We start from the raw sequence: 56,612 nt of genomic DNA on the forward strand, positions 1-56,612 counted from the left end.
CAGTTCGCACCGGACAAGCCGGCATGGTCAGGCGTACGCGATATAATCGCGCGGGTGCGTGGGTCGACGCACTGAGGTAAGACGAAGGAAGGCGTAAAGCTCGCCTTCGGCCATCCTTCGAGACGCCCGCCTACGGCGGGCCCTCAGGATGAGGACGGAGTGCTTGGTAGCAGTTCAATAAGGCAAAGCTGCCGCTTAGCCTCATCCTGAGGAGACCGCGAAGCGGTCGTCTCGAAGGACGAGGCGCTTGCCCAGACCTCGCCCAGCTCGCATGCTTTAACTCACCCGTGCTTCATCTCCACCGGCGGCGTGCCGTGGGTGTGGAACGATTCGATCGTCTTCAGCCCCCACGCCTGGCCCTTCTTGCGCTCCTCCTCGGTCCACACGATGGGCTTCCAGTCGGGCGCGAGAATGAGGCGCGCGCCGGCATTGGCGACCTCGACGCGGTTGCCGCCGGGCTCATAGACGTAGAGGAAGAAGGTCTGCTGGATCGCATGCTTGTGCGGGCCGGTCTCGATGTGCACGCCGTTCTCCAGGAAAATATCGGCCGCGCGAAGAATCTCCTCGCGGCTGTCGAGCGCGTAGGTGACGTGATGGAAGCGGCCCGGCACGCCTGAATGGTCGAGCGAATAGGCAAAATCGTAGCTCTTGTTCGACATCGTCAGCCACATCGCAGCTTCCCGGCCGTCGTTGAGTACGATCTGCTCCGTGAGGCGGCAGCCGAGGTAATTCTCGAAGAATTCGCGGTTGGCCTTGATGTCGACGGCAAGGCAATTGAGGTGATCGAGACGCCGGACATTGACGCCGCGCGCGGGAAAACGCTGCGCCTGGTTCTTCAGTGCGGGCTTCAGCTCCGGCGGCGCCTGATACCACTCGGTCTCGTAATAGAGCTCGACGATGTGACCGTCGGGATCGCGGCAACGGAAGGTCGGGCCCTGCCCCATGTCGCCGTCGATCCAGCCAATGTCGAAGCCGGACCCTTTCAGCGCGGCGACGCGGCGCTCCAGCGCCTGCTGGCTGCGTGCGCGCAGCGCCATGTGCTCCATGCCCGAGGTTTTCGACGCCGTCAGCTTCAGCGAGTAGCGCTCGTAATCGTCCCAGCCGCGCAAATAAACCGACTCGCCCTTTTGGCCGCTGACGGTCATGCCCATGACGTCGACGAAGAATTTCAGGCTCTCATCGGGCTTGGGCGTCAGCAGCTCCATATGGCCGAGATGAGCAAGATCGAGGATCGGTTCGGGCTGCATGTCTTCCTCCAGCACGGCCAGCGATCCGCCGGATCGCGCGATCGGGTACAGGGTTGCACCACGCTCACCCGCCCGAAGGCGACACCGAGGCCGCCGGTTCATTTGTACTAATGTACAAATGATTAGGTCCCGTCAACAAATCAAACGCCACCGCGAAACCGGATGACTTCGTTGCGCGCGGGCCAACATCCCCGAAAACGGGGAACCGAGTGGCCGGATGGTAAAATATTCCTTAACAGCTTTTTGCGCCAACGGCCGTGGAATTGCAGCATTTTCCTGCCGTTTCCGCCCATAAGTCTGCGTTCGGAAACAAATCTCACAGCCGAATTGTCGCGGATTTAACGAAGCGGGCGCGCCTGGCGCTTAACCGTTTGTCCAGCGACGGCCGCGCATAGTCCGGGACAAATCCCTCGCTCTTGCCAGGTTCATTGATCGTGACATCCTTTGGACGCGTGATTTCGGTTCGCGGATCGCTCGCCCGGGTCGGGCTGCTGGCGGAAAGCCAGATGCCCATCTCGGAAGTTCGGGCAACCGTCGGCCGCTTCGTCAGCATTCGCAGCGCCAGCTCGGTCATCGTCGCGATGATCACCGAGGTGTCCTGCGAGAACCTGTCCAGCAGCGACAGCTATATCGCGGTCGCCTCGGTCGACCTGCTCGGCGAGATCCTCAACGCCAGCGACAAGCCGAAATTCCAGCGCGGCGTCACCAATTATCCGACCATCGGCGATGCCGTCGACCTGATCACCAGCCAGGAGCTGCGCACGATCTACGCGCCGACCGGCTCGGACCAGATCAATGTCGGCTTCCTCCAGCAGGACCGCTCGGTCGTCGCCTATGTCGACGTCGAGGAAATGCTGTCCAAGCATTTTGCGGTGCTGGGATCGACCGGCGTCGGCAAATCGACCGGCGTGTCACTGCTGCTCAACGAGATCCTGAAGGCGCGCCCGAACCTGCGCATCTTCCTGCTCGACGTGCACAACGAATATGGCCGCTGCTTCGGCGACCGCGCGCTGGTGCTCAACCCGCGGAACCTGAAGCTACCGTTCTGGCTGTTCAACTTCGAGGAAATCGTCGACGTGCTGTTCGGTGGCCGCGCCGGCGTGCCCGAGGAGCTCGACATCCTCGCCGAGGTGATCCCGCTCGCCAAGGGCGTCTACACCCAATACCAGAACGCCGACCGCATCGGTCTCAAGCGCATCGATCCCAAGCAGATCGGCTACACCGTCGACACGCCGGTGCCCTATCGCCTGGTCGACCTGATGTCGCTGATCGACGAGCGCATGGGCAAGCTCGAGAACCGCTCCTCGCGCATCATCTATCACAAGCTGATCTCGCGCATCGAGGCGGTGCGCAACGATCCGCGCTACGCCTTCATGTTCGACAACGCCAATGTCGGCGGCGACACCATGGCCGAGGTCATCAGCCATCTGTTCCGCCTCCCGGCGAACGGCAAGCCGATGACCGTGATGCAGCTCGCCGGCTTCCCGGCCGAAGTCATCGATTCCGTCGTCTCGGTGCTCTGCCGCATGGCCTTCGATTTCGGCCTGTGGAGCGACGGCGTCTCGCCGCTGCTGTTCGTGTGCGAGGAAGCGCATCGCTACGCCTCCGCCGACCGCAATATCGGTTTCGGGCCGACCCGCAAGGCGGTGTCGCGCATCGCCAAGGAAGGCCGCAAGTACGGCGTCTATCTCGGCCTCATCACCCAGCGTCCGGCCGAGCTCGACGCCACCATCATCTCCCAGTGCAACACGCTGTTCACGATGCGTCTTGCCAACGAGCGCGACCAGGCGCTGCTGCGCGCTGCGGTATCGGACGCCGCCGCGAACCTGCTGTCCTTCGTGCCCTCGCTCGGCACGCGTGAGGTGCTGGCCTTCGGCGAAGGCGTCGCGCTGCCGACGCGCTTGCGCTTCAAGGAGGTGCCGCCGCATCAATTGCCGCGCGGTGAGGCCACCATCTCGAGCGTGCCGTCGGTTACCTCCGGCCACGACATGCACTTCGTCAGCGCCGTGCTCGAGCGCTGGCGCGGCGCCACCTCGCAGCGTGACGTGCCGAACGATCCGGTGTTCTCGGCCCCGCCCGCCAAAACGCTCTCCAACGTCGAGGCCCCGATGCTGCAACCCTCGATGGGGCTCGATCCGGACCGCTTCTCGCTCCTGAAGAAGCCGTTGCGGTAACGACTCTCGCCTCCCGAACGCGCTGCAGCGTGAAAGCTGCTGCGCAGAGCCGGCAAGGAAGATTCGCATCCGGCGGTGGCTTCGAAGACGGGCTCTCCGGGCGGCAGTCAGAATCGCAGCCGCGTTGCCCATATCGGTTTCAGCAATTCGAGCACGGTGAGCACCAGCAAGCCTGCGCCGAACGTGACCATGAGATCGTCCAGGTGCAGGGGACCGAAACGAAACAGGCTGGACGCCGGCGGCCAGAACAGAGCCGCGGCGAGAACAAGTGCGATCGCCAGGAATATCCAGAGCAATGCCGGGTTCGGACGGAAGAAGGCGGACAGGAACGACGCGCTGAAGGACCGGTTGACCAGCACCAGCGTAACGATGCAGACGACGAGCGCGATGAAGGCGAGCGTGCGTGCCTCATCGGGAGGAACGCCGGAACGAAGCGCGACGATGAAGATCGCGGCGATCAGCGCGAACGCCAGAACACCCTGAAGAACGCTCCAGCCGACCAACGCCCACGAGAACAGCTCCGCATCCGCGCGCCGTGGCGGACGCGCCATGACATCGCGTTCCTCCCGCTCGGCTTCGAACACCAGCGAACAGACGGGGTCGATGATGAGCTCCAGAAACGCAATGTGAACGGGGCCGAGAATCACGGGCAGCCCGAACACCAGGGGAAGCAGGGCCAGCCCCGCGATCGGAACGTGGACGGCGAATATGAAGGCCATCGCCTTGCGGAGATTGTCGTAAATCCGGCGCCCGAGGCGGACGGATGCGACGATCGAGCCGAAATCGTCGTCGAGCAGAACGATCGAGGATGCCTCGCGGGCCACATCGGTGCCGCGGCCGCCCATCGCGACCCCGATATGGGCAGCCTTCAGGGACGGCGCGTCGTTGACGCCGTCGCCGGTCATCGCGACGATCTCGCCGTTGCGCTTCATCGCCTGAACGATCCGCAGCTTCTGCTCGGGCAGGACCCGAGCGAACACGTTCACGTTCCTGACGAGCGCTTCCAGCTCGCTCTCGTTCGCGAGCTTGATCTGCGCACCGGTTACGACCTCTTTGACGTCGAGCCCGGCCTGCGCGGCGATCGCCATGGCGGTCGCAGGATAGTCGCCCGTGATCATGACGACGCGAATGCCGGCCGACCGACATTCCGCCACGGCCTCGGGGACGCCAGGGCGAAGCGGATCGGCCAGCCCGACGAGACCGAGGAAGCGAAACGAAAAGCCTTCCTGCGAGGTCGGCAGATTCTCGCCGCCACAGGTCGCAGCAGCCACGCCCAGCACGCGTAGACCATTCTTTGCCATCGCCGCGACCGAATCGCGCATCGCCTCCTGCTGCGCCCCATCCAGCTTGCAGAGGCGGGCAATCGCCTCGGGGGCGCCTTTCGCCGAAGCGAAGACGTCCTGGCGATGCGGCAACCGCCAGACCTGGGTCATCGCCAGCAGCTCGGGTCGCAGGCCGTAGGTGCGTATCAAGGTCGGAGTGCCGCCGGCTTCCTGATCCTTCGGCAGCTTCGCCTGCACGAACGTATGCAGGGCCTTCTCCATCGGATCGAACGGTTGCGGCGAGCTCGCCAGCACGCTGCAACGCGCCAGCTCGAAGAACTCTGCTCCCACAGGAGCGGGCTGCAATGAGGCAAGGCTCATGCTCGCCCCGTCGCGCAGCCTCAGTTCCGCAACCGACATCCGGTTCTGCGTCAGCGTGCCGGTCTTGTCGGTGCACAGCACCGTGGCGGAGCCAAGCACCTCGATCGCGGCGGCGCGCCGCGTCAGCACGCGCGCCTTTGAAATGCGCCAGGCGCCCATCGCCATGAACACCGTGAGGACGACGGCAAACTCCTCCGGAAGCATCGACATGCCGATCGCGATGCCTCCGAGCAGCGCCTGCAGCCAATCCCCGCGCAACGTTCCGTAAAGCAGGACGGCGGCCAGGCTGATCGCCGCGCCGCCGAGAAAGCAAAGCCGCACCAGCCGTGCGGTCTGTTGTTGCAACCGCGGCGGCTCTGCCTGCAAGCCATGCAGCGACAGTCCGATCTTCCCGATCTCGCTGCGAGGGCCGGTGGCCTCGACCTCGGCCAGGCCCTCGCCTCGCACGACCAACGAGCCCGAATACACGAAAGGCTGATCGTCGCCGCCCGGGCGATGCTCGGCCAAAGCAGCTTCGGGCGTCGGCGCTTTAACGGCCTGCTTGCGAACAGGGACCGACTCGCCGGTCAGCAGCGATTCGTCGACCGCCAGATCATGCGCGCTGACGAGCACCGCGTCTGCCGGAATCCGGTCGCCTTCGGCCAGGACGAGAAGATCGCCACGGACGACCTCCCGGCCGGCGATCCGCCGCCGCTCCCCATCCCTGACCACGAGCGCGCGCGGACTGGTCAGCTCCCGCAGGGCTTCCAGAACCCGTTCGGTGCGGGTCTCCTGGACGATGGTGATCACGACGGAGATGCCGCCGAATGCGAGGAGCAGCAGCGCCTCGCGGAGGTCGCCGAGCAGGAGGTAAACCAGCCCGCCGCACAGAAGCAGCGCGAGCATCGGCTCGCGCAACACTTCGAGAACGATGCGCAGCGGCGTGCGCCGCTCCGCCCGAGGCAGCTCGTTGTAACCGTCCTGTTGCAGCCGCAGCCGAGCCTCGGTTTCGCTCAGCCCGCCGGAAATGCCGCGTTCTGCCTTGCTCACGTCTTCCGCCGCAGGCTCCAGAGACTTCCAGCCCCCACGATGGCTGTCACAAGCAGGACAGCGACGAAGGTCTGAATGATGGTGAAGTTCAGGGCATCACGCGCCACGAACAGCGCGGTGATTGCGCCGGCAGTGACAAAGAGGATGCGGAAGATGATGCTCATGGCCGTGTCTCCAGTTGGCATGACCTTGAGCCCACCTCACCCGTCGACTTCAGGGCAGAACGCTGCTTCGGCAATCATGCAGGCGGACAGTACCGGCTGGCCTCCACACGCATTTGCGGAATGTCAAACCGTTGCCTGAGACGCGATGTCGCTGAACCCGCGAACTCCGCCGCGGCCGCTTGCTTCTTTGCCTGTCCAGACAAGCGCGGCCGAACGAGGGGCGTGTCACTCGCCTGCGAAACTGACGCCGCCGGCGGAAATAAAGTTCCCGCTCTGCGGGAACAAGAATGATTCCACAATCGAACACGTTTTATTAAGAATCTCGCCCCTTATTAGCGCAAACACTTCGGCACAACCTCCACGATTTCCGTCAAAGTCCACGGACGGAGACGCGGACGAGTCGTGCCTGCTAAAGGGCGCCATCTCATGAACCTGCGAGCATCCATCGTCGCGACGTGCGTCGGCGCAGCATTCTTCGGGGTTGGCTACATGTGGAACTACCAGCCCGACATCGTCAATCCCGATGAAATATGGAGCATCTTTCAATCCGAGCACCGCAAGGCCCGAGCGGCGGTCTCTCGCGTGCTGATCGAGCCGCATTCAGCTCACTTCAGAGGCCTGCGAACGGTCGAGGCAGACGCTGCGAGATACGTGTGCGGTGTTGTGAACGCGAAAAACAGGGCCGGCCACGCGATCGACGCCGCGTTCGTCTACACCGTGGCCAGCGACTTCGCCCGGGTCGACGACGACGGCCGGATTACCTCCCAACACTTTGCATACAAATCGTGCCCAACGGCGACCGAGGTCAGGACTGCCGAACAACAAATGCCGGTCACACCGGGCGCGCTGGCGGTGGCCAAGGCCGTCGGGAAGGTCATTCCCCCATCCAGTGGCGGCACGATGGAGCAACAGCTTGGCCAACTCGCGGCGCGGACAGCAGCAGTCGCACCGGGAGCGGCGGGCTCGCCCGGTCCGGCGAGGACAGGACTGGCCGGGACGGGACCGGTGCCGGCAGGGCAACCTTCTGTTTCGCCGGTGAAGCCTGTACCGGACAGCGAACCGATCTGGCAGGCGGATCGGCCGCCGGTCGCATGGCCGGCGCCGCCCTCAGGCCAGTGCCCGGCTAAATCGACGCAGGAACGGACGGCCGCTGAATCCTTGGCTGTCGCGAAGGAGATCGAAGCGCGTTGGGAGCAGTCGAGAACATTGGAGACGAAGCGTGTGTCGTCGGAAGAGATCAAGAGAGCACGCTGCGCGCTGCTTGCGATCGATCCCGCCGACAAGGACTATCCGCAGGCTTGGGCAGCCTTCGTGCGGCTGCGCAACATCGAGCGAGACCTGGCCGGTTGAGGCGCGACGTCTTCGGCCGTCGCCAGCGCGTTGTTGCAACGCAAGCCCCGCGTCCTGCCGCCGACATGACGGCCGGTCCCACGATCGCTCCGCACGGTCCATGCACAAATAGAGCGCGCGCCAGATTACACGCGGACATTGCGAAGATTTTCTGCAACGCGTTCATCACGTGTGCTATCTAAAAGCGCTGCTTCGGAGTGATCCCCGCCCTATGACGACCCAGCGGCCCATAAGCTCTGACGACGAGCACCGGGTGCTCCAGTTCAGGCCGCGCACCTCGCCTTCCCCTGCGGTCCGCCGCGGTAGCGGTACCGTGCAGCCGATGCGCGTTGCGCCCGAACCGCTCGACCTGTCACGCTACGAGCAGCCTCGTGCCGAGCCGGGCGATTACCGTCATCGCATGCTCGCCAACATCGCGGCGCTGGCCTTCACGATCGCGTTGACCGCAATCGGAATTTGGCTCGCGGTCAGCATCGCCGACCTGCGCCGGACCCAGGATTGCGTGCTGATGGGCCGTCGCGACTGCGTCAAGATCACGACGCCGCATATCTAGGCCCGATCCGCCGGCCGGAGGGAGCTCCGGCGGGCATCCCCAGCCCCGTCCCCTCGCCTGTCCGGCTCCATTGAACTCAGGGCGGCGCTCCGATATACGGGCTTTCGACCCGGCCAGAGCGGGGGTTGAGGGCGTCATCAGGGGCGCGATGCCCACCCACCGTGCCACTCTGGACAATCTGACAAATACCCGCAATATATCAAAGGCTTAGTGATGTCCTCCACATTCGATCAGGTCGCCACGATCATCGCTGAAACTTGCGACATCCCGCGCGACACGATCACGCCGGATAGCCATGCCATCGACGATCTCGGCATCGACAGCCTCGATTTCCTGGACATCGCGTTCGCGATCGACAAGCAGTTCGGTATCAAGCTGCCGCTGGAAAAGTGGACCCAGGAGGTCAACGACGGCAAGGCGACCACCGAGCAGTATTTCGTGCTGAAGAACCTGTGCGCCCGCATCGACGAACTGGTTGCGGCCAAGGGCGCGAGCGCGTAAGCGCGCGGCCATGCAACTCGAATACTTCCACATGATCGATCGCATCGTCGACCTCAAGGTCGACGAGAAGACGATCGTCGTCGAAGCCCAGGTCCCGAAGGAGAGCACCGTCTTCGAGGGGCACTTCCCGGGTTACCCCTTGATGCCCGGCGTGCTCCTGATCGAATCGATGGCGCAGGCCTCGGGCTGGCTCCAGCTCGGCGTATTCAAGTTCGAGCGCATGCCGATCCTTGCCGCCGTGAAGGAGGCCAAGGTGCGCGGCTCGGTCTTCCCCGGCGACCTCATGAGCATCGAGGCGAGTCTCACCTATGAAGGCTCCGGCTACGCCATGACCGAAGCCAAGATCAGGGTCGGCGGCAAGCTGCGGGCGAATTCGTCGCTGACCTTCACGCTGATCCCCTTCCCCAATGCGGATATGCGCGGATACATGGCGAAAGTCGCCGAGCGTGTCGGCTTTCCCCAACAGGCCGTCTCGCCATGATTGACACTGCTGCGAAGCCCGGCCAGACCGAAGTCTGGATCACCGGCATTGGCCTTGCGACCTCGCTCGGCGAGGGCCTGGACGCCAATTGGGCTGCGCTTCAGGAGAAGCGCATCAACGTCGACGAGAAGGGCTTTGCGCCCTACATCGTGCATCCCCTGATGCCTGTGACCTTCGACAGCCAGATCCCGAAGAAGGGCGACCAGCGCCAGATGGAAGCCTGGCAGCGCATCGGCACCTATGCCGCCGGCCTTGCGCTCGACTCTGCCGGGATCAAGGGCAACAAGGACATCCTGTCGAAGATCGACATGGTGGTGGCCGCCGGCGGCGGCGAGCGCGACCTCAACGTCGACACCGGCGTCCTGACGGCCGAGGCCAAGGGAGCGAACGCGCCCGGCTTCCTCAACGAACGGCTGATGAGCGATCTGCGGCCGACTTTGTTCCTGGCGCAGCTCTCCAACCTGCTCGCCGGCAACATCGCCATCGTGCACGGTCTTGGCGGCACCTCGCGCACCTTCATGGGCGAGGAAGTCGCTGGCGCCGATGCCGCCCGCATCGCGCTGGCGCGCATCGCCTCGGGCGAGAGCGACATTGCCCTGGTCGGCGGCTCGCACAACGGCGAGCGCAAGGACCTGATGGTCCTCTACGAATTCGGCGACTTCAACCTGAAGGACAAGTTTGCACCGGTGTGGGCGCGCAAGGACCACGCCGGCTTCGCGCTCGGCTCGGCCGGCGCGTTCCTGGTGCTGGAATCGAAAGCCCACGCGCAAGCGCGCGGTGCAAAGCCGTTCGCAAGACTGTCGAGCGTCGTCGCCGATCTCGCCCGGCGCAAGCAGCCCGGCGACATGGCCGCGACGCTGGAGCAGCTCTGGGCCAAGCTGCCCAAGCGCGAGGGCAAGGGCGCGATCATCACGGGCGCGACCGGTGCGGAGCCGGCGACGAGCGAAGAGCGCGGCTTCCTGAAGGCTCACGCCGACTTCCCGGTGCGTTCGACCGGCACGATGTTCGGCCACACCATGGAGACGCAATTCCCGCTCGGCATCGCGCTCGCCGCGCTGTCGATCTCGCGCGGTGCGCTGTTCCCGCCGAACGATTCCACCGGTACCGAGATTGAAATGCAGGGAGCACCCACCCAGATTGTGGTGGTGGGAGCCGGACACTGGCGCGGCGAAGGCATGGCGCTGGTCGAGGCAGTTGGCTAGCTCACCCGGGGGATCGACATGACTGCACCACGCGACAAACTCGGGCGTCCCGTCGTCGTCGTCACCGGCATGGGGATCATGACCTCGCTCGGTGCCGGCAAGGCCGACAATTGGGCCAAGCTCGTCGCCGGCGAATCCGGCATCCGCACCATCACCCGCTTTCCGGTCGATGGCCTGAAGACCACGATGGCCGGCACTGTCGATTTCGTCGGCGTCGAGCCGTTCTCTTCCACCGGCCTGTCCGAACGGATGGCTGAGCTCGTCACGCAGGAAGCGCTCGATCAGGCCGGCATCGGCGCCAAGGCCGATTTCCCGGGTCCGCTCTTCCTCGCGGTCGCGCCGGTCGAGGTGGAATGGCCGCAGCGCCGCGAGCTCGGCCGCGCCGTCGGCAAGCCCGACTTCACCTATGACGATCTGCTGCGCATCTCCGGCGGCGGCAAATACGCCGCTTATCATCACCGTTTCATGTTCGGCTCGGTCGCAGCTTACCTCGCCGAAACCTTCGGCACCAAGGGCTCGCCGATCTCGCTGTCGACGGCGTGCGCGTCCGGAGCCACTTCGATCCAGCTCGGCGTCGAGGCGATCCGACGCGGCGAGACCGATGCCGCGCTGTGCGTCGCCACCGACGGCACGGTCAACCCCGAGGCCATGGTGCGCTTCTCGCTGCTCTCGGCGCTGTCGACCCAGAACGATCCGCCGCAGGCGGCCTCCCGCCCCTTCTCCAAGAACCGCGACGGCTTCGTGATGGCCGAGGGCGCCGGCGCGCTCGTGCTCGAAAGCTACGAAGCCGCCACCGCGCGTGGAGCAAAGATCCTGGGCGTGATCGCCGGCTGCGGCGAGCTCACCGATTCCTTCCATCGCACCCGCTCCTCGCCCGACGGCAAGCCGATCATCGGCTGCATGAACAAGACGCTGGCCGACGCCGGCATGACGCCGGATCAGATCGACCACATCAACGCGCACGGCACCGCGACGCCCGAGAACGACAAGATGGAGTACAACACGACATCGGCCGTGTTCGGCGAGCTCCTGCAGAAGATTCCGGTCACCTCCAACAAGTCGATGGTCGGCCACACCATCTCGGCCGCCGGCGCGGTCGAGGCGATCTTCTCGCTGCTCACGCTCGAGCATCAGCGTATTCCGCCGACGATCAACTACGACACCCCGGATCCCACCATCCTGTTCGACGTCGTCGGCAACAAGGCGCGCGATGCCCGCGTCACCGCCGTGATGTCGAACTCGTTCGGCTTCGGCGGCCAGAACGCCTCGCTGATCCTGACCCGCGAACCGGCCTGACCGGACGCATGGCGCTACTGACTGCGAGCACGAAGGCCCGCGCGCGGCAGGCTGCCAAATCGATCGGCGGCAGCCTGATCGGCGCCGCCACGGTCGGCATGCTGCGCACCACGCGCTATTTCGACCCGGTCAAGACTTCGGACTTTTTCGCACGGTTCGTGAAAACGATCGGCCCGCGCCTGCGCGAGCACCGCATCGGCCGCGCCAATCTCGCTGCGGCCTTCCCCGAGAAGTCGCCGGAGGAGATCGAACAGATCCTGATGGGCGTGTGGGACAATCTCGGCCGCGTCGGCGCCGAGTTCGCCCATATGGACCGTGTCTGGGATTACGACCGTGCCCATGCGGAAAACAGCCGGATCGAGCTGCCCGAGAGCAGCATCAAACAATTCGACCGCATCCGCGACGACGGCAAGCCGGCGCTGATCTTCGCCGCGCATCTGGCCAATTGGGAATTGCCGGCGCTCGCGGCGGTCGCGCACGGGCTGGATACCGCCATCCTCTACCGCCGCCCCAACATCGCCTCCGCCGACCGCATCATCCAGGAGATGCGCCAGGTCAACATGGGCACGCTGATCCCCGCCGGCCGCGACGCGCCGCTGCGGCTCGCGCAGGCGCTGAAGGACGGCAAGCACGTCGCCATGCTGATCGACCAATACCTGACCGGCGGCGTCGAGGTCACCTTCTTCGGCCGCAAGACCCGCGCCAATCCGATGCTGGCGCGCCTGCTCCGTCAGGTCGAATGCCCGATCCACGGCGTGCGTGTCATCCGCCTGCCCGGCTTTCGCTTCCGTGCCGAGTTGACCGAAGAAATCCCGCCGGTGCGCGACGCCGAGGGCAGGATCGACATCCAGGGCACGACGCAGGCCATCACCAACGTGGTGGAGAGCTGGGTGCGCGAGCATCCCGAGCAGTGGCTGTGGCTGCACAGAAGGTGGCGGTAGCTCGTCGTCATTGCGAGGAGCGAAGCGACGAAGCAATCTAGAGTGCCGCCGCGGAGAGATTCTGGATTGCTTCGCTTCGCTCGCAATGACGAAGTGCGGCCCCTACCGCCCCGTCTTCACCTTGGTCCAGAGCCGGTTGATGATGCGCTGCGTCGCCGGCTCCCGCGCTGTGATGACGAACAGCTTTGCGAGCGTCGCCTCGTCCGGATAGATGTTCTTGTCGTTCAGGATCTTCGGATCGACGAGCTTCTGGCTGGCGAGATTACCACTCGCGTAGGACAGGAAGTCCGAGTTCTTGGCGGCGACATCGGGGCGGTAGAGATAGTTGATCAGCTCGTAGGCTTCATTGACGTTCTTGGCGTCGGCGGGGATGGCGAGATTGTCGAAGAACATCTGCGCGCCCTCCTTCGGAATGGCGTAGCCGATCTCGATGCCGGTTTTGGCTTCCGCCGCGCGGGCGCGGGCCTGCATGATGTCGCCGGACCAGCCGACCACGAAGCAGATCTCGCCGGTGGCGAGCGCGCTGAGATATTCCGACGAGTGGAACTTGCGGACGGACGGGCGGACCTTGGCGACGGCATCCGCGGCCTTCTCGAGGTCCGCCTGCTTGGTCGAGTTCGGATCGAGCCCGAGATAGTTCAGCGCCGCGGGAAAGATGTCGTCGGCGGAGTCGAGCATATGCACGCCGCAATCTCTGAACTTGGCGAGGTTCTCCGGCTTGAAGACGATGTCCCAGCTGTCGATCTTGGCATCGGCCCCGAGGATCTGCTTCACCTTGGCGATGTTGTAGCCGATGCCCGTCGTGCCCCACATGTAGTTGGCGGCGTAGACGTTGCCGGGATCGTAAGTCGCCAGATGCTTGGTCACCATCGGCCAGGCATTGGCGAGGTTCGGCAGCTTCGCCTTGTCGAGCTTCTGGAAGATGTTGGCCTTGATCTGGCGCTGCAGGAAATAGGCCGTGGGCACCACGACGTCGTAGCCGGACTTGCCGGCCATCAGGCGCGTCTCCAGCGTCTCGTTGGCATCGAAGGTGTCGTAGACCACCTTGATCCCGGTCTCCTTGGTGAAGGCCTCCAGGACGTCCGGCGCCATGTAGTTGGACCAGTTGTAGAAGTTGACGACCCGCTCCTCGGCCCTAGCGGGGACGATGAGCAACGTCAGCGCTGCGGCGAATGCAAAACCAAGGCAAAGCCAGGAAAAGCAAAGCCTCGAGCGGCCAACCTTCGTCATCGCTGCCTCTTGCGTCCACGCACCGCGTCGGACAGCCGCTCCAGCGCGGTGTCCAGCGTCTGGTCCTTCTTGGCGAAGCAGAAGCGCACCACCGAGGTCACCGGGTCCTGCTCGTAGAACGCCGAGACCGGGATCGCCGCGACCTTGTAGTCCCTCACGATGCGCCAGCAGAATTCGGTATCGCTCTCGTTCAGCCCCAGCGGCGACAGGTCCACGGTAAGGAAGTAGGTGCCCTGCGACTTCAGCACGGGGAAACCGAGGCTTTCGAGTCCCTTGGTCAGGCGGTCCCTGCTCCGCGTCAAATCCTTCCGCATCGACAGGAAATAGTCGTCGGACTTGCCGAGACCGTAGGCCACCGCGGCCTGCAGGTTCGGCGCGGTGGTGAAGGTCAGGAACTGGTGCACCTTGGCGGCGACGCGCAACAGCGGCGGCGCGGCGCAGACGAAGCCGATCTTCCAGCCGGTCAGCGAGAAGATCTTGCCGGCCGAGCCGACCTTGATGGTGCGCTCGCGCATGCCCGGGATGGTGATCAGCGGGATGTGCTTGTGCTCGTCGAAGGTGACGTGCTCCCAGACCTCGTCGCAGATCGCGATGACGTCGAACTCCTGGCAGTAGCGCGCCAAGAGTTCGAGGTCCTCGCGCGGATAGACCACCGCACTAGGATTCAAGGGATTGTTGAACAGCACCGCCTTGGTCTTTGAATTGAAGACGCTTTTCAGCATGTCCTCGTTCAGCCGCCAGTGCGGCGGCTCGAGCCGGACGAGGCGCGGAATGCCGCCGGCCTGCCGGATGATCGGCAAATAGGAATCATAGACCGGCTGGAAGCACACCACCTCGTCGCCAGGCTGGACCACCGCGAGGATGGCCGAGGTCAGCGCCTCGGTGCCGCCGGATGTCACCATCACCTCGCTCATCGGGTCGAGCCTGAGGCCGTGCCAATGGCTGTAATGGGTCGCGATCGCCTGGCGCAGCTCCGGCAGGCCCATCATCGACGGGTACTGGTTGTAGCCGTTCAGCGAGGCCTCGGCCGCGGCGCGGCGGATGTCCTCCGGGCCGGGATCGTCGGGAAAGCCCTGCCCGAGATTGATGGCATTGTTGTCGCGGGCCGCCTGCGACATCGCCTCGAAGATGGTGACGGGAAGGTCGGCGAAGACCTTGTTCAGCGAGGAGCTCTTTGACATCGGGTGAGGTCAGCCATCGACCTTGCTGGGAAGACCGGCCGCCTTCCAGCCCAGCATGCCACCGGCCAGATGCTTGTCGTAAGGCAGGCCCGCCGCCTGCGCCGCGAGCGAGGCCGTCACCGAGCGTTTGCCCGAGCGACAGGCGAACACGACCTGCTTGCCTTGGGGATCGGGAATTGCCTTGGGATCGAAGGTCGAGAGCGGCACGACGACGCCGTAAGGATAGGCCTCGGCTTGGACCTCGTTCGGCTCGCGAACGTCGACCAGCAGATAGCGTCCTTCCGCGACACCTTTGGAGACCTCGTCCGGGGTCAGATCCTGTACCTGGTTTGCCACATCATCCTCCAACGTCGCGAGCCGCATGCCGGGGCGCCCCGGCCGGCGGCAACCTCGCCTCTCGGGAGACGAAAATCAAGCGCTACAAAGGCTTGAGCCGCCCAGCGCAAGTTAAAGCTAAATCGCAGCTACTTGAAGTGCGGCTTTCGGGGCCATGCCCAGAGGCCCTGTTTCAGCCCTCGCCACCCATTCGGTGTCATTCCCCGCGCAGGCGGGGAATCCAGTACGCTGCGGCGGCTGCGGCGAGAGCGAATTCTTCGACGCCGGCCTCCGGATCGCCCGCCTTCGCGGGCGATGACTGCGGTGGAGACGGACAGGACGCCGACTTGCGCCTAGATCGCCACCTGGGTGCCGACTTCGACCACGCGGCCGGAGGGGATCTGGAAATAATCCGTGGCGTCGTTGGCGGAGCGGCTGAGCGAGATGAACAGCCGGTCCTGCCAGCGCGGCATGCCCGAATGCGCGGCGGGCTTCAGCGCCCTGCGCGACAGGAAGAACGAGGTCGACATGATGTCGAACTGCCAGCCGAGCTTGCGGGCGATCGCCAGCGCTTTCGGCACGTTGGGCGATTCCATGAAGCCGAACTTCAGTGTCACCTTGGAGAAGGTCGGTGAGATCTGCTCCAGCTTGACGCGCTCGGCCGGATCGATGCGCGGGGTCTGCGCCGTCTCGATGGTGAGAATGACGTTCTTCTCGTGCAGCACCTTGTAGTGCTTCAGACTGTGCATCAGCGCCGTCGGGGCGCTGAGTGGGTCCGAAGTCAGGAACACGGCGGTGCCGGGCACGCGTTGCGGGGGCCGCTTCTCCAGCATAGCCACGAGGTCGGCGAGCGGGAACTCGAGCTTGCGCGACTTCTCGAACAGCAGCCGGCTACCGCGCCGCCACGTGTACATCAGGATGATCATGAGCGCGCCGAGCGCCAGCGGCACCCAGCCGCCCTCGAACACCTTGAGCAGGTTGGCGGCAAGGAAGGTCAGGTCGAGGAACAGGAACGGAGCAATGAGCGCGGCGGCCGCCCATGCCGACCACCGCCAAACCTTCCAGATCACGACGAAGCCCATCATCGCCGTGACCACCATAGTGCCGGTGACGGAGATGCCATACGCCGACGCCAGCGCGCTGGAGGAGCGGAACAGCAGCACCAGCAGCACCACCGCGACCAGCAGCAACTGGTTGATGCGCGGGATGAAGATCTGGCCGGAATGGGCTTCCGACGTATGGCGAATTTCAAAGCGCGGCAGCAGGCCAAGCTGGATTGCCTGGCGCGTCAGCGAATAGGCGCCGGTGATGACGGCCTGACTGGCGATGACGGTCGCCATGGTCGCCAGCACGACCATGCAGCCGCGAACGAAGCCTTGCGGAAAGAGCTGGAAGAACGGGCTCACGATCGCGCCGGGATCGGCGAGCACCAGCGCTCCCTGGCCCAGATAGTTCAGCGCCAGCGACGGCAGCACGATGAACAGCCAGGCGATCTGGATCGGCCGCTTGCCGAAATGGCCGAGGTCGGCATAGAGCGCCTCGGCGCCGGTGACGGCCAGGAACACCGCGCCGAGCGTCACGAAGCCGATCATGCCGTGGTGGAGCATGAAGGACACGGCATAGAGCGGGTTCAGCGCGAGCAGCACCTGCGGCTGCATGATGATCGGATGAATCGCGGCGATCGCCAGCACAGCGAACCAGACGCACATGATCGGACCGAAGAAGGCGGCAACGCGCGCCGTGCCGCGTGACTGCACCGCGAACAGACAGACAAGGATCACCACGGTCAGCGGGACGATGTATGGCTCGAACTTGTGGGTGACGTCCTTCATGCCTTCGATCGCCGACAGCACCGAGAGCGCTGGCGTGAGCACGGCATCGCCGTAGAACAGGGCACCGGAGATGATGCCGAGCAGGACGATGGTGGCCCCGCCGGTGCCGACCGCGCGCTGAGCCAGCGCCATCAGGGCGAGCGTGCCGCCCTCGCCGTTGTTGTCGGCGCGGAGCAGGATGACGACGTATTTGAGCGTCACCACGACGATCAGCGCCCACAGGATCAGGGAGAGCACGCCGAGCACGGCAGCCGGGGTGGCGATCCCCTCGGCGCCCGAGGCCGCCGTCACCGCCTCGCGGAACGCGTAGAGGGGGCTGGTGCCGATATCCCCATAGACCACCCCGATGCTGCCGAGCGTCAGCGCACCGAAACCGGCGGTGGTATGGGTATCGCCATGCCCATTGGCCGCCGCCGTTTCCGGTGCGGAAGTCGCTACGTCACTTGTCATGGAGAGCCCGGTGGCCTCTGAAATGCTTCACTGCACAATGGCGGAAGAGCGCGCGGCTTATAGCCCTGCGCTGCTGGCATAGCCTAGCCCGATTGTGGGCCCTTGCCATGCAATTTTCGCATGGCGGCAGTTGTCTTCAAATAATCACCTGGGTTCCCACCTCAACCACGCGCCCGGTGGGGATCTGGAAATAATCGGTGGCATCGTTGGCGGACCGGCTGAGCGCGATGAACAAATGATCCTGCCACAGCGGCATACCCGACTGCGGGGATGCTTTCAGCGATCGTCGTGACACGAAGAACGACGTCGACATGATGTCGAACTGCCAGCCCTGCTTGCGCGCGATCGCGAGCGCCTTGGGCACGTTCGGCTGCTCCATGTATCCGAAGCGCAGACGAACCTTGAAGAACTTGTCGCTGATCTTCTCCATGCGGAATCGCTCCGCCAAGTCGACCCGCGGCGTCTGTGCGGTCTCGATGGTCAGGATCACGTTGTGCTCGTGCAGCACCTTGTTGTGCTTGAGGTTGTGCAGCAGCGCGGTCGGCACGAAGGAGGGATCGCTGGTCAGGAACACCGCGGTGCCCTTGACGATGTGCGGGGGCCGCTTCTCGAGGCTCCGGACCAGGTCGTCCAGCGGCACCTCGATCCGGCGCGTTTTCTGGATCAAGATCGCGGACCCCTTCCGCCAGGTCCAGATCGTTCCCGCCATCACCGCGCCGAACAGCAGCGGCACCCAGGCGCCTTCGAGCAGCTTGAGCAGGTTGGCGCTGAAGAAGCTCAAATCGACGATGACGAAGGGGACGATCACGGCCGCGGCCGTCGCCGCGCGCCAGTTCCACAATTTCCAGATCACGACGAAACCCATGATGCCGTCGGCGACCATGGTGGTGGAGACCGCGATGCCGTAGGCCGACGCCAGATTGCTGGGGGTGTGAAACAGCAGCACCAGCAGCATCACGCCGATCAGCAGCAGCCGGTTCACCCGCGGCAGATAGATCTGGCCGGCATGGGATTCCGAGGTATAGCGCACCTCGAAGCGCGGCAAGAGGCCGAGCTGCACCGCCTGATAGACCAGCGAGTAAGCGCCGGTGATCACCGCCTGGCTCGCGATCACCGTTGCGGCGGTCGCAAGCCCGACCAGCGGCAGCACCAGGCTGTCGGGCACCATGCGATAGAACGAGTGCTGGATCGCGCTGGGATCGGACAGCACCAGCGCACCCTGCCCGAAATAGTTGATCAGGAGCGCGGGCAGCACGAAGAACATCCAGGCCGACTGGATCGGCTTGCGTCCGAAATGGCCGAGATCCGCATAGAGAGCCTCGCCGCCGGTAACCGCCAGGAACACCGCGCCGAGCGTCACGAGGCCGATCGTGCCGTGCGACAGCACGAACTGCACCGCGTAATAAGGATTGATTGCCGCCATCACGGAGGGGTCGTCGGCGATGTGGACCGCCCCCATCACCGCAATGACGGTGAACCAAACCACCATCACCGGCCCGAACGCCGAAGCGACCAGCGCGGTCCCTTTGCTCTGCACCGCGAACAGCAGCACCAGGATGAGGACGGTGAGCGGCACGACGTAGTGCTCGAGCGCAGGGGTTGCGAGCTTCAGGCCTTCCACTGCCGATAGCACCGATATCGCCGGCGTGATCATGGAATCGCCGATGAACATGGAGGCGCCAACCACGCCGAGGGCGAGGAGCACCCAGCTTCGCCGCCCGAGCGCACGTTGACCGAGCGCCATCAGCGAGAGCGTGCCGCCCTCCCCGTTATTGTCGGCACGCAGCAGCAGCAGGACGTATTTGGCGGTGACGACGATCAGCAGGGCCCACAGGATCAGCGAGAGCACACCGAGCACGATGCCCCGTGAGACCGGCTCGCCATGGGCGGCGGCCTTGACCGCCTCATGGAATGCGTAGAGCGGCGAGGTGCCGATATCGCCGAAGACGACGCCGATGCTCCCGAGCGTAAGGGACCAAAAACCCGATCTGACCGGCCCGTCCTGGGTCTCGGCCTGTGTGATACTCGCCGTCATGAGGGTGGAAAACGCTTCTTCCCTGGATTTGATCCGGCCTTTTGACGCTTCCGGTGTGCCTGTCAATCGGCGTACCACCATAGCAGGCGCCGAGCCGGATGCTGTGACGCCGCAGCCACGCTCATCGCCGACGCGACGACATGCCTCAGGTAGGATGGTAGCGCAAGGGGGGTCAGCTTCCGGGCATGATCGCGTCGGAAGGCCGATGCTCACCGCATCCGGTCACGGCCTCAGATTCGGCGGCAGCGGCGGATCCTCGCGCATCAGGGTGATGGTCACCCGCCGGTTGGCTGCGAGCGAGGGATCGTCCGGAAACAGCGGCTGGGTGTCCGCCTTGCCGGCGACGGCGAAGATGTGCGACGGCGGCAGGCCCTCCCGTTCGAGAATCTGACGCACGGCATTGGCGCGGTCGGCCGACAGATCGAAGGCGCCGTAATCGCTGCGGTTCGGCACGAAGCCTGCGGCGGTGTGGCCGGCGATGGAGACGCGCAGCGGCGTGGCCTTGAGCGGAATTGCGAGCTTCTCGACCAGGCGGCGGGTGCGGTCATAGGGCACCTTGGAGCCGTCGGCGAACATCGAGCGGCCGTCCTGATCGACGATCTCCAGGTTGAGCCCCTGCTTGGTCTCCTCGAACATGATGTGCTTGGACATCTCGGTCAGCTCCGGCATGTCCTGCAACGCCTGGCGCAGCGAGGCTGCGGCGAGCGCGAAATTGCGGTCGACCTTGATCTTCGCGCCGGACGTCTTGTTGCGGTCTTCCTGGTCCGGCGTCGGGGTGTTGGAGGCATCTTCGGGCTGGATGTGATCGACGTTCTTCAGCCGCGGGCGGGTCGGCAGGCCGTCGGACTCGACGATGCCGGAGTAGCGCGCTTCGCTCTGCACGCCGAACGCCTCGCGCATTGAGCCCGCGACGATCTTCAGCTTGTTGGCGTCTTGCGTGGAGAACGCGACCAGCATCACAAAAAACGCCAGCAGCAGCGCCATCAGGTCGGCGAAGGTCACGAACCAGCCGTGGCCGCCGCCGTGAGCATTGCCGCGCTTCTTCTTGGCCATCTTTCAAAATCCAGGCGGCGGCCTTAAGCCGGCACCGGCTCGCCTTCGGTGTCACGATGCTTCTCCGGCAGATAGGCCAGCAGCATTTCGCGCACCAAGGTCGGGCTCTTGGAGTCGCGGATCATCAGGATGCCGTCGATGATCAGGGTGCGGTTGGTCTCCTCGTCCAGCAGCTTGCCGTGCAGCTTGTCGGCGATCGGCAAGCAGACGAGGTTGGCGACAACGGCGCCGTACAGGGTCGCCAGCAGCGCGGTGGCCATGAACGGACCGAGCTTGGAAGGATCCGACATGTTGGAGAACATCTGCACCATGCCAAGCAGCGTGCCAATCATGCCGAACGCCGGGGCGCAGTCGCCGACCGCACGGTAGATCTTGCTGCCTTCGTCGAGGTGCATCAGGAAGTTGTCGCGGTCGCGCTCCAGATTGTCGCGGATGAAGTCGAGGTCGTAGCCGTCGGCGACATAGCGGATGCCCTTGGCGAGGAACGGCTCGTCAGTCTCTACCTTTTCCAGTCCGACCGGGCCCTGCTTGCGTGCGATTTCCGCGATGCGGGCGAGTTCGTCGACGAGGTCGTGAGCCGAGAGGCGGCTCAGAGTGAACGCAAACTTCGCGCCGAGCGGCACGCCGTGGATCATCGCGGACAATGGAAAGCGGATCATCGTTGCTGCGAACGAGCCGCCGAAGATGACGATCACGGCGTGGATGTCGTAAAACATCCCGAAGCTGCCGCCCATCAAGATCAGGGTCGACACCACGGTGGCGCCCGCGACAAGTCCGACAAGTGTCGCTATATCCATCATCGACTCCAACGCGTACGCGACAACGGCCGTCCTGGCCGCTGGTGCGGCCCAACCCCGAACCGCATCGGAAACCCTAGAGCGCCGCCCTTAAAGCCGCGTAAAGGTTAAGTTGAGCCAGCAGGCCGGACCGGCACGGTGTGCTTGGGGGATGCCGGCTTTGCCGCTTGCCGACAGGAATCTCAACGCTTCACTAACCATAAAAGCGCCCTCGGCCGATGATGTCCTCGCCCTCCGGGCGGCGGACTCATGAACACGCAGCCGTTTTGGTCGACACGAGAGCATCGGGGGGCTCCCATGATATTCTGGCTGGCGACCGCGACTGGATTAGCCATCGCCTATCTCTTCGGTTCTGTACCCACCGGCTATCTCGCAGGGAAACTGCTGAGAGGCATCGACATTCGAAAGCACGGCTCCAAATCGACCGGCGCGACAAATGTATTGCGCATCCTCGGAAAATGGCCTGCGCTGGCTGTGCTTCTGGTCGATGTGCTCAAAGGGGCCGCGGCAATCGTCTGCGCCCGCTGGTTCTTTGGCTGGGTCTTCACGTTTCCATCAGGCACGCCACCGGCCGCGCTCGATCAGCAAGGCTGGATCGACTGGGCCGTGTGTCTTGCTGGACTTGCCGCGTTGCTGGGACACGCCCTTTCGATTTGGCTGAACTTCACGGGCGGCAAATCCGCAGCGACAGGGCTTGGCGTCCTGCTTGCGATGTCGTGGCCCGTCGGCCTCGGGGCGGCAATCGCCTTTGCGGTCGCATTGGCCCTCTCGCGCATCGTCTCGCTGGGCTCGATATTGGCCGCACTGGCGGCGACCGCGCTCGTCTGCATCCTCGAGCAACCGTTGCCTTATCGATTGCTGGTGATTGCAGGTGGCATCTATGTGATCCTGCGCCACCGCACCAACATTCAGCGTCTGCAGGCCGGGACAGAGCCACGGTTCGGGCAATTCAGTCCGGAACCGAGGGCGGAAGCATAGGAACTACTCGCTCGTCGAAACTGAGTTCCCGACGTCGTGAGATCGCCAGTCGGCGACCGGCTGCGGCCCTGCGCCACGGGCGAAACGAAGGCCGATCTGCTATCCTGCGGCCTGCAGCAGGTCCAATCGCGGGAGCGATTTGCAATGTTGACGCTGTTCAGTGTTCTCACCGCGTTGCCGGCGGTGCTGGCGCTCCACCTGCTCGAGCCGCAGCTGGTCCTGCCGGCATTCAGCGCCCTGCTGTTCGTCGAGGCCGCCTTCGCCGTGATCGCAGCGCGGTTGATTCACATCCCCGACAACTCGGACGATATTACCCTGTGGGATTTCGCCGGCGGCTTCACCCTGATCGGATGCGCCGCCGCAGTGTTCGGAGAGCCGGATCAGGCTGCCCTGTTCCTGACCGAACAAGGCAGCGTGCGACCGGCGTCATCGCCGTAAGCTCAGTGGATCTCGGTCGAGCGCTTCAGCGCGGCTTTCAGCTTCTCCAGCGAGAAGTCGGGACTGCGTGCGATCTCCAGGATCGGCGTCTCGCGGCGGCCGCAGAGTTCGGCAGCCTCAGGCAGCTTTGCCGCGATGTCGAGCGGGATCACGATGGCGCCGTGCCGGTCGGCGTGGATCAGGTCGTCAGACCTCACGGTCATGCCGGCGACGCGAACCTCCCCGCCAAAACTCTCGGCATGGACCCAGGCGTGCGACGGGCCGATCGAGCCGGCCAGCGCCTGGAAGCCCGGCGCCCATTGCGGAATGTCGCGGATCGAGCCGTCGGTGACGACGCCGAGGCAGCCGAGCGCCTTGTGCACGTTGCTCTGCACCTCGCCCCAGAACGCGCCGTAGCCGACGTCGGGACCGTCGATGTCCTGGATCACGGAGATGCGCGGCCCATGGCCGGTGCCGACATATTCGTAATATTCGATGCGGCGCTTCGACTGCTCCTCGGCGGGAAGCGAGGATTTCAGCACCGAACGGATCGCGACCGTGCGGGCATAGCCGACGATCGGCGGCAAATCGGGGAACGGGCAGACCAGCTGCTTGGTGGTGTAGCCGATCAGCCGGCGTTCGGGCGCCACGATCTCCATGGCATTGCAGATCGTCGGCGTGTCGTAGCGGCCCAGCGCTTCGAGGACGGCAGCGGGCAGCGGCCCGGTCGCTTTATCGGTCACGGCGTTCTCTCCCAGATTGGCGGCTGATTGACGCGATGCCGCCGTCACAGGCCGATATAGCCGAGATCGGGTCTCAACCCAACTCGGCGGGCCTCATGGCAGATATCCGCGTGTCGCTGCTCAGTGCAGCCGTCCGGGCCGGTCGTCGTCGTCGTGCGGCGGCTCCGACAAATTGGTCAGCGTCGGCGCTGAGGGCGGCGATGAGACCTCGTCTCCCGCAGGCGCGGCAGACTCCATCGCGCGGGCCTGGTCGCGATAGGATTTGTAGCCGAGCGGCAAAGCGAGAAGATACAGCACCGTGCCGATCGACAGCACGTGCCAGGGATAGGCGATCAAGAGCGCGATGAAGACGATCACCGCGACGAAGGCCGGCAGCACCAGCTCCGGCGGCACGCGCATGCGCTTGGTCTTGCCGGAGAACACCGGCAGGCGCGACACCATCAGGAAGGCGATCAGAAGCGTATAGGCCGCCGTCACCACCGCAGGCATGCGGCCGAGATCGAGGAAGGCGACATAGATCGGCAGCAGCACGGTGATCGCGCCGGCCGGCGCCGGCACGCCGGTGAAGAAATTGGCGGCGAAGGCCGGCTTGTTGGGATCGTCCATGGTGGCGTTGAAGCGTGCCAGGCGCAGGCCGCCGGAAATCGCGAATACCATGGCGGCGATCCAGCCGGCATTGCCGAGCTCGTGCAGCTGCCAGAAATACAGCATCAGACCGGGCGCGACGCCGAAATTCACGAAATCGGCGAGGCTGTCGAGCTCGGCGCCGAACTTGGACTGGCCCTTGATCATGCGCGCGATGCGCCCGTCGATACCGTCGAGCGCGGCCGCGAACACGATGGCATAGACCGCGAGCGACATCCGCCCTTCGATCGACAGCCGGATCGAGGTCAGGCCGGCACAGATCGCCAGCAGCGTGATGACGTTGGGCACCAGCATCCGCACCGGAATCGGGCGGAACCGCCGGCGGCGCGTATCGGGATCCTTGAAGTCATAGGGCGTCATGGCTCGTCCTCATCTTGAGGCGAGATATAGCAAGCCGCGCCCCCCTCCGCCATTGCGGCGGAAGGCCATCGCGGACCGACTATTGGTTAATTGGTGCGGTAGGTCCGGCTGGGGTCGTCGACGGCAAGATCGGCCAGAATCGTCTCGCCGGCGATGGCGGTCTGCCCTTCCGAGACCAGCGCCTTGGTCCCCACAGGCAGATAGACGTCGAGCCGCGAGCCGAAGCGGATCAGGCCGAAGCGCTCGCCGGCGCCGATCGCCTGGCCTTCCCTGACGAAGCAGACGATGCGCTTGGCAACGAGGCCTGCGATCTGCACCACGCCGATGCGAGCCGTCGGTGTCGAGATGACCAGCGAGTTGCGCTCGTTGTCCTCGCTGGCCTTGTCGAGCTCGGCATTGATGAAGAGTCCGGGCCGGTAGGCGATGCGGTCCACCCTGCCCGCGACGGGCGCGCGGTTCACGTGGCAATTGAACACGCTCATGAACACCGAGATGCGCGGCAGCGGCCGGTCGCCGAGGCCGAGCTCGGCCGGGGGCAGCGCCATGGTGATCATCGAGACGCGGCCGTCGGCCGGCGACACCACCAGCCCCTCGCGCACCGGCGTCACGCGCACGGGATCGCGGAAGAACAGCGCGCACCACACGGTCAGGATCGTGCCGATCCAGCCCAGAGGCGACCACAGCCAGAACAGGACCAGGCTTGCCAGCGCAAAGCCGCCGATGAAGGGATAGCCCTCCTTGTGGATCGGCGGGATCTGACGCTGGATCGAATCGAGAATGGACATCGTTATCTGCCGCTCGGGGTTAATGGCGCAGGTCGCGCGGGCCTGTTTAGGCCAGAGTTGGGACCGGAGACAAGGTCACACCGCCGCCGCAGGCGTCGTCAGGGCGTCATCGACCGGGGGCGGCTCCCGGTTGGGGGCCTCGCCGGTATCGGCCATCTTGGCCAGTTTCTCGCGCGCCGCCTCGGCCTCGCGCTGCCTATTCCACATGCTGGCATAGAGGCCGCCATGGGCGAGCAGCTTGGCGTGGGTGCCCCGCTCGGCGATGCGGCCCTGATCCAGCACGATGATCTCGTCGGCCCCGACGATGGTCGAGAGCCGGTGTGCGATCACCAGCGAGGTGCGATTCTTCGCCACGCGGTCGAGCGCGCCCTGGATCTCATGCTCGGTGTGGGTATCGAGCGCCGAGGTCGCCTCGTCCAGCACCAGGATCGGCGGCGCCTTCAGGACGGTGCGCGCGATCGCGACGCGCTGCTTCTCGCCGCCCGACAGCTTGAGCCCGCGCTCCCCGACCTGGGTCTCGTAGCCCTTCGGCGCCATGCGGATGAAATGATCGATCTGCGCCAGTTGCGCGGCTTCCTCGACCTCGGCATCGCTGGCGTCCCAGCGACCGTAGCGGATGTTGTAGCGAATGGTGTCGTTGAACAGCACGGTATCCTGCGGCACCATGCCGATCGAGGCGCGGAGTGAATCCTGCGTCACCGCGCGGATGTCCTGGCCGTCGATCAGGATCCGGCCGCCGGAGACGTCATAGAGGCGGAACAGGAGGCGCGAGATGGTCGACTTGCCGGCGCCCGACGGGCCGACGATGGCGACGGTCTTGCCGGCCGGCACCTCGAAGCTGATGCCCTTGAGGATCGGGCGCGTCGGCTCATAGGCGAAGCGCACGTCCTCGAAGCGCACGGTGCCGGCGGAAATGACCAGCGGCCTGGCATCGGGCGCGTCCTTGATCTCGGCCTCGCGGCCGAGCACGCCGAACATCTTCTCGATGTCGATGATCGCCTGCTTGATCTCGCGATAGACCATGCCCATGAAGTTCAGGGGCTGGTAGAGCTGGATCATCATCGCGTTGACCAGCACGAAATCGCCGACCGTGTTGGTGCCGTTGCGCACGCCGATCGCGCACATCAGCATGGTCGCGGTCAGGCCCAGCGTGAAGATCACCGCCTGGCCGGTGTTGAGCACCGCGAGCGAGGTGTAGCTGCGGACGCTCGCTTCCTCGTAGCGCTCCACCGATTTGTCGTAGCGCTGCGCCTCGCGCGCCTCGGCGCTGAAATATTTCACGGTCTCGTAGTTGAGCAGCGAGTCGATCGCCTTGGTGTTCGCCTCGGTGTCGGAATCGTTCATCTTGCGGCGGATGCCGATCCGCCACTCGGTCGCGATGTAGGTGTAGTACATGTAGAGCGCGACCATGATCAGGGTGGCGACCACGTAGCGCCAGTCGAACTGCCAGAGCAGCACGGCCATCAGCAGCGAGACCTCGACGATGGTCGGGATCAGCTGCAGGATCACCATGCGGACGATGACCTCGATGCCCTCGCGGCCGCGCTCGAGCACGCGCGTCAGGCCGCCGGTCTTGCGCTCGAGGTGGAAGCGCAGCGACAGCTCGTGCATGTGAATGAAGGTGATGGTGGCGAGCTTGCGGACCGCGTGCATGGCGACGCGCGCGAAGATGCCGTCGCGCCATTGCGTCAGCAGCGCCATCAGGATGCGCATCACGCCGTAGCTTGCGGTCAGCAACAACGGCGAGGCGATCACCCAGAGCTGCCAATTGTCGGCCTGCACCGGCGCCGAGTTGGCGCCGGTCAGCGCGTCCGTCGCCCATTTGAAGCTGAACGGTACCGCGAGCGTGATCAGCTTGGCCGCGAGCAGCAGCACCAGCGACCACACTACGCGCATCTTCAGGTCGAAGCGGTCGCCCGGCCAGATATAGGGCCACAGATGCGCCAGCGTGCCCATCAGCGTCCCCTGCTCGGGCGGGCCGCCGGCGGGAACGTCGGCGCCGTCGAACGATTGAGGTTGGTCCATCAAGAAGCCTGAAAGCCCACCGGATGCGGGCGTCGTCGAGATTTACGATTTTCGCCTGTCATATAGAGCCTTCCCGATGCCAGCGCACCCCGTCAAATGGCGAATCTTCGATTGGTTGCCGCCATTTACCGGTAGATTTCCGGGAGTATCGAATCACCGATTAGGCTTGACGCCTCTTCGCTGCAATGCATCATGGCACCAATGAGCACGATCAAAACCGTCTGTGTCTATTGCGGCTCCGGCCCCGGAACCAATCCCAACTTCATCGAAGCGGCGAAGGCGCTCGGCAAAGCGCTGGCGGATAGCAAGATCCGCCTCGTTTATGGCGGCGGCTCGCTCGGGCTGATGGGGGCGGTCGCAACCTCCGTGCTCGATCACGGCGGCACCGTCACCGGCATCATCCCCGACTTCCTGCGGATGCGCGAGAATGCGCTGACGCGCGTGCAGGAGATGGTCGTCACGCCCGACATGCACGAGCGCAAGCGGCTGATGTTCGAGCGCTCCGACGCCTTCGTCGCCCTGCCCGGCGGGCTCGGCACGCTCGAGGAGCTGGTCGAGCAGCTGACCTGGCAGCAGCTCGGCCGTCATGCCAAGCCCGTGCTGCTCGCCAATATCGACAATTTCTGGGAGCCGCTGTTCTCTCTGGTGGCGCACATGCGCCAAACCGAGTTCATCCGCGCCGGTCTCACCGTCGATATCCTGAAGGCCGACAAGGTCGAGGAGATCGTTCCGCGACTGCGCGCCGCGGCTGCGCAGATTTCCGACGACCAGCGCGATCTCGCGCCCGACGTGGCGCGCCGGCTCTAAAGCATGATCCGGAAAAGTGCGCAGCGGTTTTCCGAAAAGATCATGCTTAAACAACAACCTAAAGCGCGATGACGATTCATCCTAATCGCATCGCGCTTTAGGCCGCCCGCTATCCCTGCGGAAACGTCACCGCCTCGATGCGGTTGCCGTCGGGATCGACGACGAAGGCCGCGTAGTAGCGCACGCGATCGTGTGGGCGGATGCCGGGCGCACCGTCGGAGGTCCCGCCCGCGGCGAGAGCCGCGGCATGAAACGCATCGACCTCGTCCGTCGTCTTGGCGCGCAGGCAGATGTGCACGCCGCTTTCCAAAGCTACAGGCGCCATGTTCTCGCGCAGATTGATCCAGAACTCGGGATAGGCCTTGCCGAAGCCGACCGTCCGCGGCCGCGCGACGAGGCGGGTGAGGCCGAGGGCTGCGAGCGTGGCCTCGTAGAATCTTGCGGCGCGCTCGAGATCGCTGATGCCGACGGAAATGTGGTCGATCATTGGCCCTCCCTCAGTCATTCCGGGGCATGCGAAGCGTGAACCCGGAATCTCGAGATTCCGGGTTCGGTCCTGCGGACCGCCCCGGAATGACTCCTTCTAGCTACGTCGGCGCACCCGATCTCACGAGCTTGTAGATCACCGAATCCATCAAAGCCTGGAACGAGGCGTCGATGATGTTCGGGGAGACGCCGACCGTGGTCCAGCGCTCGCCGTTCTCGTCCTCGCTCTCGATCAGGACGCGCGTGACCGCGCCGGTGCCGCCGTTGAGGATACGGACGCGATAGTCGATCAGCGTCAGGCCCTCGATGTATTTCTGGTACTTGCCGAGGTCCTTGCGCAGGGCAACGTCGAGCGCATTGACGGGGCCGTTGCCTTCGGCGGCCGAGATCAGATGCTCGCCGGCGACGTCGACCTTGACCACAGCGAGCGCCACGGTGACCCGCTCCCCCAGCGCGTTGTAGCGCTGCTCGACATTGACGTCGAACTGCTCGACCTCGAAATAATGCGGCACCTTGCCGAGCGTGCGACGCGCCAGGAGCTCGAAGGAGGCGTTGGCGGACTCATAGGCGTAGCCGGCCGCCTCGCGCTCCTTCAACTCCTCGACGAGGCGCGTCAGCTTGGGATCGCTCTTCTCGTAGGGGATGCCGGCTCGCTCGAGCTCGGCGATGACGTTGGACCGTCCGGCCTGGTCCGAGACCAGCACCTTGCGGTGATTGCCTACCGTCTCTGGCAGCACGTGCTCGTAGGTCTGCGGGTCCTTCAACACCGCGGAGGCATGAATGCCGGTCTTGGTGACGAAGGCGCTCTCGCCGACGTAAGGCGCATGCCGGTTCGGGACGCGGTTGAGCATGTCGTCGAGCGTGCGCGAGACCTTGACGAGCGTCGCCAGCTTCTCCGCGGTGACGCCGATCTCGAACGCATTGGCAAAGCCCTGCTTCAACTTCAGCGTCGGGATCAGCGAGCAGAGATTGGCATTGCCGCAGCGCTCGCCGAGGCCGTTCAAGGTGCCCTGGATCTGCCGCGCACCGGCCCGCACCGCGGCGAGCGAGTTCGCCACCGCCTGCTCGGTGTCGTTATGGGCGTGGATGCCGACGTGATCGCCGGGGATGTGCTTCGTCACCTCGGTGACGATGGCCTCGACCTCATCAGGCATGGTGCCGCCATTGGTGTCGCACAGCACCACCCAGCGCGCGCCCGCATCGAAGGCGGCTTTCGCGCAGGCGAGCGCGAAGCTGGAATCTTCCTTGTAGCCGTCGAAGAAATGCTCGCAGTCGAGCATGACTTCGCGGCCCGCGGCCTTCGCGGCCGCGACGCTGTCGCGGATGGAGGCGAGGTTCTCTTCCTTCGTCGTCTCCAGCGCGACGCGCACCTGATAGGCCGACGCCTTTGCAACGAAGCAGATCGCATCCGCCTTCGCTTCCAGCAGCCCGGCCACGCCGGGATCGTTCGAGACCGAGCGCCCGGCCCGGCGCGTCATGCCGAACGCGGTGAAGCGAGCATGATTGAGCTTCGGCTTGCTGGCAAAGAACTCGCTGTCGAGCGGATTGGCGCCGGGATAGCCGCCCTCGACATAGTCGATGCCGAGGTCATCGAGCATCGCGGCGATGACCTGCTTGTCGGTCAGCGTGAAGTCGACGCCGTTGGTCTGCGCGCCGTCGCGCAGCGTGGTGTCGAACAGATAGAGGCGCTCTTTGCTCATTGCGGTGCTCCGAGCGTCTTCTTCATGGTGGTGTTGGCGAGCCACTCGTCGTTGACGGTGATGCTGTTGCGCTGCATGGCGACATAGCCGCGCTTGGCGAAGAAGCCCTGCGCGTTGTCGCTGGCATCGACCGAGAGGCTTTTCGCGCCGCGGCCGCCAGCAAGTTTTTCCAGCGCATCGACCAGCATGGTCGCGATGCCCTGTCCGCTCACGGCCGGATGCACATAGAGCATGCGGACGTGGTCGGCCCCTTGCAGCGAGGCAAAGCCGACGGGCGAGCCCTCCAGCGTCGCGATCAGCGTCAAATCAGCCGCGAGCCGCTTGCCGAACTCTTCGCCTTCCGCGATCTCCATCCAGGCCCGCTGCTGCGCCTCGCTATAGTCCTCGCCGGTCAGCTCCTCGATGCTGGCGGTGAAGATCGCGGCGAGCACCGGCACGTCATCGGGCAGGAAAGGCCGCAAGCCGGGCTTTGGCAAAGTCTGTCCCATCGTCCTCACCACATCCCATACAGCTTGAGCACCAGCAGCACGGCGCCCACGAGCAGCGCGATCTTCAGCGCGATGTAATAGAGCCAGTGCCGCGGGAAAGGCGTGTCGGGCCGCTTCATCGCGCAATCTCCCACGTCGTTCCTTCCTTGGAGTCCTTGATCGCAACGCCCATGGCGGCGAGCAGATCACGAATGCGGTCGGATTCCCCAAAGTCCTTGCGGCTACGGGCCGCCGTCCGCTCCGCGATCAGGCGCTCGACCTCTTTGGCATCGACGCCGCTCGCCTGCTGCTTGCGGCCTTCCCACTGCGCAGCGCTCTCGGACAGGAATCCGAGCAGCCGCAGCGAGCCCGCCAGGGCGCTCACGTCTCCGCCGCGCAGCCCATGCAGTGCCGCGATCGCCAGCGGCGTGTTGAGATCGTCGAGCAGCGGCTCGACAACGGACGCTGCCGGCTTGCCGGGTTCGACGTCCGCCGCGACGCGATACCAGTCGTCGAGCGTCTTGGCGCTCTCCTCCAGCGACTTCATGGTCCAGTCGATCGGCGAACGGTAATGCGTCTTGAGCATATTCAGGCGCAGCACCTCGCCCGGCCAGTCCTTAAGCAGCTCGTGGATCGTGATGAAGTTGCCGAGCGACTTCGACATCTTCTCGCTCTCGACCTGGAGGAAGCCGTTGTGCATCCAGTAGTTCGCCATGCGCTCGCGGTGGAAGGCGCAGCAGGTCTGCGCGACCTCGTTCTCGTGATGCGGAAACACGAGATCGATGCCGCCGCCATGAATGTCGAAATGCTCGCCGAGATGCTTCCAGGCCATCGCCGAGCACTCGATGTGCCAGCCCGGACGGCCCTCGGCCTTGATACCGGCCGGCGAGGGCCATGACGGCTCGCCGGGCTTGGACGGCTTCCACAGCACGAAGTCGGTGTTGCCCTTCTTGTAGGGCGCGACATCGACGCGGGCACCGGCCACCATCTCGTCGAGCGAACGGTTGGACAGGGCGCCGTAGCGCGGCAGCGAGGAATTGGCCGCGTTCATCGCCTGCGGCGAGAACAGCACGTGATCCTCGGCGACATAGGCGAAACCGCCCTTGACCAGCCGTTCGATAATCTCGCGCATCTCGGCGATATGCTCGGTCGCACGCGGCTCGACGCTCGGCCGCAAGCAGCGCAGCGCGTCGACGTCGGCATGAAACTGCCGGCCCGTCTCCTCCGTCACCTTGCGGATCGCCTCGTTCAGCGGCAGGCCGGGGAAATCGCGCGCGGCGCGGTCGTTGATCTTGTCGTCGACGTCGGTGATGTTGCGGACATATTTGACGTGCGCCTCGCCGAAAGTGTGGCGCAGCAGCCGAAACAGCACGTCGAACACGATCACCGGCCGCGCATTGCCGATATGGGCGAAGTCATAGACGGTCGGTCCGCAGACATACATGCGGACGTTTTTCGCATCGAGCGGCACAAAGGCGCGCTTTTCCCGGCTCAGCGTATCGTAGAGGCGCAATTCCATGACAACCCATCCCTTGCGGCCGGGCGTCCAAGGCTCTCAACGTGTTTGAGAAAAGACGGCTCCAGCCAGCGAATCGCTAGCTCGTAATCTCGCGGCAAATGGCGCAAATGGCGAGGAGACCGTTCATGCGGAACATATGGGCCATCAGGCGCCCCTGCGTCAAGAGAGCCGCGAAAACGCCGTTTTGTGCCCCGCGAGGCGCGCCCGTCACGAAGGTTCACGATCTCCTAACCATTTGAGACCATTCTGGAACCGGCAGTTCCCTTTTGCCCCCGGTGCATTTTCATGCGATTCCTGCCAGCGCTTATTTCCAGCGCCTTCGTCTTTGCGGCCTCCAGCGCCTTGGCCGAGAGCCGCGTCTTCATCATCGCCAATCAGGCGAACGGCTACGGCGTCGACCAGTGCCTGGCCAGGGGTGACAAATGCGGCGCCTCCGCCGCGCGCACCTATTGCCAGTCACGAGATTTTGCCCAGGCGTCAGCCTATCGCCGGGTCGATCCCGACGAAATTACCGGCTCTGTCCCCAAATCCGGCACAAATTGCTCCCATGGCCATTGCGACGAATATGTCGCAATCACCTGCCAGCGCTGAATTTGCTCGGAGCTGGCGCAGCTTAGGCCGGTCCTTGGCTCCCGAAACGACGTGACGATGCCGCAGGAAGCGGCTATTGGGAGGGCGCGCTTTGGCCCCTCCAAGTCAAGTTGGAAAGTCACGTGGAAAGTCACATTGGGCCGTGACATCGCTAGAATGGCGGATATGCCTGAATTCCTGTCTCTCTCCCGTGCTCGCCTTCTCCTTGCCTGCACCGTGCTGTTGAGCACGGCCGTGCTCGTCACCGGCGCTTTCGCGCAGGCCGGTCCGCCCGGACCGCCGCCGCAGCCCGGCCAGAACGGCCTCGGGCCGAATCCGATGTGCGTGCGCCTGGAGGGCCAGCTCGCCGCGCTGGACCGCGGCGGCGGTGGCGACCCCGCGCGTGAGGAGCAGATCCGCCGCTACCAGGATTCCCAGACCCGCCAGCAGGCCGAGCTCGACCGCGTCACCATGCAGGCCAAGCGCATGGGCTGCGATTCCTCCGGCTTCTTCTCGCTGTTCAACGGCCAGTCGGCGCAATGCGGCCCGGTCAACACCCAGATCCAGCAGATGCGCGCCAATCTGGACCAGATCACCGGCAATCTCGAACGCCTGCGCGGCGGCGGCCCGGGCGGCTTCAGCCCGGAACGCGACAACCAGCGCCGCTCGGTGCTGGCGGCGCTGGCGCAGAACAATTGCGGCCCGCAATATGCCAACGCCGCGCAGTCGCAAGGCGGCGGCAACTTCCTGACCAATCTGTTCGGCGGCGGCAACAATCCGAACAATCCGCAAGGCGTGCCGCCCTCCGAGCTCGGACCGCAATCCGGCACCTACCGTACCGTGTGCGTACGCACCTGCGACGGCGCCTATTTCCCGGTCTCGTTTGCGACGGTGCCGGCGCGCTTCCCCGACGACGAGAAGACCTGCAAGGCGCTCTGCCCGGCCGCGGAAGCCGTGCTCTACACCCATCGCAATCCCGGCGAAGACATGAATGCGGCGGTCTCGATCAGCGGCCAGCCCTACACGGCGCTGCCGACCGCGTTCAAATTCCGCAGCGAGTTCAACCCGTCATGCTCCTGCAAGGCCGCGGGACAGACCTGGGCTGACGCGCTGAAATCTGCCGACGACAAGGCGGCGGCCGAGCAGCAGGGCGACATCATCGTCACCGAGGAGAGCGCCAAGAAGATGCAGCAGCAGCGGCTCAACAAGGGCACGCCTGTGAACGCCAAGAAGGGCCCAGCTCCCGCGCCGACGACGGCCACCGCACCGCCGCCGGCGGATGCTGCCCCCGCGACCTCGTCGGAGAACAAGCCGATCCGTTCGGTCGGGCCCACGTTCCTGCCGCAACAGCAGAAGTAGGCAGCCCTGCTTTTACTGTCATGCCCAGCGAGGGCGGGGCACGTACTCCGTGACGCCAGCCGTGCACACGAGCAGCGCCGCAGGGTACTGGATCATCCGCTTTCGCGGATGATGACAGCAGTCCAGGGGCACAATCGCCCGCGTCACTCGCAACATCTCTCAAACGCGCGCTACTACTCGCCCTCGCGGCTCCACGGGATGAGATTGGCCGGAAAGTCTGCTGCGTAGCGCCTTCCCTTCGGGGGCGGCGGCGGAGCGTCCGGTGGGTTCGGATTCGGCTCAACCACCCGCCGATAGAGGTGCCAGGTGGCATGACCGAGCACCGGCAAGACGACAGCGAGACCGACGAAGAGCGGCAGCGAGCCGATCACGAGCAGCGCCGCCACGATGAGGCCCCATCCGGCCATCGCAACCGGATTCGCCGCCACCGCTCGGAGCGACGTGCGGATCGCGTCGATCGCAGTCGCATGCCGGTCGAGCATCAACGGAAATGACACGACGCTGACGCACAACGCCACAACCGCAAACAGGAAGCCGACACAGCAACCGACGATGATGAGCGACCAGCCTTCCGGTGTCGTCAGCACGCGCGTTGCGAAGTCGGGAATGCTTGCGGCCGCCGCATGACCGAAGATTGAGACATAGATCGCGTTCGCGACACCGATCCAGGCCCCGAACAGGACCAGCAGGAGCACGCCGAGCTCTACCATGGCGCCGAACGACGGTGCGCGCACCACCTTGATCGCATCCCATGCATCGACCTCGTCGCCGCGCTCGCGACGCCGGCTGAGTTCGTAGAGACCGATCGCGGCAAAAGGACCGATCAAGGCAAAGCCGGCGGCCAGCGGAAACAGTAGCGGCAGCACCGAATAGCCGAGAACCATCCTGAACAGGACGAGACCGAGGACGGGATAAATCAGGCACACGACGATCGCGTGGCTCGGCATCGCCTGGAAATCCTCCCAACCCAGGCGCAAGGCCTCGGTCAGATCGGACAAGCTGATCTTGCGAATGGGATAGGAGGCCGCTTCGCCGAATGCGTGCCGCCTGGTGATGTGGTGGGGGTACAGAGTGGCCATGAGCAGACCCTCCCCTGCTGAAAATCGCGGTTTCGATAACACGCGCTTTCCAGTCCACGCGTGTCCGCCGAACGAGCAGGAAACGCGATGGGTTGAGTACGGCAACCCAGGTTCATCTAACGAGCCTGGCCGGACGGAACCCGTCGCGACCTACCCTGGAAGCTTAGCGCGTGCGGGGCACGGCTGCACTCACGGTTGGGTGAACTATGCGCCCGATTTGTGCGTTGCATCACCCAGGACGCTGAAATGCGCTGATGCTTTGTGTCGACTTGCCGAGCGACGGCAACACCCACGTCGGGACGCCTATCTGCTCTATTGACGCCGGATTAGGATTGACGCCGGATTAGGCTGGTACCATTTTAGACGCAGACGCCCTTAGCTCCGATGAGATTGATGGTCGCGGGCTTTCTCCTGATTTCGCGACCAGTGGAATGGGCGAGGCAAGAGGCCGGCGATGGCATGTATGCCAACCAAGAAAGGCCAGCCATCGCGACAGACATGAGCTCCGCCCTGGATTCGTATCCGTAGCCTTCAGTGGCAAAGGATGGATCAGGATGGCTGTCGCACTGATATTGCTTCTGGTCGCGATCGGCTCCGTGCTGTTTCACCTCTACAGCCCGTGGTGGTGGACGCCGATCGCCACGAACTGGGCCTATATCGACCACACCATCAGCATCACGTTCTGGATCACGGGCTTTGTGTTCGTCGCCGTCATCGCCTTCATGGCTTATTGCGTCTTCCGCTTTCACCACAAAGAGGGAAGACGGGCCGACTACAATCCGGAAAACAAGAGGCTCGAATGGTGGTTGAGCGTCGGGACCGGCGTCGGCGTCGCAGCCATGCTGGCACCTGGCCTCGTGGTCTGGCACCAGTTCGTGACGGTGCCTGCGGATGCCACCGAGGTCGAGGTCATGGGCCAGCAATGGCAATGGAGCTTCCGGCTTCCCGGCAAGGATGGGAAATTGGGCACATCCGATGTTCGCAACATCGCTTCCGACAATCCGATGGGGCTGAACCGTGACGACTCGCATGCGCAGGACGACGTCGTGATCGAGAACGGCGACTTGCACCTTCAAGTGGGAAAGCCGGTCAAGGTCCTCCTCCGCTCGGTTGATGTCCTGCACGATTTCTACGTGCCCGAATTCCGGGCCAAGATGGACATGGTCCCAGGCATGGTGACCTATTTCTGGATAACGCCGATCCGAACCGGAACGTTCGATGTTCTCTGTGCGGAGCTCTGTGGCGCTGCTCATTATCAGATGCGGGCCAAGGTCATCGTCGACGAAGAGCGTGAATATCACGCCTGGCTGGAGCAACAAAAGACGTTCGCAGAATTATCGCCGGCAAGAGCCGTCGTGAAGACGACGTACCAATCCGGCGGCAAGTAGCAAGCTGCCGCCGCGAAGATTGATCGGGTGCACGAGGCCAACACCTCACCCCGATGGAAACGATCGAGGAGGTTTCTATGGTCGATATTCCATATGAAGGGATCCGCAGCATCCCGCCTCCCGAAGTACCTGATGTCGAGCTCTACCATCCGCGGAGCTGGTGGACACGGTATGTCTTCTCGCAGGACGCCAAGGTGATCGCCATTCAGTATTCGCTGACGGCCTCGGCCATCGGGCTGGTGGCCCTGGTGCTGTCGTGGCTGATGCGGCTGCAACTGGGATTCCCCGGCACCTTCTCTTTCATCGATGCCAACCAGTACCTCCAGTTCATCACCATGCACGGCATGATCATGGTGATCTATCTGCTCACCGCGTTGTTCCTGGGCGGCTTCGGCAACTACCTGATCCCGCTGATGGTGGGCGCCCGGGACATGGTCTTCCCTTATGTGAACATGCTGAGCTACTGGGTCTACCTGCTCGCAGTCCTGGTGCTTGCCTCGACATTCTTCGTGCCCGGCGGCCCCACCGGCGCCGGCTGGACGCTATACCCGCCGCAAGCAATCCTCTCCGGAACGCCCGGGCAGGATTGGGGCATCATTCTCATGTTGTCGTCCCTGATCCTGTTCATCATCGGCTTCACCATGGGCGGGCTGAATTATGTGGTGACGGTGCTGCAGGCGCGCACCCGCGGCATGACCTTGATGCGCCTGCCCCTGACGGTGTGGGGCATCTTCACGGCGACCGTCATGGCGCTGTTGGCATTCCCTGCACTCTTCGTTGCCTCGGTCATGATGCTGCTAGACCGTCTCTTGGGAACCAGCTTCTTCATGCCCGCCCTCGTCGAGATGGGCACGCTTTCGAAATATGGTGGTGGCAGCCCGCTGCTCTTCCAGCACCTGTTCTGGTTCTTCGGCCACCCCGAGGTCTACATCGTCGCCCTGCCCGCCTTCGGCATCGTCTCCGATCTGATCAGCACGCATGCGCGCAAGAACATCTTTGGCTATCGCATGATGGTCTGGGCGATCGTGGCCATCGGAGCGCTCAGCTTCATCGTATGGGCGCACCACATGTATGTGAGCGGCATGTTCCCGCAATTCGGGTACTTCTTCGCCACCACAACGCTCATCATCGCAATCCCCACCGCGATCAAGGTCTACAACTGGGTGCTGACCCTGTGGCGCGGCGACATTCATCTCACGGTGCCGATGCTGTTCGCCCTCGGCTTCATCATCACCTTCGTGAACGGCGGGCTCACCGGCCTCTTCCTCGGCAACGTTGTCGTGGACGTGCCCCTCTCGGATACCATGTTCGTGGTCGCGCATTTCCACATGGTGATGGGCGTGGCGCCGATCATGGTCGTGCTCGGCGCGATCTATCATTGGTATCCAAAGGTCACGGGGCGGATGCTGAACGACGCCCTGGGCAAGTTTCACTTCTGGGTCACCTTCCTCGGCGCCTACCTGATCTTCTTCCCCATGCACTATCTTGGACTGCTCGGGGTCCCGCGCCGGTATTTCGAACTCGGAGATACGACGTTCATCCCGTCCTCGGCCCATTCACTAAACGCCTTCATCTCCGTGGTGGCCTTGACTGTCGGCTTCAGCCAGATGGTGTTCCTGTTCAACCTTGCCTGGAGCTTGTTCAAGGGTGAGGCCTCGGGCGGCAATCCGTGGCGGGCGACGACGCTGGAGTGGCAGACGCCGGAGACGCCCCCGGGGCACGGCAACTGGGGCAAGGAGCTCCCTGTCGTATACCGCTGGGCCTATGATTACAGTGTGCCCGGCGCCGCGGAAGACTTCATTCCGCAGAACCAGCCGCCACGCGCGACGCAGCTCATTCAGGGAGCCGCTTCGTGAGCGCCGTCATCCTGTTCCTGGCTGTGCTTGTGGTGATCGCCGGATGGTGGCTGTCGCAGCAGCGGCTGACAGCCAAGCCCTGGCTGGAGGAAGGCCCGGCCGGTGACTTCCCCGGCGGCGATGCCATGACCTGGCCGGCAGCGAAGCTCGGACTTGGCGTGTTTCTCGCTGTCGCGAGCGCATTATTCGTCCTCTTCATCAGCGCCTACTCGATGCGCATGAGCATGGCGGACTGGCGGCCGCTGCCGGTACCACGGCTGCTGTGGGTCAACACGGGCGTCCTGGTCCTGAGCAGTGTCGCGCTGCAATGGTCTTACCTGGCCGCGCGCCGACACGATGCTGAAGGCATCACGATCGGCCTACTTGCTGGCGGGGCATCTGCCGTGATCTTCCTCGCCGGACAGCTCCTGGCCTGGCAGCGGCTCGCGACTGCCGGATATCTCGTGGCGTCCAATCCGGCGAATTCGTTCTTCTACGTGTTGACCGCAGTGCACGGGCTGCATCTGACGGGCGGTCTGGTGGCCTTGGGCCGAACCTCAGCCAAGATGTGGCGCGGCGCCGAGATCGCCGACATGCGCTTGAGCGTGGAACTGTGCGCCATCTACTGGCACTTCCTGCTGTTGGTCTGGCTTGTCCTGCTCGGTCTCCTCACCGGCTGGACCGATGATTTCGTCAACATCTGCCGCCAATTGCTGAGCTAGGGAGGCGAGACCAGATGGCTGAGACCGTGCTGACAAATCCGGGCCAATCGCCTGCGCGGCTTGAAGGCTGGCGAGGCATCGCCGCCGACTGGGCGTCCGATCAACGCGCCTTCAAGAACGTGTCCTGGGGCAAGGCCATGATGTGGATCTTCCTCCTCAGCGACACCTTCATCTTCAGTTGCTTCCTGCTCTCCTACATGACGGCGCGCATGTCGACGACCGTGCCGTGGCCGAATCCCAGCGAAGTCTTCGCCCTCAATATCGGGGGCAACCACATGCCCCTGATCCTGATCGCCATCATGACCTTTGTACTGATCAGCAGCAGCGGAACAATGGCGATGGCCGTCAATTTCGGCTACCGCCGCGATCGCGCGAGAACCGCAATCCTGATGCTGGTCACTGCGGCCTTCGGCGCAACCTTCGTCGGAATGCAGGCCTTCGAATGGACCAAGCTGATCATGGAGGGCGTCCGGCCCTGGGGCAATCCATGGGGTGCGCCGCAGTTTGGTGCGAGCTTCTTCATGATCACCGGCTTCCACGGTACCCATGTGACGATCGGTGTGATCTTCCTGATCGCCATTGCGCGGAAGGTCTTTCGCGGCGATTTCGACGTCGAGAGGCGCGGCTTCTTCACGAGCCGCAAGGGGCATTACGAGATCGTCGAGATCATGGGCCTGTACTGGCACTTCGTCGATCTCGTGTGGGTGTTCATCTTCGCATTCTTCTATCTTTGGTGAGGTCGGCGCATGACAAACGCGGCGGTACACATGGAAGGACAGCTCCACGCTCCGGCGCAGGGCGCAGTCGCAACGGGAGCCGTTCACGCCAAGGGGCAACAGCACCCGATCAAGCTCTACCTCGTGGTCTGGGGCTGGTTGTTCGTCCTCAGCACGTGCTCCTATCTCGTCGACTACTTTGGCCTACATGGCTATCTGAGGTGGTCGCTGATCCTGCTGTTCATGGTGTTGAAGGCCGGCCTGATCGTCGCCGTCTTCATGCACATGGCCTGGGAGCGACTGGCTTTGACCTATGCCATCCTGCTGCCGCCGATCGTGGTATTGGTATTTGTGTCGATCATGGTGCTCGAATCCGAATACACGCACTTGCTTCGAGTCTTGTTCTTCGCAGCCCCGCCGTAGCAGAACGCGAGGTTCCCACTGTCATGCCCCGCGCAGGCGGGGCATCCAGTACTCCGCGGCGGAAGTTGGTTTTCACGACGTCCGCCGCGGAGTACTGGATCATCCGCTTTCGCGGGATGATGACAGCGGAATGAGTAGCGAGATCGCCTGCCTCGCCCCCGCAAGCATCTTTGAAAGCTCACCCCTCGAACGCGTCGATCGAGGCCTTGCTCGCGCGCGACACCAGCGTCTCGTCGACGGCCGGCAGCTTCTCACCCTTGTCGCGAAAGCGGTTGGTGATGGGATAGCGGCGGTCGCGGCCGAAGTTCCTGGGCGTGACCTTCACGCCGGGCGCAGCCTGGCGGCGCTTGTATTCGGCGACGTTGAGCAGATGGTCGATGCGGGTGACGATCTCGCGATCGAAGCCGGCGGCAATGATCTGGTCCAGCGGCTGTTCGCGCTCGACCAGACGCTCCAGGATGGCATCGAGCACGTCGTAAGGCGGCAGCGAATCCTGGTCAGTCTGGTTCTCGCGCAGCTCCGCGGTCGGCGGCCGCGTGATGATGTCGGGCGGGATCACCTCGCCGGCGGGTCCGAGCGCGCCGTCCGGCTTCCAGCTATTGCGCAAGCTTGCCAGGCGAAACACCTGCGTCTTGTAGATATCCTTGATCGGATTGAAGCCGCCGTTCATGTCGCCATAGAGCGTGGCGTAGCCGACCGACATTTCGGACTTGTTGCCTGTCGTCACCACCATCAGGCCGGTCTTGTTGGAGATCGCCATCAGGAGCGTGCCGCGGGTGCGGGCCTGGAGATTCTCCTCGGTGATATCTGGCGGCAGATTCTTGAAGAGACCCGAGAGGATGGTCTCGAACCCGCTGACGGCCTCCGCGATCGGCAGCACCTCGTAGCGGATGCCGAGATGGCCGGCGAGTTCGCCGGCATCCGCAATCGAGTGTGCCGCGGTGTAGCGATACGGCAGCATCACGCCATGCACCTGATCGACACCGAGCGCATCGACCGCGATGGCCGCGCACAGCGCGGAATCGATGCCGCCGGAAATGCCGAGCAGCACGCCGGGAAAGCCGTTCTTGCCGACATAGTCGCGCAGGCCCAGCACGCAGGCGGCGTAATCGGCCTTGTCGCCCTCGGGCAGCGTCGCGATCGGCCCCGCGCAGCGCCAATCGTCGCCGTTGCGGGTGAAGCGCAGCGTGACGATGCTTTCCTCGAATGCCGGCAGTTGCGCCGCCAGCGAGAGATCGCCGTTGAGCGCGAACGAAGCGCCGTCGAACACCAGCTCGTCCTGGCCGCCGACCTGGTTGAGATAGACCAGCGGCAGCCCGCTCTCGGTGACGCGCGCGACTGCGACCGACAGGCGCACGTCGTTCTTGTCGCGGGCGTAAGGCGAGCCGTTCGGGACCAGGATGATCTCGGCGCCGGTCTCGGCCAGCGTCTCGACCACGTTCTCGTAGTCCTCGGACTCCTCCAGCCAGATGTCCTCGCAGATCGGCACGCCGATGCGCACGCCGCGCACGGTCACCGGACCAGCGGCGGGCCCGCGCGAAAACAGCCGCTTCTCGTCGAACACGCCGTAATTCGGCAGATTGCATTTGAAGCGCAAGCTGGCGATGCGGCCGCCGTCGAGCAGCGCGCAGGCATTGTAGAGCTTGCCCTCCTCGACCCAGGGCGTGCCGACCAGCATCGCAGGCCCGCCATCAGCGGTCTCGCGCGCCAGAGCTTCGATTGCGGCGCGGCAGGCGGCCTGGAACGCCGGCTTCTGCACGAGGTCTTCCGGCGGATAGCCGGCGATGAACAATTCCGGAAACAGCACGAGATCGGCGCCGTCGGCGATCGCCTGCGCGCGCGCCGCCCGCGCCTTGGCGGCATTGCCCTCGATGTCGCCCATGGTCGGATTGAGCTGGGCGAGCGTGACCGCGAATGCGGCGAGACGTTCGGTCATCGGGCGCCCTTATCCGTTCCTCGTTAGACGAAACCCAACCGCTCGACGATGGCGAAAATCCAGAACGCACCAGCCATCAGCAGCGCCACGCCGACCGCGGCCGAGCCCATGTCCTTGACCCGGCCGATCTGCTTGTCGTGGTCCATGGTCAGGCGGTCGGCGAGCTTCTCGATCGCGGTGTTGAGGAGCTCGACGACCAGCACGAAGGCGACGGCGCAGACCAGCTCGACGGCCCGCATCGCGGTCGCGCCGATCAGCCAGGCGAGCGGCACCGACAGCAGGAGCGCAAAGATCTCCTCGCGGACGGCCTGCTCCGATCTAATCGCAAAGGCCAGACCGTTACGGGAATTGATCGTGGCCTTCCAGATCCGCAGCAAGGTTTTAGAGCCCCGCTGCGACCGGCATCGGCTGGGCCTTGCCGGCACGCTCCTGCTTGAGCAGTTCTGCGATCAGGAAAGCCATGTCGATGGATTGCTCGGCGTTGAGGCGGGGATCGCAGACCGTGTGATAGCGGTCGTTGAGGTCCTCGTCCGTGATCGCGCGGGCGCCGCCGAGGCATTCGGTGACGTCCTGGCCCGTCATTTCCAGATGCACGCCGCCAGCATGGGTGCCTTCGGCGGCATGGATCGCGAAGAACGATTTCACCTCGGACAGGATGCGGTCGAAGGGGCGCGTCTTGTAGCCCGACGTCGAGGTGATCGTGTTGCCGTGCATGGGATCGCAGGACCAGACCACCACCCGGCCCTCGCGCTTCACGGCGCGGATCATGTTCGGCAGGTGCTCTCCGACCTTGTCGGAGCCGAAGCGGCCGATCAGCGTCAACCGGCCCGGCTCGTTGTCGGGGTTGAGCACGTCGATCAGCTTCAGGAGCTCGTCGGGCTTCAGCGACGGGCCGCACTTCAGCCCGATCGGGTTCTTGATGCCGCGGAAATATTCGATATGGCCGTGGTCGAGCTGGCGGGTGCGGTCGCCGATCCAGATCATGTGGCCCGAGGTCGCGTACCAGTCCCCCGTGGTGGAATCGACGCGGGTCATGGCCTGCTCGTAGCCGAGCAGCAATGCCTCGTGGCTGGTGTAGAAATCGGTGGCGCGCAGCTCCGGGTGGCTCTCGAGATCGAGGCCGCAGGCGCGCATGAAGTTGAGCGCGTCCGAGATGCGGTCGGCCAGCTCCTTGTAGCGGCGGGACTGCGGGGAATCCTTGAGGAAGCCCAGCATCCATTGATGCACGCTGCCGAGATTGGCGAAGCCGCCGGTGGCGAAGGCGCGCAGCAGGTTCAGCGTTGCGGCCGACTGGCGATAGGCCATCAGCTGGCGCTGCGGATCGGGGACGCGCGCTTCCCTGGTGAAGGCGATGTCGTTGACGATGTCGCCGCGATAGCTCGGCAGCTCGACGCCATTCACCTTCTCGGTCGGCGACGAGCGCGGCTTGGCGAACTGCCCGGCGATGCGGCCGACCTTCACCACCGGCACCGCGCCGGCATAGGTCAAGACCACCGCCATCTGCAGCAGCACGCGGAAGAAGTCGCGGATGTTGTTGGCGCCGTGCTCGGCAAAGCTCTCGGCGCAGTCGCCGCCCTGAAGCAGGAAGGCTTCGCCGGCCGCAACGCGCGCCAGCGCCTTCTTCAGGTTGCGCGCCTCGCCCGCGAACACCAGCGGCGGAAAGGTCGCAAGCTGCGCCTCGACGTCGGCCAGGGCCTTGGCGTCGGGGTAGTCGGGCACCTGTAGCACCGGCTTGCTGCGCCAGGACTCGGGCGTCCACCGCTCGGACATCGCAATCTCTCCGTGAAGCAAAAAGCACAACCTGATCTGGGGGTTGTGAGGGCCGCCTTATACACAGGCTCGCTCCGCCCCGCCAGTTGTAAATCCGTTTGGCATCGCAAGCCCTTGCGGGGAAAGCCAAATTCGCATTTGCTGGGAAAGCTTGAGGAAACTGGCGAAATAGCTTCCGGCCATGGGCGCGGCATTGGACGACGTTTTCATCGACGAGATCAGCTTCCCGGCGACCGACGGGTATGGGCTCACCGGCACCCTGTTCCTGCCGTGGGGCGCCAAGCGCCATGCCGTCCTGATCAACTCGGCGACCGCGGTGCCGCGCAAGATCTATCGCGGCTTTGCTTCCTACCTCGCCCATCGCGGCTGCGCGGTGCTCACCTACGACTATCGCGGCATCGGCGATTCCCGGCTGCCGGCGATGGTCGGCTACAACCGGCCAAAGTCGCTGGTCGGCTTCAAGGCCTCGATGTCGGACTGGGCCGCGCTCGACGTCACCGCCGCCGTGCGCTGGATGCGCGAGCGGTATAATACGTTGCCGCTCGCCTATATCGGCCATTCCTTCGGCGGCCAGGCGCTCGGGCTGATCGCGAACAATACCGACATCTCTCGCGCGGCCTTGGTGGCCTCGCAGGCCGCGACCTGGCGGCTGATGACCTCACCCGAGAAGTACCGCGTCTTCGCTTTCATGAACCTCGTCGGCGTACCGCTGGTCCACGCGCTCGGCTATGCGCCGGGCTGGGCCGGAATCGGCGAGGATCTGCCCAAGGGGGTCTTCCTGCAATGGGCCGAGTGGGTCTCGAGCCCCCGTTATCTCTTCGATTCCAAGTTGCCGGCGCTGGACAATTTCACCAAGTTCAAGGGCGAGCTGCGGGCGCTGTGCTTTTCCGACGATCCCTGGGCGACACGGCCCGCGGTCGAGCTGCTCACGAGCGGGTTCTCCGCGATCAAGCCGGAGGTGCTGACGGTGAAGCCGTCCGAGGTCGGCGCCAAGGCCATCGGCCATTTCGGCTTCTTCCGCCCCGAGCACCGCGACACGCTATGGCGCGGCGTCGCGGAATGGGTCCAGGGGGAGTGAGCCCGCGTCAGCGAATGATGGTCGTGAGAGACGAGTAGCGCCTGTTCGGTTTTGCATCGCTCGGCGCGAATTGCGCGAACGCTTCGCTGACGCGGACCGCCGGCGGCGTGTCGCTCGCGAACCGAAACTCCTTCGGCCGCGGCGCGTAGAAGCTGGCGCGATAATAAGCCTCGTCGAAGCGCGCCTCGCCGACCCCGAACAATGCGTCACAGACCAGCAGGAGCGCGTAGACTCCCGCGACGGCTGCGACGATCTCCCTGAGAATTGACATGCCGATAGCCCTGCCCCTTTTGCAGGCAGGATGCAGATCGGTTCCAAAGACCTGGTTTAAAGCGCCGGGCTTGTTGTCCGCAGGGTTTGCCGCCGCTGAACGGATTGCAGACGATTTTATCGATCTTGCAACAAAGAGCCCGCCGGATCGGACGATCAGGCGGGCGCCTTGACTGGCCGCTCGGGAGGCTTCAGGCGGCCAGGTCCGTCAGTCGTGGGCGGCCTTCTCGCGATGGCCGCTCTCGCTGAGACGATCGACCCAGGCGATGCCGATCGCGGAGATGATGAAGGTCAGGTGGATCAGCACCTGCCACATCACGCCGGTCTCGGTGAAGTTGCTGCGCGTGGTGCCGAGATTGCCGGCTTCGATGAAGGTTCTGAGCAGCGAGATCGAGGAAATGCCGATGATCGCCATCGCCAGCTTGATCTTGAGCACGCTGGCATTGACGTGACCGAGCCATTCCGGCTCGTCCGGATGCCCGCTCAGGTTCAGGCGGGAGACGAAGGTCTCGTAGCCGCCGACGATCACCATGATCAGCAGGTTCGAGATCATGACCACGTCGATCAGCCCGAGCACGACCAGCATGATCTGCTGCTCGCTGGCGTCAAACGAGTGCAGGACCAGGTGCCAGAGCTCCTTCAGGAACAGCAGCACATAGACGGCCTGGGCGACGATGAGGCCGACATAGAGCGGCAATTGCAGCCAGCGTGAGCCGAAGATCAGCTTCGGAAGCAGCCCGACCGGCGGCAGCGGCGCCGAAGGTGCTTTGGGTTCGGACGTCATTGATCACTCCGGATTGCGAACGGGCCTGCGTCTCAGAGATTCGCGACGACAGGCGCGAGCTCGAGCGAACCCCGATAGATCATCTCGAAGGCGACGTAAATGATGATGGCAAGGCCGACATAGGCGACCCAGCGATGCTTCTGGAGCACGCGGCCGAGCAGATCGGCGGCGACGCCCATCATCGCGACCGAGAGCAACAGGCCGAAAATGAGGATGTAGGGGTGCTCGCGCGCGGCGCCCGCGACCGCGAGCACGTTGTCGAGCGACATCGAGACGTCGGCCGCGACGATCTGCACCGCGGCCTGGCCGAAGGTCTTTCGCTGTGCGGGCTCGGCGTCGGCGCCGCCGCCATGATTGAACGCGAGTTGCCCCGCATGCGACTGCTCGCGCAGTTCGCGCCACATCTTCCAGCACACCCAGAGCAGCAGCACGCCGCCGGCAAGCAACAGGCCGATGACCTGCAACAGCTGGGTGGCGACGCCGGCAAAGGCGATGCGCAGTACGGTGGCGGCAGCGATGCCGACGATGATGGCGCGGCGGCGCTGCTCGGTCGGCAGTCCCGCCGCGGCGAGGCCAATGACGACGGCGTTGTCGCCGGCGAGAACGAGGTCGATCAGGACAACTTGAAAGAGCGCAGTCAGCGCCTCGGGCGTGATGAATTCAATCATGATTGATCATTCTTCGCTATGGACGGATCGAGCCAGTGTGGCTTGCGGCGTTCGATCCAGTCGAAGACCTTCGAACGGGAGGAGCGCAGCGCAGGCACGTCCTCGGCAAGCAGCGCGAGTCCCAGCGGCAACATCCAGATGCCGAGCAACGGCAGGACGGATAGCACACCGCCAGCAACGAGCAGCGCGCCCGAGGGGATTCTGACCCAGCGGCTCGACGGTTTGAGCAGATAGGTGACGGCATCACCCATGCGCGGCGGCAGTCGATCGACGAGCTTGTCGAGGCGCGGGTCACCGCCCGCCAGTTCGCTGGCGGGACCCGCGGCCTCACGCGTACGCTCGCTCGATGCAGCGCTCATGCTTACTCCTCTGTGGCCAATTGCGGTTCGGTGCGCCCCCGACCCGGGATCGGCTTCGCGCGTGGCAGCGCCAGCGTCAGCAAGCGCAACAATTTGATCGCCTGCACTTCGTGGGGATGGACGTCCTGGTCGGCGGCCGCAACCCGCTGCGACAGTTCCATCAAATGTGACGACAACGGCATGTCCGAGACCGGCCGCAGCGTGTCGATCACGACATTGGCGAAATCCGGCTCCTCCAGCCGCTCGGCAAGTGCGTCGAACATTGCAAACAGCCTGTCGTCGTCGAGATGCGGCGCCAGGCCGCGATCCCTGATGAACCGGATCACCTCGTCGCGCTCGACCGGCGAAACCCGCCGGTCGGCCACGGCGACGAGCGCGCCGGCAATCACCAGCGCGGCCGCGGCCTGCTCGTTCAGGCTGGACGGCTCCGCGATCTCGATCTCGATCTCGATCTCGATGGGATTTGAATGCTTGGCGTCAGACATCGTTGCTCCCTTAGTCTTGCGAAATGGCCGCACGGAGCTGCGATGGGGACGATGGAGTCGGAGAGAACATCAAGGGCCCGACGATCGGCCAATCCATCGCATTCGCGCGGGACAGGTCATCCGACATCACGAGGTTTGCCGACATTGTCGGCGTCCTCGCCAGAGGGGCCCGGATTCTTGTTCGTACCAGAAATATAGGTGGCTCTGTCGGAATCAAGGCAAGATGACTGCGACCAGCCGCCGCATCGGTTCCATCTCTTTGGGAACGGGCCGAGGCGAACGACACTTTTCCAAACCCGTCAGCCGAGGCGTCAGGTCTGCGATGCATTGGCATCGCAATCCGAGCCTCGAAGAATGACTACTTGGCGATCGACGGACTCACAAATCCGATCAGCCGGCGCGGAGGTAGGGTCCGTGGAACCTTCAAGACCGGACATGACCGGTTCGTCCCGGCTGTCCGTTAAGGGCCCAGAAGCGGACATGATCGACGCTAGCGGTTGGCGTTCAAAACCTTCATTCGCGTCACCGTGACACCGCCTTCGGCAAGTTCAGGCAGCTTGGCGAGCCACGCCTTTACGTAGGGCATCTCATTATGAGCCTCGAAGTCTTCCTTACTGGCGAAGACCTCATAGAAGATGAACTGGCCAGAAGCTGCGCGGTCTTCCTGAAGAAAATATACGAGGTTCTTTGGGTCACTGCGCACGAGAGCGACAAGGGGCAGCGTGGCAGCGCGCAGTTCCTCTTCCCTGCCCGATTTGGCCCGGACCTGCGCAACCACCGAATAGGCGCCCTCTGGAATCCGGGAATAGTCTCTGCCCGGCTTCTCCTGCGCGACGGCAGCAACCTTCGCCGCAAGAACGGCGAGGAATACAACTGTCGTCAGTGACAGACGTCGATGAGTCGAATGCATTGCTGAGAACCCTTTCGTAGGGTCAACTGGATTGATGCGCTGCCGCTCGCATTCCTCCCTGCTCAGTTGGCAGCCAATTTACTCCGGCGTGCGCTCAACGCCTCCTCGAATGTCTTCTTCACGGGCCCCAGCGCTTGCACGAATTCGAGTTGTTCGCCTTCCGGCCCCTTGCAGTAAATCAGTGACCAGCCGTTGGATTTTCCCGCGGTGATCCGGTTGGTATTGGCCGACATCGGAGCCGCTAACCGCTCCTGTTCCGAGGTTACGGTGATCACGCGGTTGGCCCTTACCTGGGTCATCCCGCGGCGCGCCGATTCCGCCTCGAGATCGCGGACGAACTGATTGAAGTCGACATCGTCGCGCATGTAGAAGCAGATGTGCATCGATCGCGGATAGGCCGGGCTCATATGATCATGTGGTTCGGCGAAACTATCGCCTTTTCCCATCGGCTGAGTGGCATCCCGATACTGCAATAGCTCGATCACCACATTATCGAACTGAATGAATCGCACGTCGAGGCGCTGGCCGCCGCCCTTGAGATCGGGCACGCCCATCGTGCGCGGATTAACCCGCCGCTTGCGCGCCTCGATCTCCTGATCGGTCAGTAGAGTATTGTGTATCGCCTCACCCTGGAAGTCGCCATCTCGCATCACTTCGCTGCCGCCAAGGACTTCTGTATAGAACTCGAATGCACGATCCATGTTCTGTACGGTGACGCCAAAATGCTGGATGCCTTGTAAGCGCGCCCCCAGAGGGGCGCTATTTCGCGACGCCGCAGACATTTCGCCAGCAGTCTGCGCCGATGCGGGGACCGCGCTGGTCGCCGCCATGCCGACCACCAGTGCGGTTCCGGCAGCCTGAAGGACGGTCCTGCGATCAGGATCATGGGGATTGTTCGCCTTGTCGTCACACATTTCCTTCACTCCTGTTCACCGATCAGAATCCCCCGTTGGCGCGTCGCGCGCTCGGGCGATCACTGTCACACCATCTTGGCTGCCGTCATGGTGGCGCTGCTATTGGGCCAGGTAGCCTCCGTCAATCACCAGTTCGGCACCGGTGACGTAACTGGCTTCATCGGAGGCGAGAAAGAGGCAGCCATATGCAATTTCGCTCGGCTTGCCTCCGCGTTTCATCGGCGTTGTTGCGATGACGGCCTCGTTGAGGTCCGCGTCTTGTGCGTCGGTCAGCGGCGTGTGGATGAAACCTGGATGGACTGAGTTGACGCGAATTCCGTCGGCAACATACGTCATTGCGGCGTTCTTCGACATGATGCGGACTGCACCCTTTACGGCATGATAGGAATGCGCGCCTGCGACTGCAGAATTGCCCCAGATCGACGAGATGTTGACGATCGAACCCGACTTCTGCTTCCGCATAACGCGAATTGCCTCGCGCATGCCGAGAAAGACGCCGGTCTGATCGACCGCGATCATCTTCATCCACGCCTTCATCTCGAGTTCATGCAGCGGCTCGTACGCAATGATCCCCGCATTGTTGATCAGCACGTCGAGCCGACCGCGTTTTTTGACAACGATGTCCACCGCTGTTTTCCAGTCGCCTTCGCTGGTGACGTCGAGCGGTATGATCTCGATACCATCGGAATGTGGTTTCACGGGTGACGCAATATCGCTAGCGAAAACAGTTGCGCCCTCCTTGGCAAAAAGTTCCGAGACGGCATAGCCAATGCCACTTGCGGCCCCGGTGACCAACGCCACTTTCCCTTGAAGTCTCATTTCGCATCCCTTTCCAACTGGTATGCTGCGCCGTTGGCGTGCATCCGGGCTCGCTCAAACCTTACGACAGTCGAGGCGCTGGCGGGAGTTAAGCGTGGTTAAATCCGGTGAACCGCCTTGGGCTTCTACGCTCACTTGTCAGCCCCATATTTCGGACCCGGCGGACGAACTGATCGCTTGTTTGGGCAGGTCGGGGCGGTGAGCGGGACCCTTCGAACGTCGGATCAGACCCTTCGAAGTTCTTCGATGATCGAGCGAGCCTTCTTGAGGTCTGCCGTCTCGAACCCTTCCGTGAAACGATCGTAGACGGAACTGAGAAGCTGCTCGGCTTCCTTGGCGATGCCCTGCCGCCGCCAAAGCTGCGCCAAGCAAATGGCCGTCCGCAGTTCCCACGACAACGCACCTTGAAGCCGAGCCCATTCAAGGCTTTGCCGATAACGAATCTCGGCTGCCTTGATCGCCGACGCCGCTCCATCCGCTTCCAGTAAATGGCCCTGGATGCGCAGCAGCTCCGCCATGCACCAGCGCTCGTCACTTTGCTCGCACCACTCGAGCGCTTGCTCGATGGCCGTGCGCGCGGCTCCCGTCTGCCCGGCGGCGTGCAAACCCATGCCAAGAGTGCCCAGATAAAGCGGATATCGCAGGCGGTATCTCACATCCGTCAGCCTGTCGATGCCGTCCCGCAGGAGCGGCAGGCCCCCGCGGTCGCCTTTGGCGACCAGCAGCATGCCCTTCAAGCAATCGCCTTCGGCTCTTGAGACGACTCTAGCGTGCGCTGCCAGGTGGTCCTGCAACCGGTCCATCAAGCGCTGCGCGGTCGCCAAGTCTCCGACGTACAGCGCGAGAGGGCACGCACCGTGGATCAGCACATTGCACACGGTGAATGCATGGTCGGTCGCCTCGGCATCCTCGAGGGCGCTTTGAGCCATGCCAAGGGCTTGATCCGGAAATCCCAATAGCCAGAGGATGTTCGTCAGGTTGTACTTTGCTGCCACACGCTGGTCGTACTGGAAGCGGGCGATGTGCGAGTGCTGAAGAGACAGATGCTGGCCGAGCGTGTGCTCCAACTGGCGGCGTGCCTCTCTCTGGTCTCCCAGGTAATGCAGTGTGCTGCCGATCAGCCTATCGCAGCTCAGCAGATCCGCGACATCGCTTCTCTCTTGTGCAACGCTCCGAAATCGCCTCAGCAGATCAAGGGCCAACCGATAGTCTCCAACGTAGAAGCGACCGATGGCCAAACCCCAAAGCGGGCGCAGTTGGTATTCCCGATCCCCGAGGCGCTCAGCAATCTGAAGCGCCTTCGTCCAGACAGCGTCCACTTCCGGCAAAGGGCCCCTCTCGTGCAACAGCGCGGCCGCCAGCCCGGCATAAAGCTTCATGTCGTCGTGGTCGTTTCTAAAGAGTCCATTGCTGGCGAGGGCGCGGTCGATGCCGACCCGACATTCGTCGATCAACGACATATGCATCCACAAAGGAATGGCAGCGACGGTAAGTGCAACGCCTATTGCCATGTCGCCATCGGCGGAAAATGCCCAGCTCAGTGCGTTCCGAACATCGTCGATCGCGTGTCCATAGTCCGCCAACCAATCTGCGGCGGGGCGCGCCTCGACTTCGCCAGCGGCACGTGAAAGGATTTGGCGATGGTGCTCCGCGTGACGTCGCACAAGCATCTCGAGCTCCCCACTCTCGTTGAGCTTCTGCAGAGCGTAAGACCTCGTGGTATCAAGTAACCGATAGCGCACGATCGCACCGCTTGCATCGGCCACGACGAGCGACTTGGCGACCAGGCTCTCTATGCCGTTGATGACATCGCGGCCGGTTATGCGGCTGTCCGCAGCTACGGCCGCTGCGCACTCTAGACCGAACGCGCCAGCAAATACGGACAGGCGATTCAGAACCGATCGCTCGCCCATCGACAGGAGCTCATAGCTCCAATCAAGAGCAGCCGCCAAGGACCGATGGCGCGGCAGGGCGGTACGCCTGTCCTGCCTCAGCAGCCGAAAGCGGTCGTCAAGAAGCTTCGACAATTCCCTCGGCCCAAACGCATCAATGCGGGTGGCCGCTAACTCGATGGCAAGCGCAATGCCGTCGAGCTTGCGGCAGATCCCTGCCACAATGGGAGCATCCGCATCGTGCAGCACATAGTCCTCGACGCTCGCTATTGCACGTTCGACAAAGAGCTGGACAGCTGGAAATGCCAGCGCTTCGGCTGCCGTCAGTCGGACAGAAGCCGGCGCGCTCCCCAGGGGAGCGAGCCGATGCACGCGTTCGCCTCTGGCCCGCAACGGTTCACGACTCGTCGCGAGAATGTGGATGCCGGACGCGCCGCTAATCAGTTGCTCCGCCAACGTGGCCCCCGCATCGATCAGGTGCTCACAATTGTCGAGTACGATCAGCATTCGCCTATCGCGCAGATAGTCCTTCAGCGCAGCCACGGGATCTTGGAAGGAAATCGCGAGGCCCAAGCTGGAAATAAGCGCCCTCGACACTAGGGACGCGTCGCGCAACGGCGCCAGATCGACAAACCAAACACCGTGCTCGTAGGAAGCGATCAACGCTTCAGCGACAGCAAGAGCGACCGTTGTCTTGCCGATGCCTCCGGCTCCAACGACCGTAATGAACCGGTGTCGCGACAGTTGTTTCAGCAGAGCATCGATGGTGCTGGCGCGACCGATCGTTCTGGTCAAAGAGGCGGGCAGATTGTGCGGACGCGCCGCCGACACTGGAGGGAATGAGGTGTGTGGCGCTGAAATCTGGACCGGTGCCGCGAAACGATAACCGTGGCCGATCACTGTCGCCACATAGCGGCGGCCGGGCTGGCCCTCACCGAGCGCTCGCCGCAGCGCCGACATGTTGACCTTAAGATTGCTATCCTCAACGACGGTGCTGGGCCATACCCGAGCCATCAACTCGGCCTTGCTGACGACTTCGCCGGGACGCTCGACCATCGCCTCCAGAATCGCAAGCGCGCGACCGCCGACTCGAACGGCAGTCGTGCCCTCGAGCAGGAGCTGCCGTGCCGGGAAGAAACGAAAAGGCCCAAACGAGTACTCGCGTTCGGTCAGGTCGGTCGACTGGACGGTCAGATCCTCTTTACCTCATTTTACCTTACTTAACTTGACAAATTCTATCGTCGCCAAAGGGCCCTTGTCCATACACCGCGCGGGTGGCGAATCCTGGGCGTGGCCGGGCTTGAGGATGACGAGCGCCGACGAGGCACCGCCCCATCGATGCGCCGGAGGGCCTCGCAACTCCCCTACGGAAGTGCGTCGCAATAGCGCCGCCACATTTTGAATCGTGGCCTAAGCGCACTAACACTAGCTTTAGAGCCCATCATGCAGATGTCTGCCTTGGGTCAAAGGGCGCCCTCGGCAGTCTTCATGATGCGATTCCGCTCACCTCTCGGAAGCGGACAGGGCGAAAGCCCAGAGCGCAGGTCGGCCCCGTTGGGGGCACGTCCTGCATTTACGTGTTTTTCGGCCTCTATCTACTGATCGCGTTGAACTTGGCCTGCCTGCTGTGGGTCCCGATCGCGAGACGGCACGGATGGGGTGCTGAAGGTCGGCTCACGAGACATCTCGGTCGTCCCCGGATCGAAGACGAAAGCCGCAGAGCCAGTTCGCCGCGAGTGCGTACGAACCCCTAAGGAAGAGGCATGACTGTTTCAGACGAAGTCCGAGTTTGGCGGTTGCGAGCGCGAGGCTTTGCAGTTGCTGGAGCTCTATGTCTCGCGTTGATTCTCTTGCTGAAGATTCTCGATCCAACCGAGTTCGTGAAAAGCTCGATTGGTCCGCTTGTTCTGGTGCTCGTCGTTCTTTGGCTCTACGGGCTATATTGCACTTCCCGGTATTGGAAAGATTTTAGAGAAGTTGAAATACGACGCGGCGGATCAGCGGAAACCGCTCGCGAAAAATGGCATAAACTGCACCCGCCACCAGGCTAGATGCTGTTGGGCAGCAACAGGTCACAAGCCGCCGATCACGCTCAAGTCGCAGCCTTCCGCTTTGCATTGGCAAGCCGACGCTTATGAGTCCACGTCCTGGGATACCCGTTGCAACCGCGCAGGGTGAATGAAGGGGATGCCACGCGAAATGCGCGTCCTTTCCGAACACGACGAACAGCTGCAGCCAGGAACTATCATGCAGGCCAATGAGTTACCGCACATCATGGCATCTCCCGACAGGATACACCCATGTGCCGCTGGATCGCATACCGGGGCGAGACGACGTCGTTCGAGCCCTATGTCACCGAACCCGAGCATTCGCTGGTCGCGCAGAGCATCCGCTCGCTGCAATCGACGGCGGGCTCGAACGGCGACGGCTTTGGTCTCGGCTGGTACGGCGAGCATCCCGAGCCCGGGCTCTATCGCGAGACGCGCCCGGCGTGGTCGGACGAAAATTTGCGCTACCTCTGCCGGCATCTGCGCTCGCACTTGTTCTTTGCCCATGTGCGCGCCGCCACCGGCACGGCGGTGACGCGACAGAATTGCCATCCCTTTGCCTGCGGCCACTGGATGTTCATGCACAACGGATTCGTCGGAAGCTGGAATCGGCTGCGGCGCAAGGTCGAGGCGCTGATTCCCAACGACTATTACCCTTCGCGACTCGGCACGACCGATTCGGAAGCCGTGTTCCTGGCGATGATGGGCGCCGGCCTCGACAGCGATCCGCTCCGCGCGACGCAGCGCGTGCTGCAGGCTCTCGTCGGCCTCGTCAATGAAGGCCACTTGCGCGAACGGATGCGCTTCACCAGTGCGATCGCCAACGGCAAGGATCTCTACGCCTTCCGCGTCGCGGTCAACGACGCCGCGAACACACTCTATTTCCGTGAGGACGGCGGCCAGGTCATCGTCGTTTCCGAGCCGTTCGACAAGGAAGCGGACTGGAGCGAAGTGCCGCCAAACCACGCGCTGATCGCGCGGGCATCGGAAAGCGTGAAGATTGTTCCCTTCGACGCGACAATTTGCAGTAGCGCCGAGACGGAACCCGCCCCTGCCAGAAGGATTAGTTCCCGGAGGTGACACTGCCGGGTGGGACATGACCTTTGCTTCAGACGTTGTAAAACTTCTTCGACTGGATTCCTCCGACGACAAGCAGCACCTCGTCATTCGTTCCGCTGGCGGCGGCGGCAAGGCGGCGGAATATTCCTTCGGCATCGAGGAGGAGTATTTCCTGGCCGACCGCCGCAGCTTCGAGGTCGCGATCCAGACTCCCAACGAACTGTTCGAATCGGCAAACTGGTCGACCGGCGGTCAGGCCATGCGGGAGATGCTGCAATCCCAGCTCGAGGTCGCCACCAACGTTCACGTCGACGTCAACGACGCCCGCGAAGAGCTGCGCTTCCTGCGGCGCGAAGTGGCGAACGTCGCCGCGCAATATGGCTTCGTGATCATGGCCTGCGGCACCCACCCGACGGCGGTCTGGCGCATGTCGCAGCCGAGCCCGAAGCCGCGCTACGAGGAGATGATCGAGGATCTGCGCAGCATCGGCCATCGCAACATGATGTGCGGCATGCACGTGCATGTTCAGTTGCCGGATCCCGAGAGGCGCATGGCGGTGATGCGGGCGATGCTGCCGCACCTGCCGCTGTTCATCGCGTTGTCGGCATCCTCTCCGTTCTGGGATTCGCACAAGACCGGGCTGAAAGGCTACCGCCTCGCCGCCTATTCCGAGCTGCCGCGCACCGGCCTGCCCGAACTGTTCGAGAGCCGGCGGGACTACGACGAATATCTCGGCGCCTTGCAGCGCTCCGGCGTCATTCCCGACGAGAGCCACATCTGGTGGGCGATGCGTCCTTCGATGCGGCACCCGACGCTCGAGCTTCGTGCGCCCGACACCTGCACCTTCGTCGACGATGCTGTTGCCATCGCCTCGCTCTATCGCTGCCTGACGCGCCACCTCTATCTGCGGCCTCATTTGTCCAAGGAGGTCACGGCGGTCGAGCGTGCCATCGCGGTGGAGAATAAATGGCGGGCGCAGCGCTACGGAACCGATTGCATCTTTGCCTCCCGGGACGGACCGGTCACGATCTCGGAGCTGCTCTCCCGAATCATCGACGCCACGGCCGAGGACGCGGACCTCCTGGGGTGCGCCGCCGAGATCGCGCATTGCCGCGTCATTGT

General features: G+C 63.9%; 54 protein-coding genes (2 of these 54 cut by a window edge). 23 read left to right on the top strand and 31 right to left on the bottom strand.

Annotated features, from left to right (window positions below; translation table 11 throughout):
• Positions 1–75 carry the 3' portion of a molybdopterin cofactor-binding domain-containing protein gene (locus AC066S_RS27300; RefSeq protein ID WP_478271066.1) on the top strand. The gene continues 3,447 nt to the left of window position 1, outside the view, so only the last 75 of its 3,522 coding nucleotides appear in the window; its start codon lies off the left edge, out of view; it ends in the stop codon at positions 73–75.
• Positions 76–281: 206 nt separating this feature from the next.
• On the opposite strand, the gene AC066S_RS27305 is transcribed toward AC066S_RS27300, so the two are convergent.
• Positions 282–1,247: a catechol 2,3-dioxygenase gene (locus tag AC066S_RS27305; RefSeq protein WP_135168356.1), complete on the bottom strand. Its 966-nt coding sequence runs from the start codon at positions 1,245–1,247 to the stop codon at positions 282–284.
• Positions 1,248–1,681: 434 nt separating this feature from the next.
• Here AC066S_RS27305 and AC066S_RS27310 point away from each other — a divergent pair, with 434 nt between their 5' ends.
• Complete coding sequence (locus AC066S_RS27310; RefSeq protein WP_135168355.1) at positions 1,682–3,421, top strand: ATP-binding protein; 1,740 nt, start codon at positions 1,682–1,684, stop codon at positions 3,419–3,421.
• A 107-nt stretch (positions 3,422–3,528) separates the two neighbouring features.
• Here AC066S_RS27310 and AC066S_RS27315 read toward each other — a convergent pair whose 3' ends face one another.
• Entirely contained in the window at positions 3,529–6,093 is a 2,565-nt protein-coding gene (locus AC066S_RS27315; protein WP_478271067.1) for a cation-translocating P-type ATPase, read from the bottom strand.
• Positions 6,090–6,257, bottom strand: coding sequence for a hypothetical protein (locus AC066S_RS27320; protein ID WP_478271068.1), 168 nt, complete (start codon positions 6,255–6,257; stop codon positions 6,090–6,092). The genes AC066S_RS27315 and AC066S_RS27320 overlap by 4 nt, the downstream gene beginning before the upstream one ends.
• A gap of 426 nt (positions 6,258–6,683) precedes the next feature.
• Here AC066S_RS27320 and AC066S_RS27325 point away from each other — a divergent pair, with 426 nt between their 5' ends.
• The 7 genes from AC066S_RS27325 to AC066S_RS27355 all read left to right on the top strand — a co-directional run bounded on the left by AC066S_RS27325 (position 6,684) and on the right by AC066S_RS27355 (position 12,581).
• Positions 6,684–7,607 carry a hypothetical protein gene (locus AC066S_RS27325; protein WP_478271069.1) on the top strand — a complete coding sequence of 308 codons (924 nt, stop codon included), beginning with the start codon at positions 6,684–6,686 and terminating at the stop codon, positions 7,605–7,607.
• Between the two features lie 211 nt (positions 7,608–7,818).
• Positions 7,819–8,160: a hypothetical protein gene (locus AC066S_RS27330; protein WP_126261227.1), complete on the top strand. Its 342-nt coding sequence runs from the start codon at positions 7,819–7,821 to the stop codon at positions 8,158–8,160.
• Between the two features lie 213 nt (positions 8,161–8,373).
• Positions 8,374–8,661 carry an acyl carrier protein gene (locus AC066S_RS27335; RefSeq protein ID WP_007592476.1) on the top strand — a complete coding sequence of 96 codons (288 nt, stop codon included), beginning with the start codon at positions 8,374–8,376 and terminating at the stop codon, positions 8,659–8,661.
• Between the two features lie 10 nt (positions 8,662–8,671).
• Positions 8,672–9,142, top strand: a complete 471-nt coding sequence (locus AC066S_RS27340; protein WP_135168351.1) for a 3-hydroxyacyl-ACP dehydratase FabZ family protein — start codon at positions 8,672–8,674, stop codon at positions 9,140–9,142.
• On the top strand, positions 9,139–10,344 hold the full coding sequence (locus tag AC066S_RS27345; protein ID WP_126261229.1) for a beta-ketoacyl-ACP synthase: 1,206 nt from the start codon (positions 9,139–9,141) through the stop codon (positions 10,342–10,344). Before AC066S_RS27340 ends, AC066S_RS27345 begins: the two co-directional genes overlap by 4 nt.
• A gap of 18 nt (positions 10,345–10,362) precedes the next feature.
• Positions 10,363–11,640: a beta-ketoacyl-ACP synthase gene (locus AC066S_RS27350; protein WP_126261230.1), complete on the top strand. Its 1,278-nt coding sequence runs from the start codon at positions 10,363–10,365 to the stop codon at positions 11,638–11,640.
• Between the two features lie 8 nt (positions 11,641–11,648).
• Positions 11,649–12,581: a lipid A biosynthesis lauroyl acyltransferase gene (locus AC066S_RS27355; protein WP_478271070.1), complete on the top strand. Its 933-nt coding sequence runs from the start codon at positions 11,649–11,651 to the stop codon at positions 12,579–12,581.
• A 102-nt stretch (positions 12,582–12,683) separates the two neighbouring features.
• Here the strand turns inward: AC066S_RS27355 and AC066S_RS27360 are convergent, their stop codons facing one another.
• The 7 genes from AC066S_RS27360 to AC066S_RS27390 all read right to left on the bottom strand — a co-directional run bounded on the left by AC066S_RS27360 (position 12,684) and on the right by AC066S_RS27390 (position 21,474).
• Positions 12,684–13,811 carry a polyamine ABC transporter substrate-binding protein gene (locus AC066S_RS27360; RefSeq protein WP_478271071.1) on the bottom strand — a complete coding sequence of 376 codons (1,128 nt, stop codon included), beginning with the start codon at positions 13,809–13,811 and terminating at the stop codon, positions 12,684–12,686.
• On the bottom strand, positions 13,808–14,992 hold the full coding sequence (locus AC066S_RS27365; protein WP_478271072.1) for an aminotransferase: 1,185 nt from the start codon (positions 14,990–14,992) through the stop codon (positions 13,808–13,810). The genes AC066S_RS27360 and AC066S_RS27365 overlap by 4 nt, the downstream gene beginning before the upstream one ends.
• A gap of 9 nt (positions 14,993–15,001) precedes the next feature.
• Complete coding sequence (locus AC066S_RS27370) at positions 15,002–15,328, bottom strand: rhodanese-like domain-containing protein (protein WP_164719077.1); 327 nt, start codon at positions 15,326–15,328, stop codon at positions 15,002–15,004.
• 332 nt (positions 15,329–15,660) lie between these two features.
• Positions 15,661–17,589 (bottom strand): potassium transporter Kup, encoded by a 1,929-nt coding sequence (locus AC066S_RS27375; protein ID WP_478271073.1) that lies wholly within the window; start codon positions 17,587–17,589, stop codon positions 15,661–15,663.
• Positions 17,590–17,725: 136 nt separating this feature from the next.
• Positions 17,726–19,624 (bottom strand): potassium transporter Kup, encoded by a 1,899-nt coding sequence (locus tag AC066S_RS27380; RefSeq protein ID WP_126261589.1) that lies wholly within the window; start codon positions 19,622–19,624, stop codon positions 17,726–17,728.
• A gap of 222 nt (positions 19,625–19,846) precedes the next feature.
• Positions 19,847–20,677 carry an OmpA/MotB family protein gene (locus AC066S_RS27385; protein WP_126261588.1) on the bottom strand — a complete coding sequence of 277 codons (831 nt, stop codon included), beginning with the start codon at positions 20,675–20,677 and terminating at the stop codon, positions 19,847–19,849.
• A gap of 23 nt (positions 20,678–20,700) precedes the next feature.
• Positions 20,701–21,474 carry a motility protein A gene (locus AC066S_RS27390; RefSeq protein WP_126261587.1) on the bottom strand — a complete coding sequence of 258 codons (774 nt, stop codon included), beginning with the start codon at positions 21,472–21,474 and terminating at the stop codon, positions 20,701–20,703.
• A 297-nt stretch (positions 21,475–21,771) separates the two neighbouring features.
• On the opposite strand from AC066S_RS27390, the gene plsY reads away from it, so the two are divergent.
• Both plsY and AC066S_RS27400 read left to right on the top strand, forming a co-directional pair.
• The gene (plsY, locus tag AC066S_RS27395; RefSeq protein ID WP_478271074.1) at positions 21,772–22,452 is read left to right on the top strand and encodes a glycerol-3-phosphate 1-O-acyltransferase PlsY; all 681 of its coding nucleotides are present in this window, start codon (positions 21,772–21,774) and stop codon (positions 22,450–22,452) included.
• 144 nt (positions 22,453–22,596) lie between these two features.
• On the top strand, positions 22,597–22,890 hold the full coding sequence (locus AC066S_RS27400) for a hypothetical protein (RefSeq protein ID WP_126261585.1): 294 nt from the start codon (positions 22,597–22,599) through the stop codon (positions 22,888–22,890).
• 2 nt (positions 22,891–22,892) lie between these two features.
• Here the strand turns inward: AC066S_RS27400 and AC066S_RS27405 are convergent, their stop codons facing one another.
• The 4 genes from AC066S_RS27405 to AC066S_RS27420 form a co-directional block, all read right to left on the bottom strand.
• Entirely contained in the window at positions 22,893–23,612 is a 720-nt protein-coding gene (locus AC066S_RS27405) for an RraA family protein (protein WP_478271075.1), read from the bottom strand.
• A gap of 120 nt (positions 23,613–23,732) precedes the next feature.
• Complete coding sequence (locus AC066S_RS27410) at positions 23,733–24,617, bottom strand: CDP-alcohol phosphatidyltransferase family protein (protein WP_126261583.1); 885 nt, start codon at positions 24,615–24,617, stop codon at positions 23,733–23,735.
• Positions 24,618–24,703: 86 nt separating this feature from the next.
• The gene (locus AC066S_RS27415) at positions 24,704–25,408 is read right to left on the bottom strand and encodes a phosphatidylserine decarboxylase (protein ID WP_478271098.1); all 705 of its coding nucleotides are present in this window, start codon (positions 25,406–25,408) and stop codon (positions 24,704–24,706) included.
• Positions 25,409–25,477: 69 nt separating this feature from the next.
• Complete coding sequence (locus tag AC066S_RS27420; RefSeq protein WP_126261581.1) at positions 25,478–27,427, bottom strand: ABCB family ABC transporter ATP-binding protein/permease; 1,950 nt, start codon at positions 27,425–27,427, stop codon at positions 25,478–25,480.
• Positions 27,428–27,628: 201 nt separating this feature from the next.
• On the opposite strand from AC066S_RS27420, the gene AC066S_RS27425 reads away from it, so the two are divergent.
• Positions 27,629–28,234, top strand: coding sequence for an LOG family protein (locus AC066S_RS27425; protein WP_164719075.1), 606 nt, complete (start codon positions 27,629–27,631; stop codon positions 28,232–28,234).
• Between the two features lie 109 nt (positions 28,235–28,343).
• On the opposite strand, the gene AC066S_RS27430 is transcribed toward AC066S_RS27425, so the two are convergent.
• From AC066S_RS27430 to cysS, 4 genes are all read right to left on the bottom strand, one after another.
• Positions 28,344–28,721, bottom strand: a complete 378-nt coding sequence (locus tag AC066S_RS27430; RefSeq protein WP_135168344.1) for a VOC family protein — start codon at positions 28,719–28,721, stop codon at positions 28,344–28,346.
• Positions 28,722–28,821: 100 nt separating this feature from the next.
• Complete coding sequence (gene cimA / locus AC066S_RS27435) at positions 28,822–30,420, bottom strand: citramalate synthase (protein ID WP_478271076.1); 1,599 nt, start codon at positions 30,418–30,420, stop codon at positions 28,822–28,824.
• Positions 30,417–30,908: a GNAT family N-acetyltransferase gene (locus AC066S_RS27440; protein ID WP_164719074.1), complete on the bottom strand. Its 492-nt coding sequence runs from the start codon at positions 30,906–30,908 to the stop codon at positions 30,417–30,419. The genes cimA and AC066S_RS27440 overlap by 4 nt, the downstream gene beginning before the upstream one ends.
• A gap of 115 nt (positions 30,909–31,023) precedes the next feature.
• The gene (gene cysS / locus AC066S_RS27445; RefSeq protein WP_478271077.1) at positions 31,024–32,406 is read right to left on the bottom strand and encodes a cysteine--tRNA ligase; all 1,383 of its coding nucleotides are present in this window, start codon (positions 32,404–32,406) and stop codon (positions 31,024–31,026) included.
• Between the two features lie 285 nt (positions 32,407–32,691).
• Between cysS and AC066S_RS27450 the strand changes: the two genes are divergently transcribed.
• Complete coding sequence (locus AC066S_RS27450) at positions 32,692–32,997, top strand: hypothetical protein (protein WP_126261575.1); 306 nt, start codon at positions 32,692–32,694, stop codon at positions 32,995–32,997.
• Positions 32,998–33,153: 156 nt separating this feature from the next.
• Entirely contained in the window at positions 33,154–34,335 is a 1,182-nt protein-coding gene (locus tag AC066S_RS27455) for a DUF2865 domain-containing protein (RefSeq protein ID WP_478271078.1), read from the top strand.
• 173 nt (positions 34,336–34,508) lie between these two features.
• Here the strand turns inward: AC066S_RS27455 and AC066S_RS27460 are convergent, their stop codons facing one another.
• Positions 34,509–35,414 carry a DUF2189 domain-containing protein gene (locus AC066S_RS27460; protein ID WP_164719073.1) on the bottom strand — a complete coding sequence of 302 codons (906 nt, stop codon included), beginning with the start codon at positions 35,412–35,414 and terminating at the stop codon, positions 34,509–34,511.
• Positions 35,415–35,968: 554 nt separating this feature from the next.
• Here AC066S_RS27460 and AC066S_RS27465 point away from each other — a divergent pair.
• The 5 genes from AC066S_RS27465 (at position 35,969) to AC066S_RS27485 (ending at position 40,498) form a co-directional block, all read left to right on the top strand.
• On the top strand, positions 35,969–36,802 hold the full coding sequence (locus tag AC066S_RS27465) for a cytochrome c oxidase subunit II (protein WP_126261573.1): 834 nt from the start codon (positions 35,969–35,971) through the stop codon (positions 36,800–36,802).
• A 77-nt stretch (positions 36,803–36,879) separates the two neighbouring features.
• On the top strand, positions 36,880–38,658 hold the full coding sequence (locus AC066S_RS27470; RefSeq protein WP_126261572.1) for a cbb3-type cytochrome c oxidase subunit I: 1,779 nt from the start codon (positions 36,880–36,882) through the stop codon (positions 38,656–38,658).
• A complete protein-coding gene (locus tag AC066S_RS27475) occupies positions 38,655–39,359 on the top strand; it encodes a cytochrome c oxidase subunit 3 (RefSeq protein WP_126261571.1) in 705 nt (234 codons plus the stop codon). The genes AC066S_RS27470 and AC066S_RS27475 overlap by 4 nt, the downstream gene beginning before the upstream one ends.
• Before the next feature lie 14 nt (positions 39,360–39,373).
• Complete coding sequence (locus tag AC066S_RS27480; RefSeq protein ID WP_126261570.1) at positions 39,374–40,096, top strand: heme-copper oxidase subunit III family protein; 723 nt, start codon at positions 39,374–39,376, stop codon at positions 40,094–40,096.
• Between the two features lie 9 nt (positions 40,097–40,105).
• Positions 40,106–40,498 (top strand): cytochrome C oxidase subunit IV family protein, encoded by a 393-nt coding sequence (locus AC066S_RS27485; protein ID WP_167767360.1) that lies wholly within the window; start codon positions 40,106–40,108, stop codon positions 40,496–40,498.
• A 178-nt stretch (positions 40,499–40,676) separates the two neighbouring features.
• Here AC066S_RS27485 and AC066S_RS27490 read toward each other — a convergent pair whose 3' ends face one another.
• The 3 genes from AC066S_RS27490 to AC066S_RS27500 are packed head-to-tail and all read right to left on the bottom strand — an operon-like array spanning position 40,677 to position 44,204.
• Positions 40,677–42,434, bottom strand: a complete 1,758-nt coding sequence (locus AC066S_RS27490; protein ID WP_478271079.1) for an NAD+ synthase — start codon at positions 42,432–42,434, stop codon at positions 40,677–40,679.
• A gap of 23 nt (positions 42,435–42,457) precedes the next feature.
• Positions 42,458–42,811, bottom strand: a complete 354-nt coding sequence (locus AC066S_RS27495; protein ID WP_478271080.1) for a diacylglycerol kinase — start codon at positions 42,809–42,811, stop codon at positions 42,458–42,460.
• A gap of 4 nt (positions 42,812–42,815) precedes the next feature.
• Positions 42,816–44,204 carry a class II 3-deoxy-7-phosphoheptulonate synthase gene (locus tag AC066S_RS27500; RefSeq protein WP_126261566.1) on the bottom strand — a complete coding sequence of 463 codons (1,389 nt, stop codon included), beginning with the start codon at positions 44,202–44,204 and terminating at the stop codon, positions 42,816–42,818.
• Positions 44,205–44,385: 181 nt separating this feature from the next.
• Here AC066S_RS27500 and AC066S_RS27505 point away from each other — a divergent pair, with 181 nt between their 5' ends.
• Complete coding sequence (locus AC066S_RS27505; RefSeq protein ID WP_478271081.1) at positions 44,386–45,282, top strand: alpha/beta hydrolase family protein; 897 nt, start codon at positions 44,386–44,388, stop codon at positions 45,280–45,282.
• Positions 45,283–45,289: 7 nt separating this feature from the next.
• Here AC066S_RS27505 and AC066S_RS27510 read toward each other — a convergent pair whose 3' ends face one another.
• The 9 genes from AC066S_RS27510 to AC066S_RS27550 all read right to left on the bottom strand — a co-directional run bounded on the left by AC066S_RS27510 (position 45,290) and on the right by AC066S_RS27550 (position 53,577).
• Positions 45,290–45,553 (bottom strand): hypothetical protein, encoded by a 264-nt coding sequence (locus AC066S_RS27510; RefSeq protein WP_478271082.1) that lies wholly within the window; start codon positions 45,551–45,553, stop codon positions 45,290–45,292.
• A 207-nt stretch (positions 45,554–45,760) separates the two neighbouring features.
• Positions 45,761–46,336 carry a TIGR00645 family protein gene (locus tag AC066S_RS27515; RefSeq protein ID WP_126261563.1) on the bottom strand — a complete coding sequence of 192 codons (576 nt, stop codon included), beginning with the start codon at positions 46,334–46,336 and terminating at the stop codon, positions 45,761–45,763.
• Positions 46,337–46,368: 32 nt separating this feature from the next.
• Positions 46,369–47,004: a TerC family protein gene (locus AC066S_RS27520; protein WP_126261562.1), complete on the bottom strand. Its 636-nt coding sequence runs from the start codon at positions 47,002–47,004 to the stop codon at positions 46,369–46,371.
• Complete coding sequence (locus AC066S_RS27525) at positions 47,001–47,363, bottom strand: hypothetical protein (RefSeq protein ID WP_126261561.1); 363 nt, start codon at positions 47,361–47,363, stop codon at positions 47,001–47,003. The genes AC066S_RS27520 and AC066S_RS27525 overlap by 4 nt, the downstream gene beginning before the upstream one ends.
• A gap of 2 nt (positions 47,364–47,365) precedes the next feature.
• On the bottom strand, positions 47,366–47,848 hold the full coding sequence (locus AC066S_RS27530) for a tellurite resistance TerB family protein (protein WP_478271083.1): 483 nt from the start codon (positions 47,846–47,848) through the stop codon (positions 47,366–47,368).
• A 490-nt stretch (positions 47,849–48,338) separates the two neighbouring features.
• Positions 48,339–48,758, bottom strand: coding sequence for a putative quinol monooxygenase (locus AC066S_RS27535; protein ID WP_135168336.1), 420 nt, complete (start codon positions 48,756–48,758; stop codon positions 48,339–48,341).
• A gap of 62 nt (positions 48,759–48,820) precedes the next feature.
• Positions 48,821–49,672, bottom strand: coding sequence for a VOC family protein (locus tag AC066S_RS27540; RefSeq protein WP_135168335.1), 852 nt, complete (start codon positions 49,670–49,672; stop codon positions 48,821–48,823).
• A 99-nt stretch (positions 49,673–49,771) separates the two neighbouring features.
• On the bottom strand, positions 49,772–50,491 hold the full coding sequence (locus tag AC066S_RS27545) for an SDR family NAD(P)-dependent oxidoreductase (RefSeq protein ID WP_478271084.1): 720 nt from the start codon (positions 50,489–50,491) through the stop codon (positions 49,772–49,774).
• 224 nt (positions 50,492–50,715) lie between these two features.
• Positions 50,716–53,577, bottom strand: coding sequence for an ATP-binding protein (locus AC066S_RS27550; RefSeq protein WP_478271099.1), 2,862 nt, complete (start codon positions 53,575–53,577; stop codon positions 50,716–50,718).
• Between the two features lie 569 nt (positions 53,578–54,146).
• On the opposite strand from AC066S_RS27550, the gene AC066S_RS27555 reads away from it, so the two are divergent.
• The 3 genes from AC066S_RS27555 to AC066S_RS27565 form a co-directional block, all read left to right on the top strand.
• Complete coding sequence (locus AC066S_RS27555) at positions 54,147–54,434, top strand: hypothetical protein (RefSeq protein WP_478271085.1); 288 nt, start codon at positions 54,147–54,149, stop codon at positions 54,432–54,434.
• 249 nt (positions 54,435–54,683) lie between these two features.
• The gene (locus AC066S_RS27560) at positions 54,684–55,511 is read left to right on the top strand and encodes a class II glutamine amidotransferase (protein ID WP_135168331.1); all 828 of its coding nucleotides are present in this window, start codon (positions 54,684–54,686) and stop codon (positions 55,509–55,511) included.
• Between the two features lie 16 nt (positions 55,512–55,527).
• Positions 55,528–56,612, top strand: the 5' portion of a protein-coding gene (locus AC066S_RS27565; protein WP_135168330.1) for a carboxylate-amine ligase. The gene runs 145 nt beyond the window's last position; the window shows 1,085 of its 1,230 coding nt (coding positions 1–1,085); the start codon lies at positions 55,528–55,530; the stop codon falls past the right edge of the window.

It is taken from the genome of Bradyrhizobium sp. CFUWI, from assembly GCF_056429085.1.

Bases quoted from the DNA above. Each gene is read 5' to 3' on its own strand.
- AC066S_RS27330 (WP_126261227.1), top strand. From the start codon at position 7,819: ATGACGACCCAGCGGCCCATAAGCTCTGACGACGAGCACCGGGTGCTC.
- cimA (WP_478271076.1), bottom strand. From the start codon at position 30,420: ATGAGCAAAGAGCGCCTCTATCTGTTCGACACCACGCTGCGCGACGGC.
- AC066S_RS27450 (WP_126261575.1), top strand. From the start codon at position 32,692: ATGCGATTCCTGCCAGCGCTTATTTCCAGCGCCTTCGTCTTTGCGGCC.
- AC066S_RS27340 (WP_135168351.1), top strand. From the start codon at position 8,672: ATGCAACTCGAATACTTCCACATGATCGATCGCATCGTCGACCTCAAG.
- AC066S_RS27505 (WP_478271081.1), top strand. From the start codon at position 44,386: ATGGGCGCGGCATTGGACGACGTTTTCATCGACGAGATCAGCTTCCCG.
- cysS (WP_478271077.1), bottom strand. From the start codon at position 32,406: ATGGAATTGCGCCTCTACGATACGCTGAGCCGGGAAAAGCGCGCCTTT.
- AC066S_RS27335 (WP_007592476.1), top strand. From the start codon at position 8,374: ATGTCCTCCACATTCGATCAGGTCGCCACGATCATCGCTGAAACTTGC.
- AC066S_RS27520 (WP_126261562.1), bottom strand. From the start codon at position 47,004: ATGATTGAATTCATCACGCCCGAGGCGCTGACTGCGCTCTTTCAAGTT.
- plsY (WP_478271074.1), top strand. From the start codon at position 21,772: ATGATATTCTGGCTGGCGACCGCGACTGGATTAGCCATCGCCTATCTC.
- AC066S_RS27410 (WP_126261583.1), bottom strand. From the start codon at position 24,617: ATGACGCCCTATGACTTCAAGGATCCCGATACGCGCCGCCGGCGGTTC.
- AC066S_RS27400 (WP_126261585.1), top strand. From the start codon at position 22,597: ATGTTGACGCTGTTCAGTGTTCTCACCGCGTTGCCGGCGGTGCTGGCG.
- AC066S_RS27440 (WP_164719074.1), bottom strand. From the start codon at position 30,908: ATGGGACAGACTTTGCCAAAGCCCGGCTTGCGGCCTTTCCTGCCCGAT.
- AC066S_RS27430 (WP_135168344.1), bottom strand. From the start codon at position 28,721: ATGATCGACCACATTTCCGTCGGCATCAGCGATCTCGAGCGCGCCGCA.
- AC066S_RS27545 (WP_478271084.1), bottom strand. From the start codon at position 50,491: ATGAGACTTCAAGGGAAAGTGGCGTTGGTCACCGGGGCCGCAAGTGGC.
- AC066S_RS27465 (WP_126261573.1), top strand. From the start codon at position 35,969: ATGGCTGTCGCACTGATATTGCTTCTGGTCGCGATCGGCTCCGTGCTG.
- AC066S_RS27490 (WP_478271079.1), bottom strand. From the start codon at position 42,434: ATGACCGAACGTCTCGCCGCATTCGCGGTCACGCTCGCCCAGCTCAAT.
- AC066S_RS27360 (WP_478271071.1), bottom strand. From the start codon at position 13,811: ATGACGAAGGTTGGCCGCTCGAGGCTTTGCTTTTCCTGGCTTTGCCTT.
- AC066S_RS27305 (WP_135168356.1), bottom strand. From the start codon at position 1,247: ATGCAGCCCGAACCGATCCTCGATCTTGCTCATCTCGGCCATATGGAG.
- AC066S_RS27510 (WP_478271082.1), bottom strand. From the start codon at position 45,553: ATGTCAATTCTCAGGGAGATCGTCGCAGCCGTCGCGGGAGTCTACGCG.
- AC066S_RS27485 (WP_167767360.1), top strand. From the start codon at position 40,106: ATGACAAACGCGGCGGTACACATGGAAGGACAGCTCCACGCTCCGGCG.
- AC066S_RS27535 (WP_135168336.1), bottom strand. From the start codon at position 48,758: ATGCATTCGACTCATCGACGTCTGTCACTGACGACAGTTGTATTCCTC.
- AC066S_RS27385 (WP_126261588.1), bottom strand. From the start codon at position 20,677: ATGGCCAAGAAGAAGCGCGGCAATGCTCACGGCGGCGGCCACGGCTGG.
- AC066S_RS27375 (WP_478271073.1), bottom strand. From the start codon at position 17,589: ATGACAAGTGACGTAGCGACTTCCGCACCGGAAACGGCGGCGGCCAAT.
- AC066S_RS27350 (WP_126261230.1), top strand. From the start codon at position 10,363: ATGACTGCACCACGCGACAAACTCGGGCGTCCCGTCGTCGTCGTCACC.
- AC066S_RS27515 (WP_126261563.1), bottom strand. From the start codon at position 46,336: ATGACGTCCGAACCCAAAGCACCTTCGGCGCCGCTGCCGCCGGTCGGG.
- AC066S_RS27390 (WP_126261587.1), bottom strand. From the start codon at position 21,474: ATGGATATAGCGACACTTGTCGGACTTGTCGCGGGCGCCACCGTGGTG.
- AC066S_RS27455 (WP_478271078.1), top strand. From the start codon at position 33,154: ATGGCGGATATGCCTGAATTCCTGTCTCTCTCCCGTGCTCGCCTTCTC.
- AC066S_RS27345 (WP_126261229.1), top strand. From the start codon at position 9,139: ATGATTGACACTGCTGCGAAGCCCGGCCAGACCGAAGTCTGGATCACC.
- AC066S_RS27470 (WP_126261572.1), top strand. From the start codon at position 36,880: ATGGTCGATATTCCATATGAAGGGATCCGCAGCATCCCGCCTCCCGAA.
- AC066S_RS27380 (WP_126261589.1), bottom strand. From the start codon at position 19,624: ATGACGGCGAGTATCACACAGGCCGAGACCCAGGACGGGCCGGTCAGA.
- AC066S_RS27540 (WP_135168335.1), bottom strand. From the start codon at position 49,672: ATGTGTGACGACAAGGCGAACAATCCCCATGATCCTGATCGCAGGACC.
- AC066S_RS27325 (WP_478271069.1), top strand. From the start codon at position 6,684: ATGAACCTGCGAGCATCCATCGTCGCGACGTGCGTCGGCGCAGCATTC.
- AC066S_RS27480 (WP_126261570.1), top strand. From the start codon at position 39,374: ATGGCTGAGACCGTGCTGACAAATCCGGGCCAATCGCCTGCGCGGCTT.
- AC066S_RS27420 (WP_126261581.1), bottom strand. From the start codon at position 27,427: ATGGACCAACCTCAATCGTTCGACGGCGCCGACGTTCCCGCCGGCGGC.
- AC066S_RS27560 (WP_135168331.1), top strand. From the start codon at position 54,684: ATGTGCCGCTGGATCGCATACCGGGGCGAGACGACGTCGTTCGAGCCC.
- AC066S_RS27500 (WP_126261566.1), bottom strand. From the start codon at position 44,204: ATGTCCGAGCGGTGGACGCCCGAGTCCTGGCGCAGCAAGCCGGTGCTA.
- AC066S_RS27365 (WP_478271072.1), bottom strand. From the start codon at position 14,992: ATGTCAAAGAGCTCCTCGCTGAACAAGGTCTTCGCCGACCTTCCCGTC.
- AC066S_RS27525 (WP_126261561.1), bottom strand. From the start codon at position 47,363: ATGAGCGCTGCATCGAGCGAGCGTACGCGTGAGGCCGCGGGTCCCGCC.
- AC066S_RS27425 (WP_164719075.1), top strand. From the start codon at position 27,629: ATGAGCACGATCAAAACCGTCTGTGTCTATTGCGGCTCCGGCCCCGGA.
- AC066S_RS27530 (WP_478271083.1), bottom strand. From the start codon at position 47,848: ATGTCTGACGCCAAGCATTCAAATCCCATCGAGATCGAGATCGAGATC.
- AC066S_RS27555 (WP_478271085.1), top strand. From the start codon at position 54,147: ATGACTGTTTCAGACGAAGTCCGAGTTTGGCGGTTGCGAGCGCGAGGC.
- AC066S_RS27355 (WP_478271070.1), top strand. From the start codon at position 11,649: ATGGCGCTACTGACTGCGAGCACGAAGGCCCGCGCGCGGCAGGCTGCC.
- AC066S_RS27320 (WP_478271068.1), bottom strand. From the start codon at position 6,257: ATGAGCATCATCTTCCGCATCCTCTTTGTCACTGCCGGCGCAATCACC.
- AC066S_RS27460 (WP_164719073.1), bottom strand. From the start codon at position 35,414: ATGGCCACTCTGTACCCCCACCACATCACCAGGCGGCACGCATTCGGC.